Origin of the sequence: Coleofasciculus sp. (assembly GCF_046565525.1) — a bacterium.
Lineage (GTDB): Bacteria > Cyanobacteriota > Cyanobacteriia > Cyanobacteriales > Coleofasciculaceae > Coleofasciculus.
The window spans coordinates 57,672-110,012 of sequence record NZ_JBKHUP010000011.1; the positions used below are offsets into that span (position 1 = coordinate 57,672).

The 52,341-nt window shown below is 44.7% G+C and carries 54 protein-coding genes and 3 pseudogenes (1 of these 57 cut by a window edge); 17 read left to right on the plus strand and 40 right to left on the minus strand.

All coding sequences use genetic code 11. The features are described 5' to 3' along the window. Together ACLGGO_RS05940 and ahr are read right to left on the minus strand one after the other, a co-directional pair. Window positions 1–120, minus strand: partial view of a hypothetical protein gene (locus tag ACLGGO_RS05940; protein ID WP_446418609.1) — the 5' portion only. The gene continues 69 nt to the left of window position 1, outside the view; the window shows 120 of its 189 coding nt (coding positions 1–120); its start codon is at window positions 118–120; its stop codon lies off the left edge, out of view. A 32-nt stretch (window positions 121–152) separates the two neighbouring features. Next, window positions 153–1,154 carry an NADPH-dependent aldehyde reductase Ahr gene (gene ahr, locus ACLGGO_RS05945; RefSeq protein WP_446418610.1) on the minus strand — a complete coding sequence of 334 codons (1,002 nt, stop codon included), beginning with the start codon at window positions 1,152–1,154 and terminating at the stop codon, window positions 153–155. Window positions 1,155–1,420: 266 nt separating this feature from the next. Here ahr and ACLGGO_RS05950 point away from each other — a divergent pair, with 266 nt between their 5' ends. Beyond that, window positions 1,421–3,091 carry a dynamin family protein gene (locus tag ACLGGO_RS05950; protein ID WP_446418611.1) on the plus strand — a complete coding sequence of 557 codons (1,671 nt, stop codon included), beginning with the start codon at window positions 1,421–1,423 and terminating at the stop codon, window positions 3,089–3,091. A gap of 173 nt (window positions 3,092–3,264) precedes the next feature. Here ACLGGO_RS05950 and ACLGGO_RS05955 read toward each other — a convergent pair whose 3' ends face one another. The 4 genes from ACLGGO_RS05955 to ACLGGO_RS05970 all read right to left on the minus strand — a co-directional run bounded on the left by ACLGGO_RS05955 (window position 3,265) and on the right by ACLGGO_RS05970 (window position 5,753). After that, window positions 3,265–3,453: a hypothetical protein gene (locus ACLGGO_RS05955; RefSeq protein ID WP_446339638.1), complete on the minus strand. Its 189-nt coding sequence runs from the start codon at window positions 3,451–3,453 to the stop codon at window positions 3,265–3,267. A 645-nt stretch (window positions 3,454–4,098) separates the two neighbouring features. Further along, window positions 4,099–4,248 carry a hypothetical protein gene (locus tag ACLGGO_RS05960; protein WP_446339639.1) on the minus strand — a complete coding sequence of 50 codons (150 nt, stop codon included), beginning with the start codon at window positions 4,246–4,248 and terminating at the stop codon, window positions 4,099–4,101. After that, window positions 4,245–4,655 (minus strand): acyl-CoA thioesterase, encoded by a 411-nt coding sequence (locus tag ACLGGO_RS05965; RefSeq protein ID WP_446339640.1) that lies wholly within the window; start codon window positions 4,653–4,655, stop codon window positions 4,245–4,247. Before ACLGGO_RS05965 ends, ACLGGO_RS05960 begins: the two co-directional genes overlap by 4 nt. Before the next feature lie 6 nt (window positions 4,656–4,661). After that, on the minus strand, window positions 4,662–5,753 hold the full coding sequence (locus ACLGGO_RS05970; RefSeq protein WP_446418612.1) for a protein kinase domain-containing protein: 1,092 nt from the start codon (window positions 5,751–5,753) through the stop codon (window positions 4,662–4,664). A 200-nt stretch (window positions 5,754–5,953) separates the two neighbouring features. Between ACLGGO_RS05970 and ACLGGO_RS05975 the strand changes: the two genes are divergently transcribed. Further along, window positions 5,954–6,703, plus strand: a complete 750-nt coding sequence (locus tag ACLGGO_RS05975; protein ID WP_446418613.1) for a DUF561 domain-containing protein — start codon at window positions 5,954–5,956, stop codon at window positions 6,701–6,703. A gap of 753 nt (window positions 6,704–7,456) precedes the next feature. On the opposite strand, the gene ACLGGO_RS05980 is transcribed toward ACLGGO_RS05975, so the two are convergent. Further along, complete coding sequence (locus tag ACLGGO_RS05980; RefSeq protein WP_446418614.1) at window positions 7,457–7,615, minus strand: hypothetical protein; 159 nt, start codon at window positions 7,613–7,615, stop codon at window positions 7,457–7,459. A gap of 297 nt (window positions 7,616–7,912) precedes the next feature. Here ACLGGO_RS05980 and ACLGGO_RS05985 point away from each other — a divergent pair, with 297 nt between their 5' ends. Then, window positions 7,913–9,490 (plus strand): 4Fe-4S binding protein, encoded by a 1,578-nt coding sequence (locus tag ACLGGO_RS05985; RefSeq protein ID WP_446418615.1) that lies wholly within the window; start codon window positions 7,913–7,915, stop codon window positions 9,488–9,490. A gap of 168 nt (window positions 9,491–9,658) precedes the next feature. Here the strand turns inward: ACLGGO_RS05985 and ACLGGO_RS05990 are convergent, their stop codons facing one another. From ACLGGO_RS05990 to ACLGGO_RS06030, 9 genes are all read right to left on the minus strand, one after another. Continuing rightward, window positions 9,659–10,225, minus strand: a complete 567-nt coding sequence (locus ACLGGO_RS05990) for a hypothetical protein (RefSeq protein WP_446418616.1) — start codon at window positions 10,223–10,225, stop codon at window positions 9,659–9,661. A 62-nt stretch (window positions 10,226–10,287) separates the two neighbouring features. After that, window positions 10,288–10,980, minus strand: coding sequence for a hypothetical protein (locus tag ACLGGO_RS05995; protein WP_446418617.1), 693 nt, complete (start codon window positions 10,978–10,980; stop codon window positions 10,288–10,290). A gap of 150 nt (window positions 10,981–11,130) precedes the next feature. Beyond that, complete coding sequence (locus ACLGGO_RS06000; RefSeq protein ID WP_446418618.1) at window positions 11,131–11,709, minus strand: PIN domain-containing protein; 579 nt, start codon at window positions 11,707–11,709, stop codon at window positions 11,131–11,133. After that, window positions 11,687–12,199 (minus strand): hypothetical protein, encoded by a 513-nt coding sequence (locus ACLGGO_RS06005; protein WP_446418619.1) that lies wholly within the window; start codon window positions 12,197–12,199, stop codon window positions 11,687–11,689. Before ACLGGO_RS06005 ends, ACLGGO_RS06000 begins: the two co-directional genes overlap by 23 nt. Before the next feature lie 26 nt (window positions 12,200–12,225). Then, the gene (locus ACLGGO_RS06010; protein ID WP_446418620.1) at window positions 12,226–12,825 is read right to left on the minus strand and encodes a DUF4352 domain-containing protein; all 600 of its coding nucleotides are present in this window, start codon (window positions 12,823–12,825) and stop codon (window positions 12,226–12,228) included. A gap of 57 nt (window positions 12,826–12,882) precedes the next feature. Further along, window positions 12,883–14,748 (minus strand): ABC transporter ATP-binding protein, encoded by a 1,866-nt coding sequence (locus tag ACLGGO_RS06015; RefSeq protein WP_446418621.1) that lies wholly within the window; start codon window positions 14,746–14,748, stop codon window positions 12,883–12,885. Between the two features lie 102 nt (window positions 14,749–14,850). Continuing rightward, window positions 14,851–15,660 carry a DUF1838 domain-containing protein gene (locus tag ACLGGO_RS06020; RefSeq protein ID WP_446418622.1) on the minus strand — a complete coding sequence of 270 codons (810 nt, stop codon included), beginning with the start codon at window positions 15,658–15,660 and terminating at the stop codon, window positions 14,851–14,853. A gap of 460 nt (window positions 15,661–16,120) precedes the next feature. Next, entirely contained in the window at window positions 16,121–16,939 is an 819-nt protein-coding gene (locus tag ACLGGO_RS06025; protein WP_446418623.1) for a pentapeptide repeat-containing protein, read from the minus strand. A gap of 146 nt (window positions 16,940–17,085) precedes the next feature. After that, window positions 17,086–18,288, minus strand: coding sequence for an RNA-guided endonuclease InsQ/TnpB family protein (locus tag ACLGGO_RS06030; RefSeq protein ID WP_446418624.1), 1,203 nt, complete (start codon window positions 18,286–18,288; stop codon window positions 17,086–17,088). 36 nt (window positions 18,289–18,324) lie between these two features. Here ACLGGO_RS06030 and ACLGGO_RS06035 point away from each other — a divergent pair, with 36 nt between their 5' ends. Then, on the plus strand, window positions 18,325–18,465 hold the full coding sequence (locus ACLGGO_RS06035) for a ribbon-helix-helix protein, CopG family (protein ID WP_446418625.1): 141 nt from the start codon (window positions 18,325–18,327) through the stop codon (window positions 18,463–18,465). 417 nt (window positions 18,466–18,882) lie between these two features. On the opposite strand, the gene crtI is transcribed toward ACLGGO_RS06035, so the two are convergent. Next, on the minus strand, window positions 18,883–20,211 hold the full coding sequence (gene crtI / locus ACLGGO_RS06040; protein ID WP_446418626.1) for a phytoene desaturase family protein: 1,329 nt from the start codon (window positions 20,209–20,211) through the stop codon (window positions 18,883–18,885). A gap of 89 nt (window positions 20,212–20,300) precedes the next feature. Here crtI and ACLGGO_RS06045 point away from each other — a divergent pair, with 89 nt between their 5' ends. Then, window positions 20,301–21,017: an SDR family oxidoreductase gene (locus ACLGGO_RS06045; RefSeq protein ID WP_446418627.1), complete on the plus strand. Its 717-nt coding sequence runs from the start codon at window positions 20,301–20,303 to the stop codon at window positions 21,015–21,017. A 65-nt stretch (window positions 21,018–21,082) separates the two neighbouring features. Continuing rightward, entirely contained in the window at window positions 21,083–22,222 is a 1,140-nt protein-coding gene (hppD, locus tag ACLGGO_RS06050) for a 4-hydroxyphenylpyruvate dioxygenase (protein WP_446418628.1), read from the plus strand. Between the two features lie 89 nt (window positions 22,223–22,311). On the opposite strand, the gene ACLGGO_RS06055 is transcribed toward hppD, so the two are convergent. Both ACLGGO_RS06055 and ACLGGO_RS06060 read right to left on the minus strand, forming a co-directional pair. Continuing rightward, the gene (locus ACLGGO_RS06055; RefSeq protein ID WP_446418629.1) at window positions 22,312–22,938 is read right to left on the minus strand and encodes a CPP1-like family protein; all 627 of its coding nucleotides are present in this window, start codon (window positions 22,936–22,938) and stop codon (window positions 22,312–22,314) included. A 113-nt stretch (window positions 22,939–23,051) separates the two neighbouring features. Beyond that, window positions 23,052–23,273, minus strand: coding sequence for a hypothetical protein (locus tag ACLGGO_RS06060; RefSeq protein ID WP_446339655.1), 222 nt, complete (start codon window positions 23,271–23,273; stop codon window positions 23,052–23,054). A gap of 485 nt (window positions 23,274–23,758) precedes the next feature. Between ACLGGO_RS06060 and ACLGGO_RS06065 the strand changes: the two genes are divergently transcribed. Continuing rightward, a complete protein-coding gene (locus tag ACLGGO_RS06065; RefSeq protein ID WP_446355939.1) occupies window positions 23,759–24,487 on the plus strand; it encodes a response regulator transcription factor in 729 nt (242 codons plus the stop codon). Window positions 24,488–24,828: 341 nt separating this feature from the next. On the opposite strand, the gene ACLGGO_RS06070 is transcribed toward ACLGGO_RS06065, so the two are convergent. Both ACLGGO_RS06070 and psbH read right to left on the minus strand, forming a co-directional pair. Next, the gene (locus tag ACLGGO_RS06070) at window positions 24,829–25,116 is read right to left on the minus strand and encodes a TatA/E family twin arginine-targeting protein translocase (RefSeq protein ID WP_446339657.1); all 288 of its coding nucleotides are present in this window, start codon (window positions 25,114–25,116) and stop codon (window positions 24,829–24,831) included. Window positions 25,117–25,359: 243 nt separating this feature from the next. Beyond that, a complete protein-coding gene (gene psbH / locus ACLGGO_RS06075; protein WP_446339658.1) occupies window positions 25,360–25,563 on the minus strand; it encodes a photosystem II reaction center phosphoprotein PsbH in 204 nt (67 codons plus the stop codon). Between the two features lie 84 nt (window positions 25,564–25,647). Here psbH and psbN point away from each other — a divergent pair, with 84 nt between their 5' ends. From psbN to ACLGGO_RS06090, 3 genes are all read left to right on the plus strand, one after another. Continuing rightward, window positions 25,648–25,779: a photosystem II reaction center protein PsbN gene (psbN, locus tag ACLGGO_RS06080; RefSeq protein WP_446339659.1), complete on the plus strand. Its 132-nt coding sequence runs from the start codon at window positions 25,648–25,650 to the stop codon at window positions 25,777–25,779. A gap of 154 nt (window positions 25,780–25,933) precedes the next feature. Continuing rightward, window positions 25,934–26,164 carry a DNA-directed RNA polymerase subunit omega gene (locus ACLGGO_RS06085; RefSeq protein WP_446339660.1) on the plus strand — a complete coding sequence of 77 codons (231 nt, stop codon included), beginning with the start codon at window positions 25,934–25,936 and terminating at the stop codon, window positions 26,162–26,164. A gap of 219 nt (window positions 26,165–26,383) precedes the next feature. Next, window positions 26,384–27,016: a hypothetical protein gene (locus ACLGGO_RS06090; protein ID WP_446418630.1), complete on the plus strand. Its 633-nt coding sequence runs from the start codon at window positions 26,384–26,386 to the stop codon at window positions 27,014–27,016. On the opposite strand, the gene ACLGGO_RS06095 is transcribed toward ACLGGO_RS06090, so the two are convergent. The 3 genes and pseudogenes from ACLGGO_RS06095 to ACLGGO_RS06105 all read right to left on the minus strand — a co-directional run bounded on the left by ACLGGO_RS06095 (window position 27,006) and on the right by ACLGGO_RS06105 (window position 27,768). Continuing rightward, window positions 27,006–27,128: a hypothetical protein gene (locus ACLGGO_RS06095; RefSeq protein ID WP_446418631.1), complete on the minus strand. Its 123-nt coding sequence runs from the start codon at window positions 27,126–27,128 to the stop codon at window positions 27,006–27,008. The genes ACLGGO_RS06090 and ACLGGO_RS06095 overlap by 11 nt on opposite strands. Continuing rightward, window positions 27,113–27,508, minus strand: a pseudogene (locus tag ACLGGO_RS06100) (type II toxin-antitoxin system VapC family toxin). Before ACLGGO_RS06100 ends, ACLGGO_RS06095 begins: the two are co-directional and overlap by 16 nt. A gap of 8 nt (window positions 27,509–27,516) precedes the next feature. Further along, a complete protein-coding gene (locus ACLGGO_RS06105; protein ID WP_446418632.1) occupies window positions 27,517–27,768 on the minus strand; it encodes a hypothetical protein in 252 nt (83 codons plus the stop codon). Between the two features lie 150 nt (window positions 27,769–27,918). Here ACLGGO_RS06105 and ACLGGO_RS06110 point away from each other — a divergent pair, with 150 nt between their 5' ends. Both ACLGGO_RS06110 and ACLGGO_RS06115 read left to right on the plus strand, forming a co-directional pair. After that, window positions 27,919–28,179 (plus strand): type I restriction-modification enzyme R subunit C-terminal domain-containing protein, encoded by a 261-nt coding sequence (locus ACLGGO_RS06110; RefSeq protein ID WP_446418650.1) that lies wholly within the window; start codon window positions 27,919–27,921, stop codon window positions 28,177–28,179. Between the two features lie 39 nt (window positions 28,180–28,218). Continuing rightward, window positions 28,219–29,967, plus strand: a complete 1,749-nt coding sequence (locus ACLGGO_RS06115) for an AIPR family protein (protein WP_446418633.1) — start codon at window positions 28,219–28,221, stop codon at window positions 29,965–29,967. A gap of 263 nt (window positions 29,968–30,230) precedes the next feature. Here ACLGGO_RS06115 and purH read toward each other — a convergent pair whose 3' ends face one another. The 3 genes from purH to ACLGGO_RS06130 form a co-directional block, all read right to left on the minus strand. Further along, window positions 30,231–31,793 (minus strand): bifunctional phosphoribosylaminoimidazolecarboxamide formyltransferase/IMP cyclohydrolase, encoded by a 1,563-nt coding sequence (purH, locus tag ACLGGO_RS06120; protein ID WP_446418634.1) that lies wholly within the window; start codon window positions 31,791–31,793, stop codon window positions 30,231–30,233. Between the two features lie 450 nt (window positions 31,794–32,243). Beyond that, complete coding sequence (gene psaJ, locus ACLGGO_RS06125; RefSeq protein WP_446339663.1) at window positions 32,244–32,372, minus strand: photosystem I reaction center subunit IX; 129 nt, start codon at window positions 32,370–32,372, stop codon at window positions 32,244–32,246. Window positions 32,373–32,518: 146 nt separating this feature from the next. Further along, window positions 32,519–33,013, minus strand: coding sequence for a Photosystem I reaction center subunit III (locus tag ACLGGO_RS06130; protein WP_446339664.1), 495 nt, complete (start codon window positions 33,011–33,013; stop codon window positions 32,519–32,521). A gap of 153 nt (window positions 33,014–33,166) precedes the next feature. On the opposite strand from ACLGGO_RS06130, the gene tsaD reads away from it, so the two are divergent. Then, entirely contained in the window at window positions 33,167–34,225 is a 1,059-nt protein-coding gene (gene tsaD / locus ACLGGO_RS06135; protein ID WP_446418635.1) for a tRNA (adenosine(37)-N6)-threonylcarbamoyltransferase complex transferase subunit TsaD, read from the plus strand. On the opposite strand, the gene ACLGGO_RS06140 is transcribed toward tsaD, so the two are convergent. The 5 genes and pseudogenes from ACLGGO_RS06140 to ACLGGO_RS06160 all read right to left on the minus strand — a co-directional run bounded on the left by ACLGGO_RS06140 (window position 34,222) and on the right by ACLGGO_RS06160 (window position 39,293). Continuing rightward, window positions 34,222–35,316 (minus strand): DUF362 domain-containing protein, encoded by a 1,095-nt coding sequence (locus tag ACLGGO_RS06140; protein ID WP_446418636.1) that lies wholly within the window; start codon window positions 35,314–35,316, stop codon window positions 34,222–34,224. The genes tsaD and ACLGGO_RS06140 overlap by 4 nt on opposite strands. Window positions 35,317–35,825: 509 nt before the next feature. Continuing rightward, window positions 35,826–36,296: pseudogene (locus tag ACLGGO_RS06145) on the minus strand (Uma2 family endonuclease); the annotation flags it as partial. Window positions 36,297–36,374: 78 nt separating this feature from the next. Beyond that, on the minus strand, window positions 36,375–37,895 hold the full coding sequence (locus ACLGGO_RS06150; protein WP_446418637.1) for a protein kinase domain-containing protein: 1,521 nt from the start codon (window positions 37,893–37,895) through the stop codon (window positions 36,375–36,377). A 28-nt stretch (window positions 37,896–37,923) separates the two neighbouring features. After that, window positions 37,924–38,949 (minus strand): serine/threonine protein kinase, encoded by a 1,026-nt coding sequence (locus tag ACLGGO_RS06155; RefSeq protein WP_446418638.1) that lies wholly within the window; start codon window positions 38,947–38,949, stop codon window positions 37,924–37,926. A 131-nt stretch (window positions 38,950–39,080) separates the two neighbouring features. Then, on the minus strand, window positions 39,081–39,293 hold the full coding sequence (locus ACLGGO_RS06160; RefSeq protein ID WP_446339693.1) for a helix-turn-helix domain-containing protein: 213 nt from the start codon (window positions 39,291–39,293) through the stop codon (window positions 39,081–39,083). Between the two features lie 120 nt (window positions 39,294–39,413). Between ACLGGO_RS06160 and ACLGGO_RS06165 the strand changes: the two genes are divergently transcribed. The 3 genes and pseudogenes from ACLGGO_RS06165 to ACLGGO_RS06175 all read left to right on the plus strand — a co-directional run bounded on the left by ACLGGO_RS06165 (window position 39,414) and on the right by ACLGGO_RS06175 (window position 40,505). After that, window positions 39,414–39,857, plus strand: coding sequence for a hypothetical protein (locus ACLGGO_RS06165; RefSeq protein ID WP_446418639.1), 444 nt, complete (start codon window positions 39,414–39,416; stop codon window positions 39,855–39,857). Between the two features lie 145 nt (window positions 39,858–40,002). Beyond that, window positions 40,003–40,299: pseudogene (locus ACLGGO_RS06170) on the plus strand (Uma2 family endonuclease); the annotation flags it as partial. Between the two features lie 2 nt (window positions 40,300–40,301). Continuing rightward, entirely contained in the window at window positions 40,302–40,505 is a 204-nt protein-coding gene (locus tag ACLGGO_RS06175; protein WP_446418640.1) for a hypothetical protein, read from the plus strand. A gap of 102 nt (window positions 40,506–40,607) precedes the next feature. Here ACLGGO_RS06175 and ACLGGO_RS06180 read toward each other — a convergent pair whose 3' ends face one another. The 7 genes from ACLGGO_RS06180 to ACLGGO_RS06210 form a co-directional block, all read right to left on the minus strand. Next, on the minus strand, window positions 40,608–40,811 hold the full coding sequence (locus ACLGGO_RS06180) for a DUF2949 domain-containing protein (RefSeq protein ID WP_446339671.1): 204 nt from the start codon (window positions 40,809–40,811) through the stop codon (window positions 40,608–40,610). A 148-nt stretch (window positions 40,812–40,959) separates the two neighbouring features. Continuing rightward, a complete protein-coding gene (locus ACLGGO_RS06185) occupies window positions 40,960–41,550 on the minus strand; it encodes a DUF4178 domain-containing protein (protein WP_446418651.1) in 591 nt (196 codons plus the stop codon). Window positions 41,551–41,578: 28 nt separating this feature from the next. Beyond that, the gene (locus ACLGGO_RS06190; RefSeq protein WP_446418641.1) at window positions 41,579–43,171 is read right to left on the minus strand and encodes a polyamine aminopropyltransferase; all 1,593 of its coding nucleotides are present in this window, start codon (window positions 43,169–43,171) and stop codon (window positions 41,579–41,581) included. 14 nt (window positions 43,172–43,185) lie between these two features. After that, window positions 43,186–44,448 carry an RNA-guided endonuclease InsQ/TnpB family protein gene (locus tag ACLGGO_RS06195; protein WP_446418642.1) on the minus strand — a complete coding sequence of 421 codons (1,263 nt, stop codon included), beginning with the start codon at window positions 44,446–44,448 and terminating at the stop codon, window positions 43,186–43,188. Between the two features lie 187 nt (window positions 44,449–44,635). Next, the gene (locus tag ACLGGO_RS06200) at window positions 44,636–44,866 is read right to left on the minus strand and encodes a hypothetical protein (RefSeq protein ID WP_446339674.1); all 231 of its coding nucleotides are present in this window, start codon (window positions 44,864–44,866) and stop codon (window positions 44,636–44,638) included. 69 nt (window positions 44,867–44,935) lie between these two features. After that, complete coding sequence (locus ACLGGO_RS06205) at window positions 44,936–45,946, minus strand: hypothetical protein (protein WP_446339675.1); 1,011 nt, start codon at window positions 45,944–45,946, stop codon at window positions 44,936–44,938. Window positions 45,947–46,116: 170 nt separating this feature from the next. Continuing rightward, window positions 46,117–46,581: a hypothetical protein gene (locus tag ACLGGO_RS06210; protein ID WP_446418643.1), complete on the minus strand. Its 465-nt coding sequence runs from the start codon at window positions 46,579–46,581 to the stop codon at window positions 46,117–46,119. A gap of 283 nt (window positions 46,582–46,864) precedes the next feature. On the opposite strand from ACLGGO_RS06210, the gene ACLGGO_RS06215 reads away from it, so the two are divergent. Next, window positions 46,865–47,386, plus strand: a complete 522-nt coding sequence (locus tag ACLGGO_RS06215; RefSeq protein WP_446418644.1) for a hypothetical protein — start codon at window positions 46,865–46,867, stop codon at window positions 47,384–47,386. A 545-nt stretch (window positions 47,387–47,931) separates the two neighbouring features. On the opposite strand, the gene ACLGGO_RS06220 is transcribed toward ACLGGO_RS06215, so the two are convergent. After that, window positions 47,932–52,341 (minus strand): CHAT domain-containing protein (locus ACLGGO_RS06220; protein ID WP_446418645.1); only part of this gene is annotated, 4,410 nt, incomplete at its 5' end.

Genomic DNA, 52,341 nt, shown 5'->3' on the forward strand with positions numbered 1-52,341 from the left:
GACATGGCGTGTGATTGTGTAGGGGCGGGTTTCACGACTATCCTTTCGGTTACACCTAGATGTGACTAAACCCGCCCCGACTTCCGCCGATTTCGAGTCTTTTGGTGAAACACTGATCAAAGCACATCCATCACAATCGCAATCTTTTTATTTTAATGCTTTAAAACCAAGCGATAGCGAGGTTTACCATGGCGCAGCTTTTCCATCGCCTCATTCACTTGCTCAAAGCTGAAGGTTTCTGTAATGGGTTCAACACCCTGTCGTGCGGCGAAATCGATCATTTGAGAAATCGTTGCTGGACTCCCCACTGGACTAGCTGAAATCGACTTTTGACCGGCAATCATGGGGAAAAGCCGGGTGGATAGGGGATTGGGTATTACTCCAACGAAGTGTAACCGACCTTTGGGACGTAATGCGGCAATGTAGGCGTCCCAATTGAGGTCAGCATTAGCCGTGGAGAGAATAAAGTCAAAGGAATTCTGCACTGATTGCAATGCTTTGGGATCGCTAGAATTGATAAAATGATTTGCCCCCAACTCCCGTGCTTCTGCTTCTTTCTCAGGACTACTGGAAAACGCTGTGATCTCACACCCCCAAGCCTGGAGGAAACCCAGGGCGATATGACCTAATCCGCCAATACCAATCACGCCAACTCGATCCGTCGGTTTAATGTCAAACTGGACAATGGGGTTAAATACGGTGACGCCGCCGCAGAAGAGGGGACCTGCAGTAGCGGGATTAACTGCATCGGGTAGGGGAAACACCCAACTCTGATCAGCGCGAACCTTATCCGCGAATCCACCATGACGACTGACAATTGTACCTTCTGCGTTCGAGCAGAGGTTGTGATTCCCTGACATACACCATTCACAAGTCATGCAGGAACCCGAAAACCAACCTAATCCCACTCGTTGTCCTACCTTTAGCGTGGTTACTTTATCGCCCAATGCGGCAATTGTACCCACAACCTCATGACCTGGAACAAAAGGATATTCAGTCATTCCCCACTCGTTGTCCAGCATACTCAGGTCACTGTGACAAATCCCGCAATACTCGACATTAATCTCTACTTCTTCATCGCCGAGACTACCCGGATCGTACTCGAAGGGTTGGAGTTTTCCTCCGGGTTCATGAGCGGCATAAGCTTTGATCATGGTGAAACCTGTAATAGTTACTGTTGATCATTTTACGCCTGAGAGGTTGTGTTCCAGGTTACGGATGTAGGGATTTCAATCGGTCACGATATACTAGACGGATAAGTTGAGTATTTTCCTGGAGATGTCTCTTCCCTTTATCCCTAAGTCGAATGTCACTGACTGGTATGCTGGTGGGCAATGCCCACCCTACGGTATATCAAAGGTTTCGGCGATTCCCTAATGCTTATTTCACTACCATTAATCCCTAAGTCCCCTTCAGAGTAATGGAACAGGACGTTTTCCGCGAACTTGCTAACACGCTGCGCTCGGCGATTGGGTTGCTGGATGGGGAACAAAATACCCAACTCCGCCAAGACGCGATCGCACTGTGTGATTATCTGGAGAATCCGATTTTCCGTATCGCTGTTTTTGGCCCGTTTAATTACGGGAAATCTACCTTACTCAATGCTTTACTGGGAAAACGTACCCTACCCATCGATTTAATCCCCACCACAGGCGCAGCGATTCATATCTGCTACGGGAACGAATTACACACGCGCATTACCCTCAGCAATGGTCAACAAATTAGTGAAAATGGTACGGATATCCTGAAACAGTTTGCCATTTTAGATGACCAACGGCGGATGCGGGAGGATGTGACCAATGTTGAGGTATTTTGTCCCCATCCTTTCCTGAAAACGGGGGTAGAATTACTGGATTTACCGGGAACGGATGACCGCGAAGCCCAGGACGCTTTAGTTCGTGACCAACTGCTCACCGCTGATTTAATTGTACAGGTGCTTGATGGTCGTAAATTGATGACGTTAGGGGAACGAGAACACCTGCGAGATTGGTTATTGGATCGGGGAATTACTACGGTTATTTTTGTGGTTAATTTCCTAAATTTATTAGAACCCGACGAGCAAAAAAAAGTGTATAATCGGCTGCTTTTTGTGGCAGAAAGTTTCCGATCGCAACTGCCGAATAATATCAGTAATATCTATCGGGTGGATGCTCTCCCCGCCTTACGCTATCGACTCAAAGGGGATACCGCCGCCGCCCAAACCACGGGCTTAGATATGCTGGAATCGGCGCTGCAAAGCATTGTCGCCACTCGCCATGAGAGCCTCGCCATCCGCTTTCCCCGTGTGCAGGCGATCGCGTCTCAAGTCCAACAGGCTGCAACTGTCAAAGTGCAAGCCATTTCCGCTGAAATTACGATGGCTCAACAAAAGCATCAAAGTAAAATAGAGATTAAAGAAAAAGCACAAAACCTAATTCAAAAAGGATTCGCCGCCAGTGTTTCTGATTTTCAAGGATGGCTGTATTTACCGAAACTTTTAGAACGCTATCAATCGGAACTGGTTTCAGCGCTCCAACAGGGTACGTTTAATCTGTGGGAACAAGGCGGTTTTAAAGAGGCGATTCATGAGCATCAACAGGGAATTGTTAAATGGGTACATCAAGCGGGTGAATTTTTTGATCGCCAACCCCCGACTGATCTGACGATTTCCTTTCCCAAACCCCCAGAAGTCCAGCTTCCGGAACCCCCACCCCAAGCTAAGGGAACTCAGGGCGTTACTCCAGTTGCGATCGCGACGGGATTGGGTTGGGTATTTGGTGGACCTGTTGGCGCGGCGGTGGCGGGTGGGGCGACGTATTTGTTGAATAAAAATTCCGGGGATTCTGCACCGCCAAAATCTGCGGCGTCATACCTAGAACAAGTGACTCAAGCTTACACCAATGCGGCGACAGAGTACCTAACTTGTTTTAGCCGGGAGGCGGTTTCCGCATTGGAAGGCTATGAGAAATTGGCGGAAACTGTGATTAATGTTAATCTGACGAATGAACCGTTAAAACTGACAATTGAGCATCATCAGTTACAGTTACTGCAAAATATTTTAGAGAATTTGGAGCAAGAATTGGAGCGGGTGAGGTTAAATTTAGCTGGATAGTCGCCCTGAACTCAAATACTGGCTCATACCAAATCCGGGTTAACTACCTCCTTTATGGGTAGGGAAAAAGCAATAGGCAATAGGCAATAGGTAATAGGTAATAGCAGGTATAAGCCCCAACATCCGCCTTTATTACCCCCCTGCAAGAGGAGGCGATTGAAATGTCCGACTACTTACTTTTGATGACGCCATTGTTGCGCCCGAACCACACCCACTAATTTAATTCCACTCTCAATTTGAGTAAATCGCTGTTGTTTGCTGGATCGCGCTGAACTCTCCTGTAGGGAGGTTAAGCTAAAACTTAGTAGTGCCAAGACTAATGCCGTGGCGGTTAAGTTACAAGTAAATTTTACGTTAAACATTGCCCTGAAATAACCTTACTCAATCACTGGCAAGACTCCAGTGGTAAACTCAGCCATGAATGGGTGATGAAAAATCACCGGAATTAAACTTCATACCAATTAAAATCATAAACCCAAACCCCGCCTAAATAGCTTCAGTAAAGTTACTGGAAATTTTGCTTTTGCCCTATCAGCCATTGCGCGTATATCCACCTAAAAATCTTTATAAAATAAACACTTGATAAAGATTATAGGTACTTTGCCGCTCGCTTGAGTAACTTATGCACGGCAGTAGGGACTAAGCTAAATAGGGCTGACAATAACCTAACCGTTCAGTTGCTAGTAAAGCTCAAATTAAACATGATCGTTTCGGGTTAACACTTCCAACATGAATATAATACCTAAGAGTGCCAAAATCAGAAAAGATTCCATAACTAAATTTCCTACTTTCGATACTTCAATAGTAGAAAAATATAGTTTTGTTTAGGGAGAATAATATGCAACTCTTTCGATTGACTATTAAATAACCAATCCATCCCGCCCAATCTGTAGCTTTAGTAATATCTGGACAGGTACAGTTTTGCAATTGGCACGGCTTTCAGGAGGAGTAGGCAAAAATCTCCAGGCTTCTCATGTTGCTGTTCGGGTTAAGCGAAGCATTTATACCTATGCCCAAATTAAATTAGAACTCGCTGCTAGGCGTCGGTCAAGAAACCCGGTTTCTTTGGTGAAATGCCGATATGAGAGTTGTTGTCCTGGCGAGAAACCCGGTTTCTGGGAATACTTGATCGGTGTTCTAGTAGTCTTAGTATTCACCGGACATGATATAACCAATTAATCATTGCGTCTGGCAAGGGAATTTTAGTGCGAGTGTTCGTATCAATACAAACATGGCGAGTTAAGGCATCTGCCCGGTGCGGTTGCGGTGAAGCAGCATCAACAACGTGATACTTAATTTCAAACTTGCTATCACTTAACCGTTGAGGTATCCCCTCAATCAGCAGCCTGTCTCCACAAAACATGGGCTGAAAAAAGTCTACGCTACTGTGGATAATTGGTACAGCCACAGCGGCGCGGCTAAAAAATGTCTTGAGATTAATACCCGCCTTGGCTAGAGAGTCTTCATAGGCTTCGTGACACATTACCAAAACATTGGCAAAGTAAACGACACCAGCAGCATCGGTATCTTGAAAGCGGACGGTGCGGTTATAGGTAAAGGACATGGTAGTTCATTTAGAATGCCCCAATGGAGGTTGACTTGGACGCCGCCGCTTTTTTTCTCGTCGTTGTTTCCAGTTCCTAATCGCAACCGCTGTTTTGGCGGATGGAGTGCGATAACTCTTGTGACTACTTCCATCTTGATTGGCTGGTTTGTCAGTTGTCGGTTGGGGTTGTCTGACTAAATACTGCGCCAGATCATCATAAGGTGATTTAAAATTAAGGTCTTGCAGAATCGGCTTAACGGAATGATAGCGATTCGTCAAGGATACATTTGTCATTTTCCGCAGCACTTGAGTAAAAGGCTGACTGACATGCACCAAGCGTTCCCAGTATAAAGCACCCGTTTGGCGATCGCTCTCCAAATCTAGAGGCGCTTTTCCGGTTAGCAGGTAAAGACAGGTCATCCCTAGGGCGTAGATATCACTAGCAAATACCGGTCGCAGAGAAAACTGTTCCGGTGGGGCAAACCCGACGGTGCCGATAAAATGAGTTGAGGCGAGTTTCAGGCTACTGTCTAGGGCTTGAACCAACTTCTCCTTAACCGCGCCGAAGTCAATCAACACCAGTCTACCATCGTCTTCACAACGGATAATGTTTTGCGGCTTGATATCTCGGTGAATGACGTTATTTCGGTGAATGTAGTCGAGTAGGGGTAGCATTTCCGCCAAAAACTGTCTGGCGGCTACCTCAGATAAACATCCGCTGCGCCTGACTAGCCGCGCTAAGGTTGAACCACGGACGTATTCCTGAACTAAAAAAAATTCTCCCCCAGTCTCGAAGTAATTGAGTAACATGGGAATCTGAGAGTGGCTACCCAGTTTGCCGAGAATTTTTGCCTCTCGTTCAAAACGCTGGCAAGCATTCTCCAAGGCTTTTGGGTCATCAACTTTGGGGCAAAGTTGCTTAATCACGCACAGCGGTTGACCCGGTAACCCAGCATCTGTGGCGAGAAAGGTCACGCCAAACCCACCGCGACCCAGCATTCGCAAGATCTTATAGCGATCGCAAAATGGCTCATTTTGACCGCAAAGCTGACCAAGTTGGGTTTGCTGTAGAATTTCCGAGTGGAAGGAAGACAGGTTTCCCGGCACAAAATTCATTTTTCCAGAATCAGATGATACAAGCTCTCCAGCCTATTTCTTAGTTTAGGCAAAGATCTTATATTTTTTCAAATTTACACGACGCCTCAGTAAGTGGCACAATAGATATTTCCTATTCATGAATTCATGTAGGCGACCGAAGCGATTAACTTCGACAAAAATAAACCGCCGATCGGTAATAATAGAGCAGACGTGCAACAATGACTATGCATCCAAAACTACAAAAAGCCTTTGAATACCGCCGAGTTCTCAAAGTTATTAGTGGCTTGAATAACTTTGACTCTCAGCGGGTAAGTGCCACCGTTAAGGCGGCTGATCGTGGTGGTGCGACGTTTGTCGATATCGCCGCTGATCCTGATTTGATTCGCCTTGTCAAAGGATTGACAAATATACCCATTTGTGTGTCAGCCGTTGAACCCCATCGATTTGTCAGTGCGGTGGAAGCTGGGGCGGATTTAATTGAAATCGGTAATTTTGATAGCTTCTACGCCCAAGGACGGCGGTTCGAGGCGCAAGAGGTTTTAGCCTTGACCAAACAGACGCGATCGCTCTTGCCTAATATTACCCTATCCGTTACCGTTCCTCACATTCTGACTTTAGATCGGCAAGTGGAATTGGCACAAGAACTGGTGGAAGCCGGGGCAGATATTATCCAAACTGAAGGCGGTACTAGCAGTCAGCCTCGTTCTGCTGGAACATTGGGCTTGATTGAAAAAGCCGCCCCCACCTTAGCCGCTGCATCAGAAATTTCCCGGGCGGTATCCGTTCCCGTACTCTGTGCCTCTGGCTTATCGAGTGTCACCGTACCTATGGCAATTGCCGCAGGTGCCGCTGGCGTTGGCGTTGGTTCGGCGGTGAATCAGTTAGACAATGAAGTGGCGATGGTTGCGGCTGTCCGCAGTTTGGTGGAAGCTTTGGCAACGGTTAACCTGACACGAGTGGGCGTTTAAGTCCATTTCCATTGGGTAAGTCTATTAGCCATTAATGAAGAAGGGCGCACGGAGCGTGCGCCCCTACCCATGATCAATGGATAATTAATAATTGATAATTGATAATTGACAATTGATTAATTGGGTCTAAGACCTCTTCGTTTACGAAGAAATTAAAAAAGATTTTCCTTAATTTCAATCCTCTTCTTTTAAGGAGAGTTCATTATCCATTGTTCATTATCCATTGTCAATTTGTAAATTTCCTGCCAACTCGCTAAGATAGCGTAACTGGTTGTCGAAAATTTCGCTCTTCAACGACACATTAGAACGCAACTTGGTATCAACCGTAAAATCTATTCCACTATTTTAGCTGTATCACGCCGCCATCGTGGGTTAAGCGGGTCATTTATTTTAATTGTATGTCCGCCGTACTGATAAGGATACTTGGTTTGAGAAATCCTCAATTTTCCTCAACTTCTTTATCAACTGAGAAAATATAGTAGGAGTTGAAAGGCATCAATCAAAAGTCTGGTTCTATTGAACTGAGGCATCTCACCAGTTTCACAGATGTGTACAACCTGTGAGTCTGTGAATCTTGCTACACAGAACCTTGATGTGTATACGTTGACTGCTTCAATGAGTTGTTAATAGAGTCCCATCTAAATTCTGTGAATAAATGTTACAAAACAACCCTCTCTGCGTAAAATAAAAAACTGAAACCTGAGAGATCAATAGAATCTCAAAATCACGGATGCTGCAAATGTGCATAGGTAATCAGCCTTGAGAAATATAGCGGATTAAGCAGCGATAAAGCCGCACTCCTGCGGCGACGGGAGTGCCCACAAACAAACAGGAGCCAAATTTGACTCCCAAGCGTAGTTTATTTCCAACTTCTGATCTGAACGTAATGGCAAACTCAATCAATCTCAACATTTCTGTTGAATTAATCCTCAATTCCCAGACTCAACTGGTTACAGTTAACGCTCCATATCCCATCATTTCAGTTAAGTGGGATCGGACAGTTTAGCAAGCTGTGATTAACACGGCTGTGATCCTAACTATTGTAGAGCGAGCTTACGGCATCTTGCCTACCACCATGTTTGATACGTGGGCGTAATTTTTTCCAGATCATTCTTCTAATTGATTGAAGTGAGAGATTAATCTCGCATTAATTATTTTACCAATGTAGGAGGCAATAACGAAGTGCTTAATAACGTTTCCGAAAAAAAGATGCATACCGTCAGATTAGTGCTGGTAATCGGTTGGTTGGTATTAATTTTCTCTCTTTTTTATGACCCCATTTCCCATCACCTAACTGATCCCAATAACCTCCTCAGTCCTTTTCGCGATCCGAACAATTGCGTATTAGTGCAAGGAAAATGTCTGGAACAAGCCGCATATCCCATGGGGACACGTATTTTCTGGGGTATGATTGTTCCCAGTGCGATTATGATTCTCTTGGTTTTCGGTCATGACACCTGGCGGCGTATTTGTCCGCTCTACTTTCTGTCTCAAATTACCCGGGCTTTGGGATTAAATCCCAGACTTAATATTCGCAAAAATCCCTGGCTGGCACAAAACCACCTCTATCTACAATTTGCGCTTCTGTTTATCGGTTTGAACTGCCGAATTCTATTTATTAATTCCACTCGCACGGTTTTAGGGCTGTTTTTAATCCTGACTATTCTCTGTGCAATTACAGTAGTTTTCCTGTATGGAGGACGGAGTTGGTGTCATTATGTTTGCCCCTTTGGCATCGTGCAAACTGTTTTTACGGGTCCACGGGGATTATTAAGCTCCCAAGCGCATACAGTAGAACGTCGCAGTATTCCCCAATCTGAGTGCCGCACGTTTGATAAGACAAAAGGCAAAGAAAAAAGTGCCTGTATAGGCTGCAAGTCTACTTGTATTGATAAAGATGCCGAGAAATCGTACTGGCACTATCTCAGCCATCCGGGACGAAAACTCGTGCAATACGGTTATTTGGGCTTAGTGATTGGGTACTTCATTTATTACGGATTATATGCGGGTAATTTCGATTATTACTTTTCTGGGAATTGGGCGCATGAACCTAATCAATTAGCCACGCTTTGGCAACCGGGTTTTTATCTGTTCAATCATCCAATTCCGATTCCTAAACTGGTAGCTTGTCCTTTAACGCTGGGGGTTTGTGTGGTGATGAGTTGTCTGATTTGTACGAAATTAGAAAAGGCATACCGCGCTTCTCTAAGACGGCGTAACTCCAGTATCAGCCGGGAACAGGTTCTGCACCGCGTCTTTTCGATTTGTACTTTTTTGGCGTTCAATATTTTCTTTGTCTATGGGGGACGTCCAGAGATTCTCCGCTTACCCGTCTCGGTACAATTTCTATTTGATGGGTTTGTTGCTGTGGTGAGTAGTCTTTGGCTTTACCGCACTTGGAATCGCAGCGCCGAGCAGTATAACCGGGAAAGTCTCACCCATAGTTTCCGCCGTCAATTGCAAAAGATTCCGGTAGATTTTTCTCAGTTTTTGGAGGGGCGTTCTCTGGAGCAATTAAAAGCTGATGAACTCTATGTTCTGGCAAAAGTTCTGCCTAATTTTAGCCAACAGTACCGCTTTTCCCTTTACAAAGGAGTCTTGCAGGATGGATTAGAAGAGGGGCGTTTTCAGTCGTCCCAAAGTCTAGAGCCACTCCAAGCCATTCGCCATCAACTGGGATTAAGCGATGAGGATCATTATCGGGTTTTGACTGAGCTGGGTGGTGAGCATTCTCATCTTTTATATCCCCATCAACCAACTGAATTTGCTGCCCTACAGCAAAGTTAAGCCAAAACCTTGTAGAGACGTTCCATGCAACGTCTCTACTATTTTGATAGCTATAATTCATAATTCATAAATTGACCTCAGCCAAACCCTAATTAAAGCACCAACAGACGGTATTATATTTAAGTTTGCACCAATGACCAACCTGTAATCTTCTCTTACTTATCCACCTCAATTCCCCATAATCCTCCATTCTCTTGCTTTAAGTTCCGCTAATTTTTCCAACAAACTTTCGGCTAAATCAAATAACTTAAACTCATCCTCTTCATCACCAGAATCGCGGGTTATCTCTCCAACCGTAACCCCACCTGCCAAAATCATAGTCGCTTCATGAAGCCTATCCGATTCGTCAGCAATACTCAAACAGTCTCCCAACCGGGCAATAATTTGAGCTAATCCTTCAGTTTCCATTTGCTGCTGTACTCGCATCGCTAAGGGATGATCACTTTCTCGCGCCCAAACTGCGGCGGGATAATCACTCGCCAAAAAAGCACTCATAAATTCGACAACTGAGGGTTCAATAAACGTCTGTTCTGATGCTAAGGTGACAGAACTCTCTACCGTTACTTCATCATCATCCCACCTGTCTAGCCAATTTTCTTCTATATCCTCAATATACAAATTCACAAAATCAAGTCCATGCGTCAGCCAATCCTGCTGCATTTTCCGGGATTTTTCCAGCGCTTCCGAAAACGCGCCTAAGTCATCATGACTGTAATTTTGTTGTTTGGTGACCATAACTTAGATAGGAAATTCCGTTTGGGCTAAAAGATTTCGGTCGTCATGACTAATCTTCTCAGTTAGGGAAATTTCAGATAACGTCCCAAGGGAAGAAAGTCACTGTTATGAAGTGTTATTGTTACTAACTGCTCCAAGAAATCGGGTTTTCCAGGGTTATAACTTAGGAAAAGTCCTCTATCGATTACCCACATCTGAAGAGTATTTTGCCAATTTTCATATTTTTTTTGAGAATAGTCATTACTCACGCTAGTCACCTGCAGGCACAGGGGCTTTCTTTGACGATAACTAACAATCAAATCTGTTGCCATAGAAAAATCTGTGATATAGCATCGCCAAACTGTACCCCCTCGGCTGACAATTGTCTGAGCTATAGATTTAAGGATATCATCGTCTGCTTGAGTCAACTCACTTGACATCAACTTTTGTTTCCAAATGTAAAATTTTGGATCATTGCTATTTAGCCATTTGGGGAAAAGATAATGATACCAATATCGTTCCGTTGGCGTCATTTGCTCAAAGGCAGATTCCTGCAACTCTGGAGAGGATAAGGCTTTGATAGCTAGCCAAACCTTAGCATCTTGAATTACCTCTAACAAAAACGCCATGACAAATTTTTTAGCCGTAAGCGAACCTGGTTTTATGTCTTTCACCCAGCGGTTAATCTCATCTAATCGTTTCGCTAAACAGGGTTCTATTAATGATGCCTCTTTCATTAGGGATTTGAGTTGAGCTTTGATTTCTAGGGAATGCACATGATTGCTCTAGTCGTCGGTAACGGGATGATGGTTAAATTTATTATATCTCACTTAGTCCCAAATTTATACTGGATTAGCCATTGATTAAATTAACCTAAAGAAACGCCTTATGTTAGAACTAGCCAATACCTTGATCATTTCTGTTGCTTACTCCGATTGCTGGGACTGTAGCCAATTGAGCAATACTTGAGTGCTACTAAAATAATTTGTAATCCCAACATTTCGTAACGCGGATTGAACTTCGGGTGTACCAAAGTCCCGTTCATTACTACTCAAAAATACTTGAGTTTCCGTCGGGTATGAATGAGCCTGATGTAGAATACAATGAAGAATTAGATTATCTGTATAATCTCTATCAATTAAAGGAATAGTTAAACCATCTTGGATCATTGGCGGCGTTAAAGCAATGAGTTCGGCTTTTTCAGATATCTGGTTAATCGCTTGAAACAGACGCCTTTTAATCTCTGACAGTAACGCTCTGTTTTCTTGACGGGATTGATCTAAATATAAGAGTAATCGTTGAGCATGGGATGAGGTTTGATCGCGCCGTACTTGACTAATTTGTAAGTTTAACTCATTTTCAAAGCGTCTGCGATACTTTAGCTCATTTTCCAAGGCTGATAATGCTTCCATCACGCAAATACTTGGCAGGGCGAATTGTACCGATGGTAAGGTATTCTCTAACAGAGTATTGGCTTGCGGATCACGCCCAGTACAAATACTCATCAAAAAATTGGTCTCCAAGTAAAGTATCACCCGCAATCTCCACATCACTTTTGGTACTTCCATCTTCTAGCTGCTGCAACAAACCAATAGCAGCTAACTCGTTAGTTGCTGGCGGTGTGACGGACTTCCAGTGATAGGCTAAGTCTCGCAGCCAAGACTCAATTAACGCTTCTAGATAATCTCCATCAATGGTTTGATTGTCGCAGCTTGGATCATAGTAGTTTACTATATTTGTTGTTTTTAGGGAACAGATAGCCTCTGACCACTTGACGTCATCCCATTGAACAATTTGAATCGTTTCGGGGTCAACTAGCATGGCGAATGGAACGACAGTTTGTGTGGCTTTTAGGTAGGAGGTAAATTGAGAGAGGGTAAGCTTAACCACACGGCTACCTCTGACATCAGCAACTAGAATAACTCGTCCCTGTTTGTCTAAGGCAATTACATCAGCAGAGATTTGATGGCGAAATATAGGATTGGCGGTTTCCATAGGGTTGATGGATGATGGGTGATTGGTTATAGTTTAACAATAATGGGTTGACAATTTAATCCTTTGGCTGCTGTTGATTTTTCTTCACACTCAATCGGATTCGGCTGAAATAACAGTTTTAAATTGCTAGTATCTTCAGGAACTTCAAACACAAGCTGTCCCTGTCGTTGATCACCCGGACTAATTTCACCTGTTGGCGTCTCAATATCCTCCAATGCACTAGCCAAAAGTGCTACTTCGTAGGTTTTATTGTTTCCATCGATAACTTCAAAGGAAACCACGGAAAAGGTTTGCGGTTGTTGTCCTTGATTGACAATGGTGGTATCGACTACTACCCATTGATTCCCTTTATTTGGTTGAATCACGCCTTTTCCCGGATGCACCTTGGTGCTGTTAACAGTAAATTGGAGATTGAGATTTTTTTGGGTGATGGAAATGACGTCACCGAGGGAATGAATTGGTGCTGAAATGGGCTTGGTTGCAGGAGATTCAGCCGTTTCTACAAACGGGCGATCGCGACTTTGCACTGTTTCCGAGTTTTGTTCATTAGGAGAACATCCTAGGATTATAGTGAGGAGACAGATCGACGCGATCGCACCAATTATTATTCTACTTTTTTTATACATAATTATCTATTTGTGTCAACAGGAAAAACAAAAATAAACAGACAAATGACAAATACCCTAAGTTCCCAACATCTGCAACTTATACAAAGCCGCATACAAACCATCCTGTTGCAACAGTTGTTCATGAGAACCGGATTCTACCAACTCACCCCGTTTAAGCACCAAAATTCGGTCTACATTGCGAATAGTTGACAGACGGTGGGCAATAATAATTGCCGTGCGTTTTTCCAATAAATGATCAAGGGCTTGTTGAATTAACGCTTCGGTTCCCACATCTAAACTCGCCGTCGCTTCATCTAATACCAAAATTTGGGGATTACGAATCGCCGCCCGGGCAAATGCCAATAACTGCTTTTGACCCCCAGAAAGATTGGTTCCCCTCTCCCGGAGTTGGGTATCATAGCCTTGAGGAAGTCGTTCGATAAATTGAGCAACATTTGTAGCTTCCGCCGCCGCTTTCACTTGTTCAATCGAGTAGTCTTCTCCCAAGGTAATATTACTTTTAACATCCCCAGCAAACAAAAACCCCTCTTGCAAAATAACCGCCATCTGACGCCGTAATTCAGATTGCGGCAAATCCCGGATATCAATCCCATCTACTAAAATGCGTCCCTTTGTGGCTTCATAGAGGCGACACAGCAAGCGAATAATCGAACTCTTTCCCGCACCAGTGGGACCAACTAACGCCACTTTTTGTCCGGGGCGAATGGTAAAATCTAAGTCTTTAAGAACATAGTCATCTTCTTTATAAGCAAACCAGACATGTTCAAAGCGAATTTCACCTCGATGCGCTGTTACTTCTCCCTTACCATTTGTCCTCGGTTGTTCTGAAATTAACGCCGAATGCGCTAACTCTGGATCACGAATTTCAATCGGCTCATGCATAATATCACTCACCCGTTCAAGTGCCGTGAATCCCGCTTGGAACATGGTAAACTTGTCAGCAAACTGACGCAAAGGATTAAATAGACGCTGCGCGTAAAGAATAAAGGCAGATAAGACACCAAAACTGAGATTATCTTGCAGGATTAACCAGCCTCCTAACCATAATACAGCCGCGATCGCAACTAAGGAAATCCACTCTAATGTGGCGGATACAGCGGAATCATGAAAGATGGTTTTATCAACTTCCGCGACATAGCGCTGGTTCACCGCCCGAAACATCTCAGCATTCACTTGTTCCCGACGAAATAGCTGGACAATATTAATCCCAGCGATATTTTCTTGCAGCATTGAGTTGAGTGTAGAGAGTTCTTCTCTGGCTGTATAATTAGCTTTCCGATATTGCTGCTGAAAATAGACAATCAACCCCGTAACTGGAAACAGCATTAATATCAGAATGAGCGCCAGTTGCCATTGCAGGGAAAACATAAAAATGGCAATAACCAGCATTGAGAATAGGTCATTAAGAATACCAATTGCACCACTAGAAAAGACTAATCCTAATGCTTCCACATCACTGGTGATGCGAGTAATCAGTTTCCCCACAGGGGTGCGGTCAAAAAATCGCACCGCCAGGGAGGTAATATGGTCAAATAAATCATTGCGAATCCCGGCGGTAATTTGCTGACCCAAGTTTTCTTCCAGGAATTTCTGAAAAATGCTACAGATTAATCGGATAATGATACTCAGCAACAAGAAAATCGCTAAGATATTGATACCTTCTGACAAGGAACGATTCTCAATAAACCACCAGGTTTCTTCTTGACGAATTAAAGAAACAGCTTGCCCAATAATTAAGGGTTGAATAGCACCCAGAATAGATACGGGAACGAGTAAAATAATCGCTGTGATCAGTAGGCGTTTTTTGGTGAGTGCATAAGGAACTAATCTCAGGAAAAGTCGCCAATCGGTTTCCTCCCGTCGGTTAGCGCCTCTAGATGAAGTGCGATCGCCTCTTGTTGATGATGATACCTTAGTCATATTAAACCCTGGTTTGAAGAAGTGATAAATTCCTAGGGGAGAAGCATTGCGGATTGTTCGGGTCTACCGTTAAATTTTCGTCGCGAATGCTTTCAGATGATATTATTCTGTTTCCACAATTGGAAATCGCTCTCCCGATAGATATGCCTGAAAATGCTTTTGGAAATACGTCCAAGATGTCATATCAGCATCCTCATCTAATGGCGGCTGAGGAGCATTTTTATAGACAGAAACGCGAGTATTAATTTCATTTTGGAGTAATTCGGGTAATTCCGTAAAATCATTCACTTTAACCCCTCGACCACTATAGATAAGCTGTCCACGTTGATCACCCATTTTCATCCAAGGTACCCAAGGTCCGATTCTATCCCAACTGAGAAAGAGTTTAGAAACGGACTTTAAGTCTGGATCATGTAAATCCTCTGTAGGAACCGTAAGTTTAAACAGTTCAGCCGCTTGATAGGTTTCTTGGGGACTGTATGCGGCAAATTGAGGCTCGTTGGCTAAAGGGTTGGGGTAATTGGGAAATAAATCAAACCAGAAGGTTGTCATATCCTTATTTACCTCCGCCGGAAATTTACCTTTTAGATAACCTTGTACCGGATTATTTGCCACATGAACAACGGTTAAGGTTTCTCCCGTCCAAGGATTGTCCCACTGATGCAGGATATCTCCGGTTTCGGGGTCAAGATAATAGGTAAGTTCTCGTGAAGTAAAATTCCAACTTTCTTCATCGGCGGGAATACAGCGGCTGACACTCATTCCCAGCATATTAAACAATTTTTTTCGTCGTTCTCCGGGAATAAAGGCATAGATAGAACCTGACCAACTGAGAAAGCTTTGTTCTCCATCTAGAGAACTCCGCAGTTTCACAAAATATTTAACATCAAATTCTTGGATTGAACTACTCATATAACGTTTTACTCATCCCTTACAAATGATTGACAAAACTAGAACATTGACAGTCGGACGATTGTTATAGCAGTAGACACATTGATTAGGACAAGCGAACTGTTGTTCCAGACGTTCCGCCGGAGGAGTCTCTACCATAAGATGTGTCCTAACCGCTATGGCAGTTGCTATAACTGTTCAAGGTGTGGGTATGGAGAACCCTCTTGATCTAGCATACAGGTTAACCTATCTGGGCAGATTCTGGACGAGTTAAACCGCCTTGGGTTTCAACCCAAAGAACCCAAGCTCAAGTCGTCTAAAGACGAGTGCATAAAATTTTTAGTCCATTTTAATGGACTTTAGCTATAAGCCAAGAACTGGAGTTCTTGGCGGGTGTCGGGGTTTACTGATAAAGATGAAAGTGAATGAAAATGGAGTATTCGGCACAAACAGATAGTTAGATAAATTTTCATGGGTTTGATTACTCGTGAATCCGCCCATCGGGTAAAATAGTCCCCGATAAAATAGCTCCCGTTAATTTAACGAGCAATCGGTCGGCTGTCCCCACTTTAGCGCCCCGCAAATCTGCACCACTTAAATCTGCACCACTTAAATCCGCACCAATTAAATTAGCATCTCGTAAATTTGCCTGAACTAAACAGGCTTGAAATAAGTTAGCGCGAAAAAGATTGGCTCCTTCTAAATTTGCACCACTGAAATTTACATTATGTAAAAAAGCATCCGTCAGGTTAGCCTGACTGAGATTGGCATTACTAAGATTGCGTCCAGATAGATCTTTTTCTTTGAGATCAACTCCCTGAAAATTAGCACCACTGAGATCGGGATGCGATCGCGGGCGCTGGGATTGCGATCTCGTTCTGGGTTGGTAGTCATTCCTAGCTGGGGAGGGTGGTTGCTTCGGTTCTGTTGATTGAGAGGAACTCCTAGATGAGGAGGGTGGTTGATTCGGTTCTTTTGATTGAGAGTAACGCCGCGATTGAGTCGGTTCTTCTCGGGGCGATCGCGCACGGTAATAATAGGTATTTGCAGCAGGTTTGCGTGGCGGTGAGGATGGGGTTTTGGGCGTTTTGGGTTTGTGCGATCGCAGTTCGTCTCGCGCTTGGTTTATTTCTTTGAGTTTGTCCTCAGCTTTCTGGCGCAAGCGCTGATTCTCCTCCGGTACCCGATCCGGATGCCAAATAAATGCCAAGTCTTTGTAGGCTTGGTTCACTTCTTCTAGGGAGGCTCCGGGTTCTAGTCCCAGTATTCTGTAGTAGTGGTCTAAATTGTTAGATGACATTGCCGTTTAGCGCCTGTTGAGCCGTTAGCACAAGGTTGGAGAACAGATCACAGTGAATGCGATCGCTCCTTCTATATTCTGTCGGGTCATACTGAGATCTTGCACCAGTTTTGACATCCTCACCGTCCTTATAGGACGGTGATTCCCTACCAGTCAAACAGTGTTAACTGATTGTACTCTCGGTGGGTTGACGGCTCACCACACACTGCCTCCTTTGAGGTCTTACACACGCTCCCCGTCCGTTTATAGTCGTGGGTATGCCCTACCCCGACTCGTTCTATATTGACTGAGGCATTATCATCCCTATCATGTTCTACGCCACAGTTAACACAGACAATTGTCCTAATTGACAAGTCTAATTTGCCCCAACGATAACCGCATTCAGAGCAAAATTGACTGGTGGGTTCCCATCGGCTGATTACCCGGAAATCCCGGTTGTACTTATTGGCTTTAGCCTCGCACATTGACCGAAAATCATACCACCCAGCCTGACTTATTGCCCGTGCCAGTTGGCGATTTTTCAGCATCCCGGAAACGTTTAAATCCTCCAAAGCGATGATTTGGTTTTCATCAATCACCTTGGTGGATAGCTTGTGAAGAAAATCATTCCGTTTATCCTGGATTTTGACGTTGAGCTTAGCTACCTTTAACCGCATCCGCTCACGTCGTTTGCTTCCCTTTTGGCGTTTAGCTAACCGCCGTTGGCAACACTTCAGCTTACGGTAAAGCCACGAATAATCTGGGCTATGGACTTTCTCCCCGTTGCTACAGGAGGCAAAGGTTTTTAATCCTAAATCTATCCCCATAGATGGGTTGGGAGCAGGATGGATTTCCGGTTCCACCTCAACAACAAAACTGAGGAAATACCTACCCGCACAATCTGCAATCACCGTGACTGAACTCGGTTCGGATGGCAGAGGACGTGACCACTTGGTCTTAACTTCCCCAATCTTGGCTAGGTAGACCTTAGCCGCCTTGAGCTTAAATCCGCCCCTGGTGAATCTGGCGGTTTGGCGATTGGTTTTTCGCTTAAAACGTGGGGGATTAACCTTTTTACCCTTGCGCTCCCCCTGCCGGGATGAGAAAAAGTTTTTGAATGCCACCCCCAAGTCCGCAACCGATTGCTGCAAAGGGATATTACTGACTTGGGTTAACCATTCCCTAGCTTGAGTTTTCTTGGCTTGGGTGATGCATATCTTCTGTAGCTCACTATTTTTGGGTAGTTTCTCCGACTGCTTACATAAAGCCAAGGCATCATTCCACACTACCCGTACACAGCCAAACAACCGTGCCAAGGACTGACGCTGACCTGGTGTGGGATAGATTCGGAATTGATACCTAGATTTCATGTTAATATCATAGCGTATTCATCCCATTATAGTACCATGAAACAGATATCGATTAGATGTTCTGATGCAGAGTTTGAGCAACTGAAGCGTTATTGTGCCAAGACGGAAAGGACTCAAAATGACGTTTTGAGGGAACTTATCCGTAACCTGACGACTACGGATAAAAAGTCGTCCTAGAAGGACGAGGAGCCTGAACCCATTATTTCCGGTCATAGGCTTTGTTTAGGCTGGGTTAGCAGGTGTGTTCCGATTCGCTCTCCTCACGATGACGACGTGGCACACCTAAATTGATTGATTACCTTGTAGGGGCGCACGCCCCGTGCGCCCATGTCAACTTAAGCTCAACCCCTCACCCCCAGCCCCTCTCCATCCCCCCTAGCCCTGCTTTGAAAGGGGGGAATGAGGGGAGAGGGGAGCAAGAGAATCCGGTTCCCCTTCTCCCCAGGGTCCGGAGTTGGGGTTAGGGGATGAGGGGAAAATGTCGAGGAGTAGATAGACACAGCTTTAAATCTTGCCAGCATTAGTTTTCCACCTTAAGTTGACACCAATGACGCCCCGTGCGCCCAGAAAACCAGTCAAATCTATTCCACCATTTTAGCTGTGCCACGCCACTACAATTTTGCTTGCCGTTTCTTCAATCAGCCGCGCTGCAATTTTCCCCGAACTCATCACCCCCGGTAATCCCGCCCCCGGATGCGTTCCCGCGCCCACAAAATAGAGATTAGAAATATCCTCACTCCGATTATGAGGACGAAACCAAGCCGACTGTGTGAGAGTCGGTTCCACGGAAAAGGCACTCCCTAAATAACTATTTAATGTATCGCGAAAATGCAACGGATCAAATGGATCAGTCGCCGTAGGATGATGCAAATACAACGCAAAATCTTCCGCAAGCTGTTGACGCCCAAATATATCCCGCATCAATTCCCGATACCGAGTCCCCATCAAGATTTCATGGTGTGCCATGTCTGGATACTGACAGTCTGTGCCAAAATACAGCACAAATAAGGACATAGAATAGCGCATCTTTTTAACGCGGCGGTCATTATATTTGCGGCGAAATTTCTGGAGAATTAAATTTAAGTAAGTAAACGCCACATCAGCATTACTTACGACCACATCTGCCTTCAGCACCTCTCCCCCCTCTAATCTTACCCCTGTGGCTCGTTTCGTGGTTTCATCCACCACAATTTCCGTCACCGATTGATTTAGCAACAGTTGACCCCCAAGTTCCTGAAATAATTGCACCAGCGCCTGGACTAATGCGCCCGTTCCTCCCATAGGGAACCAAATCCCAAACGCCTGTTCTAACTTGTGAATCATGGCGTAAATAGCCGTACTCTGAAACGGATTTCCACCAATTAATAGGGGATGAAAACTAAAAACTTGCCGCAATCGTTCATCTTGAATGTACTGATTAACAAACCCAGCGACTGATTTATACGTCTGTAAACGAATCAAATCCGGAGCCACGTTTAGCATATCCGTAAAGCGACTAAACGACTGCTCCATTAACGGCAATCCTTTCTCAAATATGGCGTTTGCTGCTTTGGCAAAGCGTTGATATCCGGCGACATCGGCTGGATTAAAAGCGCGAATTTGTTCAATTAGGGCGTCGGTGGAATTATTGTAGTGAAAGACTGACCTATCAGGAAAGCGGACGTTATAGAAGGGTTCAAGGGGGACAAGTTTGACATAATCGGCAGTTTTCTTTCCAGCTAGGGCAAATAACTCATCGATTAAATGGGGCACGGTAATAATCGTGGGACCCCCATCAAAGGTAAACCCCTGCTGTTGATAGACATACGCACGCCCCCCGGCGCGATCGCGCTTTTCCACAATCGTCACTCGATGACCCCCAGCACTTAACCGAATCGCCGCCGATAGACCCCCAAATCCGCTACCAATGACTACGATATCCATCTGAGTTTTGAGTTTTGACCCTTTACTTCGCGAGTCGGACATCACAAATCGCTATAGTATGAATAAAGTGTAAAGAAATGTAAAATTATATGCCAGATAAAGTTATTGTGGTCGTTGGTGCCACAGGGGGTATTGGCTCGGCTGTAACCCACCAATTAGCAAAAGAGGGAGCAAATTTAGTCCTCGCCGCCAGACAGAGCGATCGCTTAGCCGCTTTAGTGTCCCAACTCCCCATGACTAATTTAGAGCAAGTCTTAAATGTACCAACCGATATCACCGATCCAGCCCAGGTGGAAACGCTTATGCACAAGGCGGTTGACAAGTTTGGTCAGATTGACGTACTCGTCAATGCGGCGGGGGCAGGAATTCTTAAACAGTACAACAAAATTACATCGGCTGACCTAGACGCGATGCTGGACTTAAATCTCAAAGGTAGCTTCTATACCTGTCAAGCCGCCGCCGAAGTGATGAAAAGTCAAAAATCCGGTCATATCTGTAATATCGTCGGCATTTTGGGCAAACATTCCATGGCAATGGCATCAGCGTACTGCGCCTCAAAGTTTGGCGTTGTCGGGTTTAGCAAATGTATGGCAGATGAATTAAAGCGTTTTGGGATTAAGTTTACACTCTTTTACTTTGGCGGTGTGGATTCCCCCTTCTGGGATAATGTCAGCTTAAAAGTGGATCGCAAGAAGATGCTCACGCCGGAAACAGCCGCTAATGCCGTTCTGTTTGCCCTGAACGCTGAGCCGCAAGCAGTACCGATGGAAATCAACATTCAGCCGGAAAGCCATCTATTCTTTTAACGAGGGCGTGCTGAATTTAGGGCGGGGAGTGTCAAGACCAGGTAAGCTGCCGGATGGGATAAGCCATGAGAATCGATCACATTCACTTTTACGTTAAAGATGCGCTAGCCTCCCGCGCTTGGTTTGTCGAGCAGATGGGCTTTCAATCTGTGGCATCGGGGGCGAGTTGTCACACACGCACGACAGTGGTGAAGAGTGGGGCAATTTATTTTGTCCTGTCGTCTGCGATCGCGCCGAACAGTCCCGTTGCCCAGTTTCTGCACCAGCATCCTCCAGGTGTTGCTGATATTGCCTTTAACGTTTCCGACATGGAATATGTTATGGAACGACTGCTCAAACGCGGCGCTAAGGTCTTACAACCCCTTCAAATTCACAACTATGAGGATGGATGCATAAAATGGGGTAAAGTCGCCGCCTGGGGCGATATGACTCATACTCTGGTTGAACGCCATAGTTTTCATTCCATTCCCTACTTTCCTGTACAGGTAGACTGGCTGAGTTCAACACCCAACACTCAGACGCGCCAGGGCGCATCTGTACAAACTCAACACTCAACACTCAACACTTCCCCAATTGAGGAGTTTACCCATATCGATCACGTTGTCCTGAATGTGGCGGCTGGGGATTTGGCGAAAGCGGTTCAGTGGTATCAGCAGGTGTTGGACTTCCAACCACAGCAGGTGTTTACTATCCAGACGGAAAAATCTGGCTTATGCTCTCAGGTTATGGTGCATCCGGTGACAGGGACACAATTGCCCATTAATGAACCGACATCAGCGAATTCTCAAATTCAGGAATTTCTGGATGTGAATGGAGGAGCCGGAGTCCAGCATATTGCCTTAGCTACGAGAGATATTGTAGGTGCGATCGCGCAACGACGCCGCCAAGGTATGTCCTTCATCAACGTTCCCCCCAGTTATTACAGGATAGTCCGCGATCGCAATCCGGGCTATAATTTCTCGATGGCGGAATGGGACGCGATCGCCCAGCAGCAAATTTTAGTAGATTGGCAAGCCAAATCCCCTCAAGCGTTGCTTCTGCAAACCTTTACCCAACCTATTTTCGCCGAACCCACCTTCTTTTTTGAGTTCATAGAACGGCGATGGGGGGCAAAAGGCTTTGGTGAGGGGAATTTCCGCGCTTTGTTTGAGGCGATAGAGAGGGAGCAGATGAAACGGGGTTGTTTGTCGATTGAAAAGAGTTGATCAGTATTTTTTAATCAGGAACAGGGAATAAGGAAATTGAGGACAAGGGAGTTGCTGAATCTCTACCTTGTCTTCTCCTATTCCCCCTTTCATCGCAGAAAGCTGCTAATCAGCCAGAACAAGACAAAGGTTACCAATGAGGCAAATTTCTCAATGGTCAAACCCATGTCGATAAGCAGTAACTCCAACGCTCCTCCCAGAACTGTTCCTAATGCTACACCGAGCAGCAAACCGACTAGGGTCAGTAAGACAGCCCGACCAAATTGTTGTTCTTTGCGATTGAGGAAATAAATTGTACCGCCAAACCCCAAGGCGACAGCCAAGGTAAGAATTGACGCTTCCGGATAAAACAAAGTCAGACCACTCAATACCAAGAACACAACCGTTGGTGCAACAAGATCACTCCTCGTCGGGGTGTCTAAAAGTCGTTGTAGCCAAGCCGGAGAGGAATTGCCTGAGGGTGGGCTGAAACCCAAAGAGGTTTGTGGGACTTTTTCCCGTTCCGGAAAACGAATGCGTTCTGGAACTTTGATTTTTCCTTCTTGGCGCATTCTGAGGCGATCCATAATAATCGCATCATAAGCCGCCTCTACCGACTCTATGAGCTTAGGTTCGCCGCGATGCTGTTGCATCAAGCGTCCTTTAGCATCCTGAATTTCATCAAAGGAAGCATCTTCTGTGACCCCAAGTTTTTCGTAGGGATTTTGATCGCTCATTCAAAACCTCCGAGATATCCCTTTTTTTCACTGGTATATCGTGAAGTACCCCAACCTGCTTCGCTTTTGTTGGGGCTTCTAACGCCCTCACATTAGCTAAAACAGTGACGGTCTTATTCGTCTTCGAGATTTCCCGTCTCATCCGCCGATGCCACGTTGGGTACTTTCAAAAGCGCAGAAAGTCCAGAACTGAATCCGGTGATGGTCTTACTCAGCGTCCACAGGCAGCCGCCCGTCTTCCACAGGCAGTAATTTTGTTTTGTCCCTTGGTCGCGGTTTTTAGTTGGAGTTCCAACCAATGTTTTTAGCTTATCAGCTAGGGTGAGGCTATCCATTCCCACCGTGAAGACAGATGGGGACTTCCGCCGATTTTGTTAAGACTCTACACTGGTTATTATGATAAACATCGATGCTCTTAACCGGGCTGCACCCAACAGGTAACAGTCTGGTTAGATACCGAGTGTCATGCTAACTCCCTTGCAAGCTAGTGTAGCCTGTTCTTTGCAAACAAGTCCTCTGGACAGAAAAATTTGTTGAGTCCAGCCCAAGTGATGCCAGATCTGCCAAAAGCGGTTATGCTATTGGGCGGCTGCCCTATTTTCCCACTTGGGTAACGATGCCAGACGCTATTGGCATCCCTGAGTTCTCTGGCGATAATTGACTTAAAGGCTGACTACGCTATTGATGTCACAAAAATCTATACCCTGATTCCTGATCCAGTTACGCTAGAAGAGTATTGACTAAAATGCTCAAGACATCCTAGTGGTGAATAGGTGTGCATCTTATCTCAATCCCTGAAATTAGTTCTCCGTGGAAATTTATGACCATGGTCTCCGCCAAAATTCTTGTCGTGGACGACGACCCGGCAATCCGCAATTTAATCATTCGCTTTTTGAGCAAAAAGAACTATCAAATGGAGTCGGCGCAGGATGGTAAGACGGCTTTAGCCGCATTTAAACAATTCAACCCAGACTTAGTGATTCTGGATGTAAATTTGCCGGATACCCTTGGCTACAACCTTTGCCGGGACATGCAAAACATCAATGATGTTTTTGTTCTCTTTCTCACTAGTCGCGGTGAACCCGCGGACAAAAACCAAGGGTTCAAACAAGGTGGTGATGACTATCTCACTAAGCCCTTCGATTTAATGGAACTCGAAAATCGAGTTGGGGCAATTTTGAGACGTAAGCGAGAAATTACGCCGACCGACCAGCAGCGCCTCGTTTACAATCACTTGACGATTGATCCCACACGTCGGGAGGTGACCCTTCACGACCAACTCGTCCCTTTGACCGCTCTAGAGTTCGATTTGTTACATTTCTTAGCGTCTCATCCGGGTCAAGTCCTGCGCCGCTCTGAATTGATTCAGGAAGTGTGGGAATACGACTATGTTGGAGACCAACGAGTTGTTGACGTTCATATTGGGCAAATTCGCAAAAAGATCGAAATTGATGCGAGTGACCCAAAATTAATCCAAACGATTCGGGGAGTTGGGTACAAGTTTGAGGCACCCAACACTGAGCAAAATAATGGGCAACGGTCTTTATGAACAACTGACACCAAGCTCGCGCCATGGTGTCAGCTTCTGGCTTCATCAGGAATTACTTGATCATGGACTACCCACGATTAGGTCCGACAGCTACCTACCCTTCTCTCCGCAGCCGTCCGGATGCCCAAGACCGATAGAATTTTGAGCGCTTACCCATCTGATATTGGTCGCCGTATTCCTCCCTCTTTCAGGGTGAGTGCCACAGTTAGGACAAATGGCTGTCCTGACATTTTGTGGCATTTTAGGTAATGAAAAATGGACACCGCTAGGGAAACATCAGTCAGTCAAGACTAACACTCCGTCTTCACGTTCAGCGAAAACGTTCAGTGAAAAAATAATTGTTAGCCCGCTTGAGACGGAGTCGCGGCATGATTATCGTTATCTGTTGAATCAGTTTCAGGGGTAGCTTTCTGCTGAGTTTCAGACAGTGCTGGTGTTTTTGTCGCTTGTTCTAACTGTTGAGCCTCACGCTTAAATTCCGATTCAAATTCTCTAGATGCATCTTGAAAGCCGCGAATGGCTTTCCCTAGACTCCGACCAATCTCCGGCAACTTTTTCGGTCCGAATACTAATAGCGCCACAATCAAAATCAGCGCCATTTCCGGTAAACCAATCCCAAAAACGTTCATTTCATAACCTCCTGATGTACCGAGACCTGTGTCTATTGTGTCTCAAATTTAAAGTCTAACGCTTCACAGATAACCCTCTCCCCACTGAAAAGCACAGAGGGAGAGGGTCTCAATGGTTCATATCTGATTAGAGAAAAGTTTATGGCTATGAACCCTATAGCTTGTTTGGTGCTTCGCAAATACCATGTCGCTGGCTTGGAGGAGAAAGTTGGGGGAGAAAGAGTACAATCAACACCAACAGACCTATTGACCTAAGCTTTTCCAATCCACATTGATGTTCTCCAGCAACAGCGAGGAGTTGTATAACTGCAAGATAATTAGCAAGAAAACGAAGAATAAGAGCATGAACACCGCCATCAAAGGCGTTGTTCCCCAACCGGGAGCCACTTTACCATATTCAGAGTTCAGGGGTTTGAGAATATCTCCTAACCACGTCCGTTGTGCCATGGGTCACCTATGATTAATTTCGATCACGTTTTGTAATGTTCTGTAATATTATAGAGGAAGAAGACTAATCTATAGAGACCCACCATGGAACCTGCAATAGTTCTTAGCATTTCAGTCGCTGTAATTCTGATCGTCGTCACCGCCTTCTCAATCTACACAGCGTTTGGTCCGCCTTCGGCTCAATTGAGTGATCCCTTTGAAGATCACGAGGACTAAGCGTTGACAATCCTTGCTTGGGTTGCCCACTGGGATTAGAAGATGGGGGCATTCTGGCTGGGCTTCGCCCTGCTGCGCTCACACAGGCAGTCATGGGTCAAGAATGCTAGACTTATAACTTGCGACTTTAGGATAAGAAACGGAATAAAAATCTATGCTGCATCGGCGTTACCAGTTGGATTACAGTCAAATTATGCACCGAGCAGAGGAGCTAGTCAACGCGGCTTCTAATCGCTATCGGATTACGGTGCAAGTGGCAAATCGGGCAAAGCGCCGTCGCTACGAAGATTTTGAAAATCTCGACGACCCAATGATGAAGCCTGTACTGCGGGCAATTATTGAGATGTCTGATGAACTGACTCAACCAGAAATAATTGGGGATTAAAGGCGGGCGTCAGGAAAGCTGGGGAAGCTGGGGGAGTAACTTTTATGGCGACAGCTATATCATCCCTGACTTTTCACGGGAAGTCTAAAAACCTGAGTCGGGGCGGGTTTAGTTACATCAGGTTGCAACCAAAAAGATAGTGGTGAAACCCGCCCCGGAGAGAATTCACACTCACTTTGCGCCACATACCGTGAAAGTCAGATATCATCCCTATTCACTATGATCCAACTGAAACACAAAGGTAAGGCGACAGGCTTCGTTGTGCTGTTTACCCTTACCTTTGTAATGAGTATCGGCTTGTGCTGGGGCAAAGCGGGAGTTAGGACTATCCCTGTTTTGCCAATTTTAGGCTCCCAACCCGCCAGCGCCCAATTAATTAGATCTCAGGATACTTGGCGTCAAGTTTACGAGCGATTGCCCGATTTCCCCAAAGAGAACCAGTATGTCAGTAATGAAACGGGCGAAGTAAATTTAGAGACTACACTGGCAAGTCGTCTGATTCGTTATCACCTGTACGTGAAAAGACGCCTTCCTAATTACCGTTTTGATTGGAAGCTGACCCTTGCTGACTATCTTGGGGCTAATGAGTATATAAATGAATCTGTGTATCCCAGTAGTAACACGTTAAGGGAAAATCCGATGGCAGGCGATCGCGCGGCGATAGAAAAGCTGACTCGCCAGCAGCGAGAGGATTTGATTGAGGTTTTAGTTAGCATTTATAATCCCAATCGTCCCGATACCCAAATTTCAACACCTAGCCAGCAGCCGTCGCCACCCTCCACTCCTACTCGCCCATCTAAGCCAGGATTACCTCAACCTGGGGACGCCGATTTACTGAACATCAATTTTTGACATTGCCATTTAGCACCTGTTGAGCCGTTAGCGCCAGGTTGGGGAATAGAGGAGAGTGAATGCGATCGCTCCCTCTATTCTGCCATTTGCTATCGTTTAAGGGACTAACCAATTCTCAAGGTGTAAATTTTGGATATTGACAAAATGACGCATATTATTAGTCCCTAAACTATCAGACCGAGAACGAGCAACGGCGGCAATGAGTGCATCAATTTGTCCAGTTGGTCTACCGATTTGTCTGAGTTCACCTTAAATTTTGCCAAATTCGATAGCGGCATTCTCCTCGAAGTTAATTTTAGGCAGTTGGTTGGCAAATTGTTCAAGAATCAGCAGATTTTGCTGAACTCGACTTGAACAATAGACGCCTTTATAGAGTTCTCCAAGAACTAGAGTCACCAGATAACAGTCTTGGTATTTTTGCTGAAAATGAGCGATAGCCGATAGGTTTCCTTGAATAATCGCTATACAGATATTTGTATCGAGCAAGTACATCTGAATAGTTAGTTGAAATTATCAAAGTTTATCGGTTCACCCAAGTCAGCATGGCGTTCTCTATCAATCTGAGCAAAAATGTCTCCGATTTCTTGATCATCCTTCCATGCACCAATAATGGCTTGTAGCTGTTGCCAATTGGGGTCAGGGTTCGATAAAGTAGTATCAGGAATCTCAATAAAAATTTCCACGCCATTAGGCACGGGAAGTTCTTGAAATAGCTCTATGGTTTTGTCGCGTATAATTCCTTTAACTTTCATAGGGGATTGTTGTGGTAATTTCTATTGCACTATTGTAGCTTTACCCGAGTGGGTTCGTAGTCAGGGCTTTAGCCCTAAAAAATTGTGGGCGAGTTTTCAACACTCTATATGTAGGGTAGGCAATATCCACCCTACTCAACTTTGGAGTTGATGGAGATTGAGGCATTGCCAGATTATCAGGAGGTGGTGAGGCGGAATTTTGAGGAGTTTATTAGTCAGCGTCAGTTTAATGCGAATCTGATTCGGTTTTTACGAGCGGTGCAGAATGTGTTTTTGAAGAATCGGCGGTTGGAGGTGGCGGATTTGTATGAGGAACCGTTGGATAGGTTTGGGGAGGATACTGTGGAAAGGTGCTTTACGGAGGAGCAGGTGGATGAGTTGATTGAGTTTACGGAACAGTTAGTGGCTTAGTAATCTAATACAGTATAATTTATTAAAGGATAAATATTTATGTCTAACAATAACAATAATGATGTCATAATTCTCAACAGTATTCTCGAAAGGAAAAGACAGGAATCAGCAAATACCTTATCACAAGATGAGTATTTTGAGATATTTGCTTTTGACCAAGTTTTAAAAGACTATGACCTTTCATATGATGAATTATTGTCTAATCAGGTCGATGGTAAAGATGATGGAGGAATCGATGGATTTTTCATATTTATTAATAATGAAGCTCTTAATGAAGAACTAGATTTGGAAACTATAAAAAGGAATCCATTAATAGAAGTATATTTAATTCAAGCCAAAACTTCATCTTCGTTTGGAGAAAAAGCCATAGAAACACTCATGGCTACTATAGAAGATATATTTTATTTAGACAAGCCTGTTTTCGATATTAAGCAATTTTATAATGCACAGGTAATAGAAAAAGTAGAATTACTTAGAAAAACATACCTTGATTTAGCAATTAAACATCCTCAAGTGAAAATCACTTATGTATATGCTAGTAAAGGTGATACTCAAAGTATTCATGTTAAGGTCAAAAATAAAGCGGATAACCTTTGCGCTAAAACCCAAAATTTTTTCAGAGGTTCTGAGGTAAAGTTTGAATTTGTAGGAGCTAGAGAACTACTAGAGAGTGCAAGGCAAGAAAAAAGTTACTCTTTAAAATTAAAATTTCTGGAGAACTATATTTCTAGAGATGAAGATAATTATGTTGTTTTAACAAAACTAGATGAATACTATGAATTTGTAACTGATGATAAGAGTTATTTACGTAAATATTTATTTGAATCAAATGTTAGAGATTATCAAGGTAATGTAGAAGTCAATAGAGATATTAAAATAACCCTTGCTTCAAAAGATACTGATATAGATTTCTGGTGGTTAAACAATGGAATAACCATATTAGCTTCAAAAGCCACCATTGCAGGTAAAACCATTACACTCGATGATGTACAAATTGTGAATGGGTTACAAACAACTAACACAATCTATGAGTATATGAAGACTCTTCAAGAGATTCATGATGAGAGAGCTATCCTTGTAAAGATAATAGTGGCAAACAAACTAGAAGCGAGAGATAGAATCATCAAAGCAACTAATTTCCAAACTCCAGTTCCTGCTGCTTCTTTAAGAGCTACTGAACCTATTCAGTGTGATATAGAAGATTACTTTTTCCATAATGACTGGTTCTATGACCGTCGCAAGAATTATTACAAGAATATTGGAAAAACTTCTAATAGAATAATTAGTATACCTTATTTAGCTCAAGCAGTTACTTCCATTGTTCATCGCGAACCACATACAGCTAGAGCACGACCAACGTCAATTATTAAAGGTGATACAAATTACAGTAGAGTTTTTAATTCTTCGATTCCAATGGAAGTTTATCTATTTTGTGCAAAATCTATGAAGAATATTGAATTTTATATAAGAGCTACCGATTTTTCAGCATTAACAGAAAATAATACCAATAATTTATTACGTTCTGGAACAATTCGGATTTTAATATTTCATCTTGCAATGCTTTTTATTATTAAACTACTTCGTAAAGTTAGTTATACACAAGGTGATGTACGCTCACTCCTCCAAATTGAATTTGATGAAAATCAGCAGGACTTGCTTTATAATACAATTCTAGAAATCACTGAATTAACTAATCGTTATTTACAAACAGCACCTACTCTTTCAATTAATACAGTAGCTAAACGATCTGAATTTACTATTTTTCTTGTTGAGAACGTACAAATATAGTCTGCTATTAGAAGATTTATACTCACTGACCCTGAACTGCGCTGGAGTTTAGACTAAGTAGTCGGACAAGAAAAACGGCACTGTATGAAGTTTTGTAAAGAAGGCTCAGAGATGGCTGAACGCATACACCAAACCAGTAGCCCCAACTCAAAGCAGGACATTGATCTGTGAGAAGGTGTTAAGTGTTACGAGAGGCTCAAAAACCTAAAACCTAAAACCTCATCTCAACTAGCATGTCCCGCTTTAAATTTATAGGCTGTTAGTTAATGCAAAAAGTGACGTATACCTGTAAGTACCATCACTAAACCCAATTCATTCGCCGCCTGAATCGAATCTTTATCTCGTAAACTTCCCCCAGGTTGTACGATCGCGTCTATTCCAGCATCAGCGGCTGTGCGTACTGAGTCATCAAAGGGGAAGAATCCATCACTAGCGAGAATACCCCCTTTCGCTTTTTCCCCAGCTTGTTCTAAGGCAATTTTCACCGCGCCTACCCGATTCATTTGACCGGCGCCAATTCCTAAGGTGGTGCGATCGCGGGTGATGACAATGGCGTTTGATTTAACGTGTTTACACACCTTCCAGGCAAATAATAATTCCTCTAGTTGATCAGGAGTCGGTTGCTTTTCGGTGACAATTTCCCAGTCGTCGGGGTTATCTACTGCATCATCCGACGCTTGCACCAGTAACCCACCAGCAATAACTTTTACGGTTTGCTTGGGACCATTTTGCAACTCAGGTAGCAGTAAAATTCGTAATTTTGATTTTTTAGCCAGAATCTCTTTGGCGTCGGGATCACACTCTGGCGCGACGACACATTCTAAAAAGGTTTGGGTTAACGCCCCGGCTGTAGACATATCAATCGGATGGTTCAATGCGACAATACCGCCAAAGGCAGAAACGGGGTCAGCGTGTAAGGCTTTTTCGTAAGCTTCAAACAGCGTACCTCCCAACGCCACACCACAGGGATTTGTATGCTTGAGGACGACGGCGGCGGGTAAATCTGTAAATTCAGTAATAATCCGCCGTGCGGCTTCTAAATCCACTAAGTTATTGTAACTGAGTTCTTTTCCTTGGAGTTTAGTTGCAGCCGTCCATCCGGTGGGAGTGGTTCCAGTTTGATACCAGGTTGCTGATTGATGAGGATTTTCTCCGTAACGTAGGGATTGCAGTTGCTTTCCAGAGAGGACAAAATCTTGGGGAAGGGATGGTGCTTCTTGGGCTGCGTCGAGGGATTCCTGGGTTTTGCTTAGATAAGACGCGATCGCGCGATCATAATCACCTGTATGAGAAAATGCTTCTATCGCACAGGCTTGACGGAATTCCAGAGACGGTTGATGCTCATGCTGGCGTAATTGTTCTAGATAGGTTTCATACTGGCTGGGGTTACACAAAACCGTTAGATGGGCAAAATTCTTTGCTGACGCCCGTAGCATCGCAGGTCCCCCAATATCGATATTCTCGATCGCCTCTGATAACGTCACATCCGGTTTCGCGATCGTCTCCTCAAAGGGATACAAATTCACTACCACCAAATCAATGGGTAGAATCTGATGGGCTGTCATTTGTTCCACATCTTCCGCCACATCGCGCCGTCCCAGAATACCGCCATGAATCCGGGGATGCAGAGTTTTTACTCTACCGCCTAAAATTTCGGGAAATTCTGTGTAATCAGATACCTTTGTTACGGGTAAATCAGCCTCTTGCAGGGCTTTTGCGGTTCCCCCACTACTCATTAAGGCAAAGTCAAATTCTGTAACCAGCTTACGGGCAAACTCAACCAGTCCGGTTTTATCAGATACACTCAGCAGGGCTAAACGTGCCATTTTTCTTCTCCCTTGACTACAACCTTATCCAGGATATATGGGATTTGGGAAGTTTTGAGTTTCGTTATTCGTCATTTGTCATTCGTCATACTCGCTTTCATCGAGAAGCAAGCTACGTCATTTGTCATTCTCTCCCCCAGCTCCCCCAGCTCCTGATAACTGATAACTGATAACTGATAACTGATAACTGATAACTGCTCACTGATAACTGATAACTGATAACTGATAACTCCCCCAGTTCCCTCATCAAAAACCCCGTCCTCGCAAATCAGGGGGACAGGGTTATTTTTGGAAACGCAAAATTACGATGAAGCAATAGCGAGTTTCCCTGGTACAAGTAATCCTTATCTAGGACTGTTTAGATAGCTTGTGGTGGTAATTTTGTCAGGAGGGAGTTAGCAAATAACGATATTAACAAATTCTCTCCTCAATCTATACCAACCACTCAGCTTACGGCATCGGATGAAATAGTAAATCAGGGAAAAAGCGGTTAAATTCAATCAAAACTCCGGCTGTAATGGTTAACCAAACAGCAATTAACACCGGGGCTAAGGAAAGATACTTGAGAAAATACTGCATCAAACTTCTCCTGAACGTGATAGTGGATAGGTAAGTCGATCAATTGTGTAACTAGAGATTTGGACAGCTAGGATGTTAGTCCCCCGAAATGACGGAAAATTCTACACCCATCAGCTAGCTCCTATCTCCAGTTGCCAATTTCTAGATTAGCGAGGGGATACAGGAATCTCCTCATCCTTGGCATACAATTTGCCAGAGAGGGCTTCTTGCAGGGCGGCTAGGGGCCAAGCAAAACCAAAGAGCATTTTATTAATTGCCAAAGGCACGTCGATGATAACTTCTTTTTCTTCGGGATTCTTATCGGCTTGAATCGCTTGTAAATAGGAGCGACCAACCCAACCAATCCAGCCAGCCATATACAAAAAGAGAATGCTAGGAATGAGAAAATCACCTGCTCGACTCCAGCGACCATCCGCAATCAAGTGGGGCAGTCCATCATCACCGCAGAGGGCTTGAGAATAACGCTCAAAGCGTTTTTGCCCGGAATTGGGGTCATCGGTGGTCGCACGGGCATTCTTCGCTCGTTGCTGAAATGCGGGTGATTCACTACAGCGTGTGAGATGGTCAAAATCAGCCAAGGCTGGGGTGACAAAGCTAAACCAGAGGGTAACGGCGAAAAGTAGAGCCAACAATCGTCGCATAGAATTGTTTCCTTTTGTTACGAAATCAAAAGTTTTATGTACAAAACACAAAAGCGATTTGTACACTCCAGCAATATTACTCTGACAGGTTGAACAGAGTAAAGTTAAGTTAATTAAAATGTAAATTGAGTTTTTCATTCAGGTTATGGGCAAATGGCTCGTGTTTTAGCCATAGAAACCAGTTGTGACGAAACCGCCGTGGCGGTGGTGGAGGATCGCACCTGTTGTAGTAATGTTGTGGCATCTCAGATTCCGGTGCATCAGCCTTATGGTGGGATTGTGCCGGAAGTAGCGTCGCGATCGCATCTGGAAATGATCAATACCGCGATCGCCCAAGCCTTGGCGGAAGCTAATCTGGGCTGGGAGGCGATTGATGGGATCGCCGCTACCTGTGCGCCCGGTTTGGTGGGTTCGCTGTTGGTGGGTTTAACGGCGGCAAAAACCCTGGCAATGGTTCATAATAAGCCGTTTCTGGGAGTGCATCACTTAGAAGGGCATATTTACGCCACGTATCTGATTGAACCTGAACTCGCACCCCCATTTTTGTGTTTGTTGGTGTCTGGGGGTCATACCAGTTTAATTTATGTTAAGGACTGTGGCGTCTATGAAATGTTGGGTTCAACTCGTGATGATGCGGCGGGTGAGGCGTTTGATAAGGTAGCACGATTGTTGCACCTGGGCTATCCTGGAGGTCCGGCGATTGATCGGTTAGCCAAGGAAGGAAATCCTCACGCCTTTGGGTTACCCGAAGGGAAGATATCTCGTCCGAGTGGAGGGTATCACCCTTATGATTCCAGTTTTAGTGGGTTGAAGACGGCTGTCTTGCGATTAGTGCAACAATTAGAGCAAGAAGGGAATGAATTACCCGTGAATGATATTGCGGCTTCTTTCCAGGAAACCGTGGCGCGATCGCTAACTAAACGGGCGGTTAATTGCGCGATCGATTATGGGTTAACCACCATTGCCGTTGGGGGTGGTGTTGCAGCAAATAGTGGCTTGAGAGAGCACCTGCAAACGGCGGCGTCAGCTCACAATTTGCGCGTTGTTTTCCCACCGATTAAGTATTGTACCGATAATGCTGCCATGATTGGTTGTGCGGCGGCGGATCACCTTAATCGTGGACATACATCTCCCCTCACCATCGGTGTGCAGTCACGGCTACCAATTACCAAGGTGATGGAATTGTACCAACACTCAACAGGTGATCGCTAAATCGTTAAGAGTTGACGGATTTGATCTGCCATGGTTTGGCTAGCGCTATCCGCCGTTACCAGTTCAATTTGTTCAGCACTGCTAGCACCCAATCCTAATTCTACGGCTCGTTGAATTTGCTCTAACTGCCAAATTGAACCACCAGAAACCGCGTCAGTGGTGCCAAGCGATCGCAAAATGGCAATGGCGACAGCATCAACCGCCACGCGATCGGTTCCCGCTAGCATTACCTCGGCTTTTACCTTCTTCCCAGAGGCGGGTCCACCATTCACAAAAGCCTCTACCCCATCTAATAGAATCAGCGCGGGTTTGTAGGCTTGGTTAATCTCGGCAATCATGACTCGTTGGTGAGGGGAAGAATGTAAATCCTGCATATAATTAAACGAATCTCCAGGCACATATTTGGCAACCATCCCCACGGAATTCTTCAGCGACAGGGTAAAATGACCGCCAAAACGATGAGTTTTCAAGCAACAGGTATTAACAATCGCCCCTGCATCTAAAATCGGACGAGCAAAGGCAAAGCCTTTTTGCCAGTGGGTTCCCTCGGCGGAAATATACTGCCATTGATCCGCATCCATCTCGTCAAATACAATCGTTTCTAAGCCATAGCGATCTGCCAATTGAAACACCTGTTTTTGTTCCATGGCTTGACGAGTATTTGCCATCCCGGAGCGATCGCCGATTGTAATTCCTTGGCTTCCAGCAGTCTGTAACTCTTGCACCAGCGCCTCTAGGAGTTGCGTATCTGTTGCGGCTGGGGCGGGATCTCCGGTGTTATAGTTAGGCTTAAGAAATATAGTGCGATCGGAAAGTCCTTCAGGTTGTAGCAAGTCCAGTGCTTTTTGAGTTCCAGCAACTCGGTCATCAGTACGCACCAGAACCACTTTACTCACATTACCGGATGGAGACTGGGCGAGGGGGGTGGGTGTGGTGGTGGGAACGGTTGCATCAACGGCTGCATCAGGTGTAGGCGAGGTGGAATTTACGGTTCTGCAAGCCGCAGGTAGAATTGAGGTTCCCGCAGCTAATGCGGCTAAACGCAGAACACGGCGTCGTTTGTATTTGCGAGTGGAGTGATTTGGTTGCATGGTGGCTTGAGTTCAAAAACAACAGTCCTGAATTAAATTGGCTCAGAGCTAAAACCTGTTGATATCTTGTACCATTTTAAATCAGTCCGCACATTCGCCAAGAACTCAAGTTCTTGGCTAATAGCTTAAGTCCACTAAAGTGGACTTAAACTCGTGTATCATGTCTACCTAAACTATTATTAGTATCGTCTATTTTGCCATTTTTATACTTTACTTATTTCATCGTATTTTTACCCTCTGCCTTGCCTTCACCACAATGGAAGTATTCAACCGGACACGATATTTTACAGTCGTCTTTAGACGACTTTCGCTTTTAGTCTTGGGTTTTAATCCAAGGCAGTTGGTGCTCCGGTTCCCCTTCTCCCTCGATGGGAGAAGGGGTTAAGGGATGAGGGTGAAATACTTGCCAGTTCTCATTTTATTAAGCTGTCATGCATTTAAATTGGGTATTAGTAGCGAGCAAGATGCTCGCACTACAAGGATTTCCCCATTATTGATATTAAGGTTGAAATGCCGTAATACGCTGGACGAATTATCCGTTCATATATCCAAAATTTGCCCGGTTTTTCTGCTCCCGGTTCTTGAGTTTGAGATAAAGGTGTATTATCTCGTAACTGTGAGCCATCTCCTGAGACAAATTCTAAAACAATCAGGGGTGGAATTAATTCTTGCCACAATACAGAAGACCGCCGTACTTGACCATTCAGCGTAGGCGGTACATTGGGGACATAAAACCAGTCCGGTGCTTCGGCTTCTTTTTCGGGTGGGTCAGTTAAACACCAGTAAATTCCGCAATCTTGACCAATACAATATTGCCCATCTGGATGATATCGTTGCAGTACGGATGTGATGGAATCGGTTAAAAGAATGCTTTGGGGATGCTCCTGAAAGTTGTTCCCAAATGTGCCATCCGATTCTGGTAATTGAGTATGGTCAGGTAGGGTTTTGGTAAAGGTTGGAGGGTTAGCTGTAGAAGTCATTGGAATCTGGGGATAACAGATCTAATTTTATCGTAGTATTGATTAAGTGTGATTAGTCATTGGAGTGCGATCGTACATTCAGGGTGAAACCTCTTGTGTACCAGAGCTGCACGCAAGTTTTCCATTTTTATAGATTGGTTCAGGAGGAGGTGTGTCCAGAGACTTTGACTCACATAAAATTGACAGTGTTATTGGTTCATCAATCTTTGATAATTCTCTAACAACTACAGCCCCGACATAGCTCTTGAGATTATTATTGCGAGATATTCCATAATTAAATACACCCTGAATATACGTTTTAGTCTTGTAATCACTAATACCTAATCCTAATTTATCAAGACTTTTATTTATAAGATTTTTAGGTTCTTTTACTATTGATATGTAACTAGAATAAATATATGAATCTGTACTTTTTATGTTTGTTTTTAATTCTTCCTTTTGGGTTGAATATTTGCCGTTTTCATAAAAAAATAGTTGCTGTGCGCGATTTAGATTAAATACATTTTTTAGAGCTTGATATTCTTGTCTACTAGCCTTAATAGAAGTATATAATGATGGTGTAATTGAAGCAACAAAAACAATAAACGAAAAACATATTACAACTAACATGATTTTATTTGCTCTTGCATTTTCTGCAATAATATAGTCAAAATAATCGTCCACAAAAATATAATATTTTGATTTACTTTGGTTAAAGTCAAGCTGTTTTTTTATATTAAAAACTGACACGAGATTTTTTGTTTTGTGAACTAAATCATTTGAAAGTGGAGTAAATACCTTTGGGATGTCTAGCTTCTTCAACCAAGCCTGCATTGACTGGGGACGGTTGTTTGGCTCCAACGCCATCCCTTTGAGAATTGCCTGATTCAGATGATCGCTAATTCTTGGAATAATTTGCTGAGGTTCAATCAAGGGTTCCTTATAAAGCTTGCGATCCAAACCCTTAGTAGGACGTTGACCTGTCAGTGCATAATACAGCGTTGCCGCTAAACAATAAACATCTACATTTGGCTCCCGACTTCCCCGGTGTACCTGCTCATAAGGTGCAAATCCCTCATTACCAACTGCTCCTGTTGACGTGTATGTCGAGGGAACCAGTTCTTTAGCAATACCAAAATCAATTAAAACCGCTTTGCCATTTTGCCGTAATAAAATATTGCCCGGATGAGCATCTCGATGAGTTAACCCTACCTGATGCACTAGAGTTAAAGCTTCCCCAATTTGGCGAATATATCTCACTGCTTCCGCTTCAGGTATCGCTCCCCTACGCCTAACTAACTCAAACAAATTTTCCCCCTCGACAAAATTAATCACCAAGCAGGAAATTATCCCTTCTTGAAACAAGTCCTGCACTCCGACAATAGAGGGATGCGGATCTCTGGATAGTCGGGCTAATATCTGTGCTTCTTCTATAAATCGAGCTAAATACTTGTGATAATCTGGCTCGTATTGAAGATATTCGTTAGGCGTTTTAATGACAACATAATGATTGAGGGATACGTGCCGCGCCTTATAAGTGATCCCGAAACCACCTTGTCCCAGAACTCCTTGAATCACATATTTACCGCCTTGTAATTGTTTCCCTGTTGCCCAAACCATGGCTATTTTGAGGTAATTCTAGAATTGTCTATGGCGAAATCGTCGATGATGGAGTAGGAGACGTGGGTGACTGAGGTTTTAATCGATCCATCCAGTCTGACAAGGGTCCAAAGAATGCCACAATTAAACTTAGCACCGTTACAATAAACCCCGCGATCGCAAGTTTTTGCTCTAAGCTTAATCCTCTCTTAGCAGGCGGTGGTGTGGGTGCAGGGGGAGAAGCTTCACTGATCAACCCCAAAGAATCTAACCATTCTCGCATCGACTGGGGGCGCTGCTTCGGTTCTAACTTCATACCCTGGAGAATCAGCCGATTTGTGCGATCGCTAATCTGATCGTTATACTCTTTTGGTGGAACTAAACGCTCACGGTCTAGCTTACGCTTAATTGCACTCACAGGTTTGTGTCCGGTTAACAGTTCATACAATGTCGCCGCTAAGGAATAAACATCCGTATATTCTCCCGGTTTCTCAGCCAGTCGGGAATAGAGTTCCATTGGCGCAAACCCGTCTGAGGCTTCCTTTGTCCGTACTGAAGTTACCTCACAGTCAAACTCCAGCGCTAAATCAAAATCAATTAAAACAGCTTCTGCTTTTCCGTCACGAACATGGCGAATAATATTACCCGGTTTCACATCCCGATGAATCAAACCATTCCCATGCACCTCAATCAGCGCCTCACCAATTTGCTGAATATAATTGAGGGCTTCCGCTTCTGGGAGCATTTTCTGGGCGCGGTAGGCTAAACTCAACCCATCCACATAATCCATGACAATGCACCACCGTTTCCCGTCTTTAAAAAGTTCTCGGACTTTGACAATATGAGGATGATTACAACCATTGAGTTTTACCGCTTCCTGACAAAACTTGGTTTCCAGTCGGTTTTGTTCTTGTGGGGTGAGGGAATTGAGGAGTGCATCATTCAAGGTTTTGATCACCCAGCGACAATCGTCTCTATCCTTTACCAGATAGGTAATCCCCAAACGCCCTTGTCCTAGTTGTCTCTCTAAGATGTACTTACCGTTATAAAGTGCATCCCCTGTCGCCCAAACCATGGTTTGCCCTTCTGAAAACTTAGGTTAATTTTGACACAGTATGTTAGGAGGAATGGCACTGACTTCAGGTTGGTGGGCAATGCCCACCCTACGGTATATCAACGGTTGCAGCGATCCAAAACGGCTTGTTTCTACTCCTCTAAAATCTCAACCAAATCCTCAATCATCACATCAAACGTGCGAGCTAACTTATAGAGGGCAGTATAATCTACCATTGACAACTCGGAACGACGGGCATAACTTCTCACCGTACTGTAAATTACACCGGAACGGTCGGACACTTCCTTCAACGTCCATCCCTTCTCTTGTGCAAGTTCTCGAATCTTTAGCCTAACTAACCCCATCCTTGACAAATGATGCAGTTGCATCGTTTAATGAGAGAACCTGAAAAAGCGATCGCTCTTTCTGTCTCGCAAACTTAAGAGCGATCGCACCAATGTCCCATTAAATGGGAAGTAATTTCTATGTTACCAACACATACCACAAAAACGCCCACCTTTGAAGAGTCAAAACTAAATTACAAATCCTCCAACCGTCACCCCTTAGCACGATTTGTCACCGTCGAGACAGTTTCCTTGCTGTTTAACCGCTCTCCCGACGAGATTTATCGCATCGAATGCTGGCAACATATTGTTTATGTTCACGGTAAAGGGTTGAGCCGATTTGTCAGCTACGCCGATTTTCCGCCAATTCTGGAAGCCGAACCTCCCACCCCTCAAGATATGGTGCGTTGGCGCAAGCGCTGGAAATCTCGAATTGCCCCTGAATTTTGGACAACATTCTATAGATATCAGTTCAACAGAGCAACGAGTGAATCGCAGTTGCTAGCTTGGGGACAATTCGTTGGCATGTCAAAGGGTTGCTATCAACAGCCGCCCTACAACACCTGCGCCAAGTCTACCAGCTAGAACGAATATTGGTGGCGTCACTTTTGATGGCTGAATCTGGCTCAACTCAAGGAGAACAAAACCATGATAGATCAATCTGCGATCGCGTCAACCTTAACCCTTCCCCCCCTGGAAAACGGTGATAAACTCACCCGCATCGAATTTGAGCGCCTCTATCGATTTACATGACAAACTTAACGTTTATCGGCGCAATCAGGTACAAGAGTATTTAGTGTGGCGAGTGTACGATGAGCAATTCGATTGGTTTAGGTTACAAGAGGGTGAGTATATCCAGCTAAAACCCGATGAAAATGGTATTATTTGTGGTGAAATCTTTCCTGGCTTGTGGTTAAAACAATCCGCCTTACTCGCTGGAAATTTAGCCAAGGTATTGGAGATCATCCAACAGGGGATAGCCACAGCAGAACATCAGATGTTTGTTGAGTCCTTATCGAGGGAGTAATCATGGGACGAAAAGCAAAACTAAAACAACTTCGACGCCAAAGTCAAGGACAAAAACAGTTGCCAACGTCAACACAACCAACCAACTTTGAGTCAACCCAATTCGTGCAACAACTTCAAGTTGAAGGCTATAAGCTCGACCAAGCACAGCATTCTCCAGACGTGCCATTGCCAAAGCCGTTAAAAAAACCTAATCCCCAGTTATAAGTATTTACAGCCAAATTTTAGGGTGCGTTAGCGAAGCGTGACGCACCAATCAATCCTTAATTAACATAGCAGTATCAAGGCAGGTTAAAATCTAAAGAGGACTTACAGAGTAAGCTGTGCCGTTTCCAACCAATCAAAAATTCGGTCTAATTGATCCAATGAAATGAGTCCGTACTGCCACAACGTCATCGGTAATAAATTAGGACTCTCTTCCTGATGGCGTAAGGCTAAGGAAATGGCTGCCGATGGAATCGCTAACTCCTCTCGCAAGAAGTTAATAAACTTGTCGAGTGCGGTAGATTTCATGGTTTTGGGTGTGGGGTACTTGGCGTCGGTAGTAGTAAGGTACACTTAACGGGGATCAAAAAGCCTCACCCATTAGAGCTATTCTAGTGCCGCATGATAGTACCGTAGGGTGGGCATTGCCCACCAGCCTTAAGCCAGTACCATTGCCTTAACTTCCATACAACCGTTCACCTGTTCCCGGAAGAAGACTCAGCATTCTCGGATTAATACGCTCTCCCACGGTGACTTCAATCCTACCATCCCATTCTTCAATCGAGAGAACCTGATTATCCGCTCCTTCATAATCAAAATATCGACAACGTTCTGCTGTGCGGCGCAACGTTGTACCCGTGCGCGTCATTTGAGCCACGCCAGATTCCACACAGCGATAGATGTCACCGCTAAAGTTTAGCTGCTTGGGGGGTTCTCCACTCACCTCCAACTGCTGCGTTGGTTCTAATAATGCCACTTCTACTCGGTCATCTTCATCCACAGAAAGCCAACAAATACGCTCTCCATCTTGCAATAAATACTCATACCAAGCATAGTCGCCTACATTATAAGTCAGTTGCCCTTCCACCACCCAATCTGTCCCCATGTATTGGACAATATCACCAACTTCCAGAGTAAAAATGGTACGTTCTTCCAGGGGTAAACGCCGACTTTCACCGAGTCCTGATAAAAGTCCCCGTTGCTGAAGAACTAGCAAAACAACAGCAGTAGCAATAATCACAATAATTCCAATCCAAACAAATACCATCATCTGACTTATAACTTATTAGTTATTACTAATACGCTGTCCAACGGGGGTCAGACTGATAACGCACAATCACAGGATGAGAGAGGCGATTCACCTGCACATTTCCTAACTGGACATCCCCAGGTAACTCAAATAAATGGTGCAAAATCGGCTCAGTCAGATAACGAGTTGACACCGATAATGTCAGCTTATCCGCTTGAATCGAGTGCCGCGACGCCAAGACAAAACCCCAGGGTCCAAAACTGGGAACATCCACCACATAAGGATGAGTCGATAATCCCACATCCGATAGCGTTGCCACAATACAGCTTAGAACATTTGGAGCAAAAAAAGGACTCGATGCTTGGGTGACAAAAACGCCATTCTCTGCCAATCGCGGTAATAAACGCTGGTAAAACCCTTCCGCATACAGCTTGGCAAGCACTTCTCGGTCAGGGTCAGGAAAATCAGCAATAATAATATCAAAGGTTTCATTTAAGGCAGGTGCTGTAACAAAAGCATCGGCGTTAATCACCTCAACACGAGGATCAGTTAACGCCCCCCCATTTAACCGCACCAACTGGGGATGAGACTTGGCTAATTTGACTACTTCAGCGTCTAACTCAATCAGCACCACTCGTTCCACGTCTTGCCACTTCAACACTTCCCGTACCGCCATCCCATCCCCTGCGCCCATGACTAGCACACGACGTTTGTTCTGACTGGCACTCATTGCCGGATGTACTAATGCTTCATGGTAGCGGTATTCATCCAAGGTAGATAGTTGTAAATCCCCATCTAAAAATAGTCGCAAATCTTGTCCCCGGCGCGTCAAGACAATCCGTTGATAGGGGGATTGAATTCGGGTAATTACGGGGGCTTGATACAGGGTATTTTCCAACCGATTACTGATGGGAATCGCGGCGGGTGCGGATAATGTCAGAATAACGCCTAAACCTAAACCCAGATATCCCCAACGGCGCAGCCGAGGAAACTGCTGTCCAATAGCAAACACCATAAAGGCGGGCAATGCACCCAGAACAAAGGCGGCGGGAAATAAGCCAATTAAGGGTAGGAGCAATACTGGAAACAGTAACGAACCTAACAACGCTCCCACATAATCCAGCGCCAAAACCCCAGCCAGCGCTTCCCGCACTCCCTCCTCTAGTTCCAGCACTCGTGTCAGTAGGGGGACTTCTAAACCTGCCAAAATGCCCAGCAACACAGTTACCAGTAATAATCCTAACCAGAGGAAACCGTTGACGACAAATAGGGCAAATAATCCTAAGGGTAATAATGCTGTCAGGGGAGCCATTAGCAGTTCAACCTGAAGAAATGCCACAATCAGTTGGCGTTGTTGGAGCCACGGCGGGGACTTGGGCGCGATAAATTGACTTAAGTAAGAGCCAATCCCCATGGCTGCCAAAAAGCCGCCGATAGCTACTCCAAAAGACAGCGCCTGATTGCCCACTAAATAGCTAGCCAGGGTTCCGAGCAACAGTTCAACCGCCAGCCCACAGCTAGAGGATACCGCCGCCGCCGCTAAGAGTAGCCGACGTTGATGGCGATTTAATGATGCAACTGGGGGTTGAGTTACGGGTTCAACATTAGAGTTGTCTGTGGAAACGTTTTGCTGTGCCATGGATTTTTAATGAACTACGACGACTTCAACGAAGTAAGTCGTCGTTTCTGACGTTTCTTCGCCCCTAGCTGCTTCATGCTTCCGCAATCAGTAGAGCTAGGCGACTCCACGTCTAAAGAGGCTCGTTCCAAGCCCCTTGCCCAAATTTCGTTGACTTGAGCGGCATTAATATCTCTATCCTCAACATGATTACAGTCGGGATTAGAGCAAACATGAACTCTATCAGCCAAAGTCTTAGGCGTTAATTCCCAACATTTAGCACACCGTTGAGTTGGTTTGAGCGTTCTAGTTGGTGACTCGACATAAAACCCACCAGCTTCAGCAGCTTTGTAGGTTAACAAATCACCGATTATGCCAAACCCAACGTCGAGAATAGACCGATTTAACCCGGCTTTTTGTTTCTTGCGCTTGCCCTTCTTTGCTTTTCGGGTCATACCATTGACGTTTAACTGCTCTCCAGCAATTAGGCTATTACTGCTAATTATCTCGCTGGTTGTTTTGTGCAGCCAATCTTCTCGTTGTCGGAATATCTTGCTCTGAAGTTTAGAAATCCGTTTTCGTTCTTTTTTCCATCGTCTTGAACCCAAAACTTTTTTGTTCCTATTAGGTTGTCTCTTGCGTCTTAACCGCTTTGAGGCTACCTTAACTTTCTTGTATCCTTCCTTAATAAAATCTGGTTTAGCAATTTTCTCGCTAGTTGAAAGCGTTACCGCGTCTTGGCAACCTAAGTCTATTCCAATTGAACCTGTACCTGTTTGGCGAGTCGGATTGCACTGCACGGTAATTGACGCATACCACTTACCGTTCCTAAAAAAGATTGTACAGGTTGTTGGAGTTCCCCAAGTTCTAGCTTGACCCCGCATTTGAATCTTTAAACCAAGGTCTCTCAGTTCCAAGTAACCGTTGTTACCATTAGACAAAACTTTCCAACCTGCTTTGTCTGGATATGTCCAGCCACTATACCGCCGCTTTGCTTTGAACCTGGGGTACTTACCCAATCCTTTGAAAAATCGTTTATAGCTAAAATCAACCCGCTTTAATGTAGCTTGCAACGTATGAGAACCTAATTCGGCATACTCAATCCAAACTTCTTTAAATTCAGGCAAACAATTCTGTTGCTCAAAATAATCAACAGAATGACCAAAGCGCTTGTACTGCGTCCTCCGGTTAGCAATTGCCGCGTTATAGAGTTCACAGTGCATTTTTCTAGCCCAATGAAGCTTGTTACATTGAGCCTTATTTGGATAAATTCTATAGGTTGCTCTACGTATTTTCATGCCTATATTTTACCATAAAAAATTGACAACCTGCGGAATATTTAATTCCTAGTTTGTCTGCTATCCTTCCCCAACTTACTGTCGTTGAAGTCGGGGAATGCCGCAATTACGTTCAAAGCGGATCAACCATAACCATAAGGGCACGGCAATGAAAGAGCCCCTACCCTAGCGCAGGATTAAGAAAGCCCTATTTTCCTGCACTCGGACCGCCGCCACGAAACCCTCCATAAGACGAGCGATTGGGTAAAAGAATCCATGTTCCACCGCGATAACCGCCCGATAATCCTGTTCCATGTCGGGGCCAATAGTTGTCCTGTTTATCGGCTCGCAGGACGAGGGCAGAACGCTGTGTATAACCTGCCGTAATTGTCAAGAGGGCGATCGCGATCGCAGCCCCAGCAAAAATCTTAGTTAACATCGGTTAAACTCCTAGGATGAACAGAGTCATTAGTAAGGGTTGGAGGGAGTTTTATTTCGACTGACCTACCTACTGATCAGATACCGTTAAAGGAGATGGGCGAATGTGAACAACCTCAACGGGAACCAGAGTGCGGTTGCGATCGCGTACTGTCAGCGTCGTCTGATCTACAGGTGCATCTGGCATCACATCCAGATGAAAACCGTAGGAACTGCGAGGTTCTAAGGTGAAAAAACATTGGACTTGACCCTTCGCCGATTCCACCTTGCCATCTTCTTCTTTAAAGCTTAGAGGGATAGGCAAAGCACCGGCATAAACTTGTTCTCCATAAGCATCATTAATCACCAGACGTGCGTTTAGCTGTCGCGGTGAGGTTTCGTCAGATTTCACATTGATCTTGACCCGCACTAGCTGATCAGCCCCTCCCACCGTAGCGCGTCCACTGGGATCGCTATCTTGAATTGTTTTCGCGATCGCGACTTTCCCAGAAAAGGGTGTGGCAATGATCGCCATAATCCCTAGAATTGTCGAACCAATTAAACCTGACCACAAATAGCGCGTATCAACAACCCCATTTTCCACTCTCACCTTAAATCCCACGGGTTGTTCGAGTTCTTGTCCAGAGGTATTGCCATAGTCCAACACGGCAATTGCCACGGTTATTTTCTCATTTTTCTTTGCCTGAACGTCGAGTCCTCCCTGCAAATCCGACTCATACCAACTACCCGATTCACCATCTTCGTACCACGTCCCCGACTCACTCCAGGCTTCTTTCATCGCTGAGGCGATCACTTGCCCATTTTGGTCAAGAATTTGAATTTCGTAGATTACCCACTGATTCGTTGACAGCCAAGCCTCCACATCAATCCGCAAAGCACCGATAAGCTGAGGCTGGAGTTGTATCGACTCCAGTTGAACCGATTCCTCTGGCTCAACGTATACTGTCTGTGACATCAACCTTTTATGGAAAAACTGAGCCACAACAAACGCTAGTAGCACTAACCCTGCTGTTCCCAGAGCAATGTAAGACCAGAGATCGACAAAACGACCGGTTCGCTGAGTTTGGGTAGTGACTGGCATTGGCTTGAAGTTCAATTCAAATTTTCCAGGGAACTGAAACAAGTTGTCTCAGTCCATTATTCTCTCTGTGTTTAATCCGAGAAACTGTCTATCGAATAACCCGGTATTAATTCTAATTTTATCGTTAGGATTACCCGAGCAATTCCACAGGCTAGAGTCTGCGGGAGGCGTCAACGAATACGAATTCGGATTCCCGAAGAGCGATCAATCACATCTGAGCTGTGGATGCGGACTCTACTTGAGCGAAATCGGTGTCTGGCAGACCGAGTTGTATCAATAATCACAGGATTAACAAGGATAGAATCCGAAATAGTCGAATTGATAATTGTGGGGTTAATTAGCGTAGAATCGCGAATGGTTCCCCGAATCGGCTCTTGATACCGAGTATAGTCGCGATCGCGATAGTTGCTATAGGATGAACCTTCAGAGGAAAAGGCACAAGGTTGACCTGTGACCCGATTCATGGGTATCGGTGATGGAATGGGGCTACCGTAAATCACCGAAGTACAGCGCGATGACTGAATCGGTCTAGCCTCTACTGCGCTATCCCCCACTATCATCCAAGCCACTCCCACGGTTAAAGGCGTGACCATGATGTTCAGCCAACGGCGTTGTAGGAGAGAAAATTTCAGCATCGTTTCACCTCAAAATATGTTAAGTAGCCATTAAGCGATTCACTGAAGCGCAAAAATTTATCTTGTATCCGGCGATCCTGTTCCCTTACCAGTGTAACTATCCCACTGAATCCGGCTGTCAGTCCCAGCTTAAGTGAAGGTCAGATTGACTTGTTAGTTCCTTAGCGCTTTAATTCCTTCAGGTTTTCGTGTAATTTCAAGGTATAAGCCTAGAGCCAGATCTAACTTCACCCAATGGCACGAATCAGTGTCTCGATGATGTCAAGTTTTTGACCAATGACCAATGACCAATGACAAAGAACAATTCCGCATCGAATACCAAACTGGAAAAGCTACCTTTGAGCGGGGTGACTATCGCGCTGCGGTGAAGCACCTCGAAAAAGCCTGCGCTTTGATTAACCGCAATTCTCGTTTAGGGGGAGAGGCGCAAATGTGGCTTGTTACAGCTTATGATGCAGCCGGACAACAAACTGACGCGATCGCGTTAGCTCAGCAACTGACAAAGCATCCTGACCTGGATATTCGCAAACAGTCTACCAGCTTACTCTACATCCTACAAGCCCCCCAGCTCAAGCGACCTGAGGAATGGATGACCAAGATTCCCGATTTAGGTGCTATTTCTGAAAGTGATTCTATAGATCGTCGGGGTAGCGGGGTGAGTAGAAGCAATCCCAGTTTGAAAAGACAAATTGAATCGGATGCGATCGATCTGAGTCAGGTTAATACCAAAGATAATCAATTTATCTGGGTGGCTCTGGTTGTTATTGCCGTATTAGTGGGTGGACTTATCTGGTGGGGAGTGTAAAATCCTCCCCCAGCTTCAAGAGCTCCCTACCCTCCCACAAGACTTATTCAGCAGCCCCTACTTATTTACCGGAAAAGCGATGGGTGAAGGCTCCCACGCTCTTTAGCTGGGAGATGAAACCGAGCGAACCGTCTAGGTAGCGAATTTATTCGCCAGTCAAATAATTCGGATAACGTTCTACTATTGTGGTAATGTAAATACAAGTCGCGGGAGGGCATTCCGAGACTATAAACGGACGTGGAGAGGGTGTAAGACCTCATTTGGAGGCAACCTTCAGCGAAGCGTCAACCCCAATCAGCGACCACCCCTAAAAAGGTGGCGTGGTGAGGAATCCCCCGCGCTCTTTAGCCGGGGGAGGATGTCAACATCTGACTTTTCACGCCATTTAGAAAAATCAACATTAGACCTAACCCCCCAGCCCCCTTCCCTCGCAGGGAAGGGGGAGAATTCAAAGCCTTCTCTCTCTTACCCCCTTTCAAAGGGGGGTAAGGGGGGATGGAGAGAGGTTTGGAGAGAGGTTTTCCAGCTCCCGTGAAAAGTAAGATTTACCATGGACTACCAATCATCGTAAATGCTGACCAAAAATAGGGATGAGACAAATCTTTATCTCCTATTTGTGCTAACTCTGGAGGTAACGTAATACTTTCCCCACTCCCCAATAATTTCCCCTCTTCTAACCGCACCTCTCCCCGAATCATCAAAAGTTGCGCCTGTCGCAGCGCTTCTGATTTAATCGGTGCTGTCTCTAACTGACGGTAAAATTCGGTCATTAGTCCCAACGTTGCTTCATCACTGACATACCAGAGACTTCCCAGTGCCGATTTTACCCCAGCTTGTACCGCTAACCCGGCAAAGCCTAACTCAGCTTCCTCATCCCCCACAGCGGTGCGACAAGCACTCAGGACTAATAATTCTACTGTGGGTTCATACAACTTTAACTCACGCAGTTGGTCGAGGCGTAGTTTAGTATCCCATAGCTGAATATAAGAATTTTCCATGCGTCCCGATTTAAATTCACCATGAGTGGCTAAGTGGACAATTCCAAAGGGTTGTAATTGACGTTGGGTTTTTAGGTTTTCCAGAGTAAACTCTTGGTTGAGGAAATATTCTCCTTGCCATATTTCTTGGGTAATTGCGGCTAATTCAACCGGGACAGCTTTTAAGGGGTTGGCGTCGGTAAATTCAGACGCCCCCATTGCCAAAACTTGGAAGTCATTAATATCGCGATAGCGAGTATCGGTTAAGCTGATACTGGGCATTAAACCCGCACTGTATTTTTCAATTAGGAATTGTTCGCCATCGTGGAGAGCCAGTAAGGGAATGGAACGCAATCCTCCATCCATGATAAAACTGAGATTTTGGATACCTTGGTTTTGTAACTGTTCCTCAATTGGGGCAATTATCCATTGATACAGTTGTTGGGCTGGGGCTAAATAACGGTTGGTACTGCGTGTAATTGGATTAGTAATTGCACGGCGCAATTTTTGGGCTTCAGCTAGAACATTAGCGCGAGTTGCACCGGGAATGGGCATGAAAATCGGTTCCCCAGTTGGTGTGACAACAACCAGTTGCAGTTGGTCATTATCTTGGGGAATGGGATTGGTTAAAGAACCGGAGTCTGGAGTTAGTCGGGTGGGGTAAAAGACGGTATAAATCAGGGCGGGTTTTTGACCTGTGGCGGATTCAATATTGCTCAATGTTATCCGAATTTGCCCTAGTGTGTTAACGGAAGGATTGAAGAATCCTAGATATTTCTCAAATTCGCGGGTAAATAATTCTTCTAAAGGGAAACCCCTGTTTTCCAGTGTAACTGTTAAGGATGAGGGAGGATCAGCTTCGGGTGGGGCTAATAGTCTATCGAACTGTGGTGATGATGGTTCTGGCAGTGTGGGTGAGGGTTCTGGTTCAGGTGGTTCAATGGGGGGGTCAACACTAATAATTTGAATATTGCCTTCTGTGTAAGTGAAGGGGAAGGATTGAACGGGAGCAATAGTAAACTCACCACTTGTAATTGCTGCGGCTGTGCCGTTCGTGGTAGCATTTCCTACATCAAAAGGAATTAATCCATCGCCACCATGCTGAATCACAATATTACCACCACTCTGACTACTAGCTGTAGAGATGCTGACAGTTAAGCCATTTTGGTCTGTAAAGGTGCCAGTAGTTTTAAAGAATTGTTCTGTAGTAACATTAATATTTCCACCACTACCATCCGTACCCCCTTGAGCGTCAATAAAGACAACTTCGATATCATTGTCTGAGTCTAATTCTACATTTCCAGCCGTTTCTGATGTGGAACTGGAGTTAATTTCTCCAGTCGTGATTCCATTGGGAGCAGAAACAGTAATATCTCCACCGCTAATGACTCCTGATGAATTGAGATTACCGCTGGTAACTGTTTCCGTCTGGCTCGTTAAGATAATTCCACCATTAGCAGTAATATCGCTAGTTGTTATCGTTTGGTTTGCAGTCAATTCAATTGAGGCATCCCCTTGACCTATTATCGCTCCATTTATCTCGATAGAACCTGATCCTCCTGGGGATTGGATTAGCAGTGGGCTATCAAATGAAACGTCACCATTTAAGGTAATCAAACCTATTCCATCAGCCGTTCCAATTGTGATGGACTCGAAGCCATTTAACAAGGTAGATGTCGCTGTCAGGTCAAAATCTTGGTTCGGTGTTAAAGGTTGCAGCACCAGGTTACTTCCTGAACTACTGACAGTAGCGCCTAACTCAATCTCATTTGTGGTTAGGTTTAAGTCCAATGCTATGTCCAGAGTATCGTTAAATCCCAGCTTATTGGCAGTGATGTCTTGGCTAATTCTTGTTGTTCCTCCAACATCAGTAATAAGAGTATTCAGAGGAGTAGTTCCACCAACAATACCATTGAATAACGTTGTGCCAGTACCAGCGTTGATGATTAGGTTCTGATTGTTATCGACAGTTCCGGTAAAGGTAACATTACCACCGCCTGAATCGGTGTCGAGGGTTATGTTATCACCCAGTAATACGTTACCTAAAGTAATATCTTGACTAGCGGTGCTGATATTCGCATTGAGGATAGTTGTGGGAGCATCAAGGGTAATAGAGGCATCTCCTGTTCCTGTTATCGCTCCACTGAGAGCAATCTCTCCTGTTCCGGTAAATGTGACTGGATCTGTAAATTCAACATCGTTGACAACTGTAATGGTTCCGCTTTGATTATTTGACCCAATTGTAATCGTGCTAAACCCATCTCGCAAAGCCGTCAAATCATCGGTTGTTAGGTCTAAGCTATCTGTGTCATTATCAGAACCCGCGATCGCAATATTTGTATTAGGTGTCGTAGGTTGAAGTTCAATTGTGCCATTACCTCTAACGGAATCAGCTCCGCCAGCCAAATCAATTTCGTTGGCGAGTAAAGTTAAGTCATTTTCTCCCGTATCAAGGGTTGAATCGAATGTAATTGTGGCAGTACCCGCATCGAATTTTGTATTCCCTGTAAGGATAACTGGTTGGTTAAAAGTAAAGTTACGGTTGCCAGTGATTATACCGCCTGCCATCTCTATATCTTGGGCATTGATAATTTCAAGGTTGCTTAGGGGTGTATCACCACCAATAAGGTCTTTAAATTGAATTTTGCCTGCTCCAGCATGAAGCCTTAGTTCATGATTTCCGTTTAGTGTACCATCAAAGAGAATGTCACCTGAGTTAGTTGAGCCTGTATAGAAAAGGTGATCCCTAGTCAAAGTTACTGAATCGTTGAACTGGATTGAGCCACTCTCAGAAACTCCTGCTGTGGAAATTTGAACATCGGCTACGTCGTTTAGACCTTGAAAACCTAGTGAAGCTCCAAAACTGGCAGTGGTAATGTCAACATCCCCTCCTGTTCCGCCCGAACCTCCTTCAGCCTTGATAAAATTAACTTCGATACTATCATTTTCACCTGACTCTAATATTATAGAACCACCACTTCCTGATGTAGAAGTAGAGTCTATTCCTCCAACTCTAATCTGAGTGCCAGCAGTAACTTCAACGTTACCACCATTACCATTACCTCCTTGTTCCACGAAAGATTCTAGATTTCCTGTCTCAATGACACCACTATTGCTATTAAGCTGAATATTACCAGCATCTGACTGGGTAGCTACAGTTCTAATGTTCCCGGTAGTCAGGTTGCCTGTAGCTGATAAAATTACCAAACCCCCATTATCATTAATGGATGAAGTGTTAATATCTCCTACCTGAATACTGCCTTCTGGTAGTAAGGGTGTAGCTGGCGTATCGAAGTTTGTGCCTAATGTTGGTACATTGGAACTGGGGAAATTTTCTGGATTAATTGTATCCACTCCTGCTCTTAAGATTAGAGCGCTGCTACTCGTTAAAATGCCAGCATCTGGATCATTACCTGGAATGTTAGTATCGGGTCCAGTGATTGTAATATCTCCACCTCTAATACTCCCTGTCGCTTCGACTTTTAGTGCTACACCTTCATAATCACCGAATTCAACATCCCCAATTGCCCGAATAATTGGGTCATTGATACTTCTAAACGTTCCAGGTTCTCCAGCTAAATTAAGTATTGAAAAGCCACCCCCACTAGCAAAGTGAGCATCGCCAGAAATAATCTCATCACTGACTAAACTCATATTTCCCACACTCACAAACGGGGTTTCTGGATGGTTCAGCGCCAGAATATCAATTCCATTATTCCCCTGAATAGAAAGATTCCCACCTGCTTGGGCTAAAAAAGGACTGGTTTGGTTATCTCTTACCCATACCGTATCCTTCGCCAACAGATTTAAATCCCCGGTTGTTACCAAAGAGGGCGAGGGCGCAACGCCTTGCGCCCCTACGGGAACTAACGTTAAATCCCCTTCAGCCGATAACGTTGCGGTGTATGCTGTTACCTGATTAACAACAATATCTCCCGCTTCTGCTTCCACATCCGCCGCCGTGATTCCCGTCGCTTC

What these genes read in the sequence shown, in the direction of transcription:
- ACLGGO_RS06105 (WP_446418632.1), bottom strand. Translation starts at nt 27,768, where the DNA reads ATGAAAGTTAAAGGAATTATACGCGACAAAACCATAGAGCTATTTCAA.
- ACLGGO_RS06030 (WP_446418624.1), bottom strand. Translation starts at nt 18,288, where the DNA reads ATGAAATCTAGGTATCAATTCCGAATCTATCCCACACCAGGTCAGCGT.
- ACLGGO_RS06185 (WP_446418651.1), bottom strand. Translation starts at nt 41,550, where the DNA reads ATGGTATTTGTTTGGATTGGAATTATTGTGATTATTGCTACTGCTGTT.
- ACLGGO_RS06055 (WP_446418629.1), bottom strand. Translation starts at nt 22,938, where the DNA reads ATGAGCGATCAAAATCCCTACGAAAAACTTGGGGTCACAGAAGATGCT.
- ACLGGO_RS05950 (WP_446418611.1), top strand. Translation starts at nt 1,421, where the DNA reads ATGGAACAGGACGTTTTCCGCGAACTTGCTAACACGCTGCGCTCGGCG.
- ACLGGO_RS05985 (WP_446418615.1), top strand. Translation starts at nt 7,913, where the DNA reads ATGCATACCGTCAGATTAGTGCTGGTAATCGGTTGGTTGGTATTAATT.
- ACLGGO_RS06130 (WP_446339664.1), bottom strand. Translation starts at nt 33,013, where the DNA reads ATGCGACGATTGTTGGCTCTACTTTTCGCCGTTACCCTCTGGTTTAGC.
- ACLGGO_RS06175 (WP_446418640.1), top strand. Translation starts at nt 40,302, where the DNA reads ATGGGACGAAAAGCAAAACTAAAACAACTTCGACGCCAAAGTCAAGGA.
- hppD (WP_446418628.1), top strand. Translation starts at nt 21,083, where the DNA reads ATGAGAATCGATCACATTCACTTTTACGTTAAAGATGCGCTAGCCTCC.
- ACLGGO_RS06150 (WP_446418637.1), bottom strand. Translation starts at nt 37,895, where the DNA reads ATGGTTTGGGCAACAGGGAAACAATTACAAGGCGGTAAATATGTGATT.
- ACLGGO_RS06025 (WP_446418623.1), bottom strand. Translation starts at nt 16,939, where the DNA reads ATGTCATCTAACAATTTAGACCACTACTACAGAATACTGGGACTAGAA.
- ACLGGO_RS06065 (WP_446355939.1), top strand. Translation starts at nt 23,759, where the DNA reads ATGACCATGGTCTCCGCCAAAATTCTTGTCGTGGACGACGACCCGGCA.
- ACLGGO_RS06210 (WP_446418643.1), bottom strand. Translation starts at nt 46,581, where the DNA reads ATGCTGAAATTTTCTCTCCTACAACGCCGTTGGCTGAACATCATGGTC.
- psbN (WP_446339659.1), top strand. Translation starts at nt 25,648, where the DNA reads ATGGAACCTGCAATAGTTCTTAGCATTTCAGTCGCTGTAATTCTGATC.
- ACLGGO_RS06085 (WP_446339660.1), top strand. Translation starts at nt 25,934, where the DNA reads ATGCTGCATCGGCGTTACCAGTTGGATTACAGTCAAATTATGCACCGA.
- ACLGGO_RS06115 (WP_446418633.1), top strand. Translation starts at nt 28,219, where the DNA reads ATGTCTAACAATAACAATAATGATGTCATAATTCTCAACAGTATTCTC.
- ACLGGO_RS05975 (WP_446418613.1), top strand. Translation starts at nt 5,954, where the DNA reads ATGACTATGCATCCAAAACTACAAAAAGCCTTTGAATACCGCCGAGTT.
- ACLGGO_RS06045 (WP_446418627.1), top strand. Translation starts at nt 20,301, where the DNA reads ATGCCAGATAAAGTTATTGTGGTCGTTGGTGCCACAGGGGGTATTGGC.
- ACLGGO_RS05955 (WP_446339638.1), bottom strand. Translation starts at nt 3,453, where the DNA reads ATGTTTAACGTAAAATTTACTTGTAACTTAACCGCCACGGCATTAGTC.
- ACLGGO_RS05970 (WP_446418612.1), bottom strand. Translation starts at nt 5,753, where the DNA reads ATGAATTTTGTGCCGGGAAACCTGTCTTCCTTCCACTCGGAAATTCTA.
- ACLGGO_RS06165 (WP_446418639.1), top strand. Translation starts at nt 39,414, where the DNA reads ATGTTACCAACACATACCACAAAAACGCCCACCTTTGAAGAGTCAAAA.
- psbH (WP_446339658.1), bottom strand. Translation starts at nt 25,563, where the DNA reads ATGGCACAACGGACGTGGTTAGGAGATATTCTCAAACCCCTGAACTCT.
- purH (WP_446418634.1), bottom strand. Translation starts at nt 31,793, where the DNA reads ATGGCACGTTTAGCCCTGCTGAGTGTATCTGATAAAACCGGACTGGTT.
- ACLGGO_RS06005 (WP_446418619.1), bottom strand. Translation starts at nt 12,199, where the DNA reads ATGGAAACCGCCAATCCTATATTTCGCCATCAAATCTCTGCTGATGTA.
- ACLGGO_RS06010 (WP_446418620.1), bottom strand. Translation starts at nt 12,825, where the DNA reads ATGTATAAAAAAAGTAGAATAATAATTGGTGCGATCGCGTCGATCTGT.
- ACLGGO_RS06090 (WP_446418630.1), top strand. Translation starts at nt 26,384, where the DNA reads ATGATCCAACTGAAACACAAAGGTAAGGCGACAGGCTTCGTTGTGCTG.
- ACLGGO_RS05980 (WP_446418614.1), bottom strand. Translation starts at nt 7,615, where the DNA reads ATGTTGAGATTGATTGAGTTTGCCATTACGTTCAGATCAGAAGTTGGA.
- ACLGGO_RS06035 (WP_446418625.1), top strand. Translation starts at nt 18,325, where the DNA reads ATGAAACAGATATCGATTAGATGTTCTGATGCAGAGTTTGAGCAACTG.
- ACLGGO_RS06180 (WP_446339671.1), bottom strand. Translation starts at nt 40,811, where the DNA reads ATGAAATCTACCGCACTCGACAAGTTTATTAACTTCTTGCGAGAGGAG.
- ACLGGO_RS06195 (WP_446418642.1), bottom strand. Translation starts at nt 44,448, where the DNA reads ATGAAAATACGTAGAGCAACCTATAGAATTTATCCAAATAAGGCTCAA.
- ahr (WP_446418610.1), bottom strand. Translation starts at nt 1,154, where the DNA reads ATGATCAAAGCTTATGCCGCTCATGAACCCGGAGGAAAACTCCAACCC.
- ACLGGO_RS06000 (WP_446418618.1), bottom strand. Translation starts at nt 11,709, where the DNA reads ATGAGTATTTGTACTGGGCGTGATCCGCAAGCCAATACTCTGTTAGAG.
- ACLGGO_RS05965 (WP_446339640.1), bottom strand. Translation starts at nt 4,655, where the DNA reads ATGTCCTTTACCTATAACCGCACCGTCCGCTTTCAAGATACCGATGCT.
- tsaD (WP_446418635.1), top strand. Translation starts at nt 33,167, where the DNA reads ATGGCTCGTGTTTTAGCCATAGAAACCAGTTGTGACGAAACCGCCGTG.
- psaJ (WP_446339663.1), bottom strand. Translation starts at nt 32,372, where the DNA reads ATGCAGTATTTTCTCAAGTATCTTTCCTTAGCCCCGGTGTTAATTGCT.
- ACLGGO_RS06110 (WP_446418650.1), top strand. Translation starts at nt 27,919, where the DNA reads ATGGAGATTGAGGCATTGCCAGATTATCAGGAGGTGGTGAGGCGGAAT.
- ACLGGO_RS06060 (WP_446339655.1), bottom strand. Translation starts at nt 23,273, where the DNA reads ATGGATAGCCTCACCCTAGCTGATAAGCTAAAAACATTGGTTGGAACT.
- ACLGGO_RS06205 (WP_446339675.1), bottom strand. Translation starts at nt 45,946, where the DNA reads ATGCCAGTCACTACCCAAACTCAGCGAACCGGTCGTTTTGTCGATCTC.
- ACLGGO_RS06070 (WP_446339657.1), bottom strand. Translation starts at nt 25,116, where the DNA reads ATGAACGTTTTTGGGATTGGTTTACCGGAAATGGCGCTGATTTTGATT.
- ACLGGO_RS06190 (WP_446418641.1), bottom strand. Translation starts at nt 43,171, where the DNA reads ATGGCACAGCAAAACGTTTCCACAGACAACTCTAATGTTGAACCCGTA.
- ACLGGO_RS06215 (WP_446418644.1), top strand. Translation starts at nt 46,865, where the DNA reads ATGACCAATGACAAAGAACAATTCCGCATCGAATACCAAACTGGAAAA.
- ACLGGO_RS06015 (WP_446418621.1), bottom strand. Translation starts at nt 14,748, where the DNA reads ATGACTAAGGTATCATCATCAACAAGAGGCGATCGCACTTCATCTAGA.
- ACLGGO_RS06200 (WP_446339674.1), bottom strand. Translation starts at nt 44,866, where the DNA reads ATGTTAACTAAGATTTTTGCTGGGGCTGCGATCGCGATCGCCCTCTTG.
- crtI (WP_446418626.1), bottom strand. Translation starts at nt 20,211, where the DNA reads ATGGATATCGTAGTCATTGGTAGCGGATTTGGGGGTCTATCGGCGGCG.
- ACLGGO_RS06160 (WP_446339693.1), bottom strand. Translation starts at nt 39,293, where the DNA reads ATGGGGTTAGTTAGGCTAAAGATTCGAGAACTTGCACAAGAGAAGGGA.
- ACLGGO_RS06020 (WP_446418622.1), bottom strand. Translation starts at nt 15,660, where the DNA reads ATGAGTAGTTCAATCCAAGAATTTGATGTTAAATATTTTGTGAAACTG.
- ACLGGO_RS06155 (WP_446418638.1), bottom strand. Translation starts at nt 38,949, where the DNA reads ATGGTTTGGGCGACAGGGGATGCACTTTATAACGGTAAGTACATCTTA.
- ACLGGO_RS05990 (WP_446418616.1), bottom strand. Translation starts at nt 10,225, where the DNA reads ATGGTCACCAAACAACAAAATTACAGTCATGATGACTTAGGCGCGTTT.
- ACLGGO_RS06140 (WP_446418636.1), bottom strand. Translation starts at nt 35,316, where the DNA reads ATGCAACCAAATCACTCCACTCGCAAATACAAACGACGCCGTGTTCTG.